The sequence below is a fragment of the Peribacillus sp. NPDC055009 genome, from assembly GCF_053608705.1.
The window spans coordinates 998-58,668 of record NZ_JBSGVZ010000016.1 but is presented as its reverse complement, the minus strand read 5'-3'; the positions used below and the strand labels follow the sequence as shown (position 1 = coordinate 58,668).

Here is a 57,671-nt window from a genome sequence, read left to right as displayed (position 1 = left end):
TATGTTCTCGTCTTTACTACACTGTATTTTGGTTATTCCCAAGAGTCAGCCTTGACCGGTTTAACGATTGGCTGCGCTACAATGCTAGTAACCATTCCTGTCATTGGTTACATTTCCGATTTTATCGACCGAAAAATCATCTATTTTGGGGGCCTGATTCTCCTTTTCATCTTGGCCATCCCATATTTCACAATGATCGGGCAAGGAGCCGGCTGGTTCTACTTTATGCAGGCAGTTGTACTCGGCGTCATCTGGGGAGCCATTTTTTCTACACAAGGGACGTTATTCTCGGAGCTCTTTCCAGCCAAGGTGCGTTATACAGGACTATCTGTCGGTTATCAGGTCGCGGCAGCCATTGCAGGTTTCGGTCCGCTGATCTGGACCACGATGGCGGAATCATATGGCCCATCCCCTCTGGTATTTGGCGGATTCATGATGGCAGGTCTCGCAATTTCCCTGGCGCTTTGTATATTATCACCGCATTTCAGCAGAAGGATCAAAAGTGATCAAACACTCAATCCACAAGAGCTGGATTTGAACTGATTCTAAAATCTAATAACAGAGGCTGCACGTCCTTTCACTTGGACAACCGGCCTCTGTTTTTTAGAAAGCACATACCTGTCTAAACTTCCTTAATTCCCACAATCTCCAAAAGATCGGTCAACGTCCGGATTTCATAGGTGGGGCTGATTCCCAGATTATTATCCTTTTGATGGGGATTGTACCAGCATGTATCCATTCCATAATTCAAGCCGCCCTGTATATCTGATGTCAAGGAGTCGCCCACTATCAACGCTTTCGATTTATCTGTAATCTTTAACTTCGTAAATGCATAATCAAAAATCCCTCTATCAGGCTTCTGAAACCCAGCCTCTTGGGAAACTATCAAAGTCTCAAACGTATTGCAAAGGCGTGACCCCCCTATTCTTGCTGTCTGCACTGTCGTGAAGCCATTAGTTATAATCGCCAGCCTGCATCCTCCAAGCTTCTCGCAAACCTCCAAAGCCCCGGGCAGAAGATGTATTTCCTTTCCCAAATGTCTTAGGTACACACGGCCGAACGCATCCGCATCGATATCAAGCCCATGCTTCAGGAACAACCGCTTGAACCTTTCCACTCCCAGATTTGCTAAATCAATAATCCCCTGTTCCAAATCCCTCCATAATACCTTACTGATTTCTTGGTAGCATCCCGCATAATCCTCCGCCCCTGTAGGCAAACCGAACTCTAAGAAAGCTTCATGCAGTGCATTTTTTTCCGATATTCCAAAGTCTAGCAATGTATCATCAACATCAAATAAGATAATCTCGTATTTCATCGCTGCCTCCATTATCATTTTAGTCCAACTTAACACATTTCCTTTAATTACGTATAACTTATTAGATACATGCTAAATAAATACTGCAAGCTTGGAAAACTACAAAAAGGACAGCTTCAAAGGCTATCCTTTTTTGTATGGTTCTTTATGGAGGATGACTCCTAATGGCAAACTGTTATCATATTTACTCTGTCATGACCATGGCGTTTATTCTATGACGCACAGCTATCATTTTAAATACCAACAGAAAATAAGAGACTTCCCTTTGCGGGCAAGTCTCTTATTTTTATGAAGAGCCAACTATTTTCTCTCCTCTCGGCTTTGTACTATTTGAGTCTGGTTCTCTTGTGATGCCAATTTGATTGAATTTATCATTAATGGACAGTTTGTATGTCAATGATCCTGTGCCTGCATCATCAGGCTTGAAAGTTCCTGCATTAGTCCGCTTTCCATCTTTCAGCAACCAAACCTGATACACCTCGGACTCTTGAAGGCTAGGCAAATTCTGAATTTGCACGATTAACCGTCTTTCTTCTCCTTGCTGCAAAATGTATGCAGAACCGTCCGTATTCATATTTACAGCCGTCTTATCGAAAGGCTGCAAAGATAGCGACGTTTTAACCTCCATTGGCAGATTGATGGCCGCAAGTTCTTTTTTCAGTTGAATATTGGAATATAACAGCACAAACGCAAAAACTAGCGCTGCCAACAAAAGACCTGAAGTTACTGGTGTAAACTGCTTAAAGAAAAAACGCCTCCAATTCTTTTCCCTTCTCACCGGAACTTCATCATCCGTCTCAAAGACAAAATTCATAACCTCTGATTTCAGGGAAGAAGAGGGTTCTTTTTCTTCGAAATCCCATTTCAATGACTTCCAGGCTTCCGTCATTTGTTCATACTCCCTAGTGCATTCAGAGCATTGTGTTAAGTGTTCCGCGAATGCTTTTTTTTCTTTTTCACCCAGTTCACCCGATAAAAATGAAAGCAGGTTAGCGCACTCTGTATTCATTTACAAACCACCTACTTCCAAATGCTTTTTCAATAATTTAAGCGACTGGTGAAGTCTGCTCTTGATGGTACCAACCGGTTCATTTTCAATTTTGGCAATTTCGGTTAACGAGTACCCTTTCCAATACAGTAAATCAATCAGTCTTTTTTGCGGCTTGCTTAACTTACTTTTTGCATTGGCAATTTCACTGTGTAATAGCCCATTTTCTATATCATTATTCGGATCTTCTATGTCAATTGGACGACTCATGTCCATGTGTTTATTATTCCGAATATGAACGCTGTCTTTACGGACATAATCCACACACACATTTCGTGTAACGGTCAAAAGCCAGCTTACAAAGTGCCCCTTTTCGGAATTGTAGCTGCTTTTTGTGGTCCAGAGCTTTAAAAAGACCAACTGCACAATCTCTTTGGTTTTATCAGGATTTCCATTTGTGAACTTAAAAATAAAACCATAGATTAATTTAATATGCCTGTCATAAAGTTCTTCCAGAGCAGGACGATGCTTTTTCATTACTAATGCCATCAATTCCTTATCAAGTTTTTCTTTCAATCGCACCTGCAACTCCTCACCAGTAAATTTGGAAAAAACGTGTAACAGGAACGACCATCAATGATCGTCCCTTTTTCTTATTTTGGAAAAACCGTCTTGTTATTTACAATATACCAAACATTTTTCACGCCTTCGCCATTGACATCTCCCGCTGCCTTATCATTCACAAAATAGTAGAGCGGAAAACCTTTGTACGTTACCTGCTCTTCCCCTGTATCTTCCCTTTCAATGGTTCCAAAGTCTTTTTCCTCAAATCCTTTTGGAACAGCAAAATCCCTTTCCATGAACGGCGGCCATTTTTTCAGACAATCACCGATGCAATTGCTTTTTCCTGATTTATCATTCTTGAAAAAGTAAAGTGACATTCCCTTCGAATCAGCCAAGTATTCGCCTGTTGTTTCACTTTCCATTAATTTTAGGGTTTCTGCTTTTTCATCGGCAGTACCACTAACCACTTGATCATTTTGGGATGAATCATTAGCTTCATTTCCACATGCCGCCAAAGCTAGAACCATCATAAAAACTGTAAATACCATCCACTTTTTCATATACTCTCACTCCTCGTCAATTTACTTCCATCCCCATTTTTGAAATACTTGATGGGATTCTTCCGTTTTAAGATAATCAATGAATTGTTTTGCCTTTTTCTTGTTTTCACTCTTACTCGTTATGCTTATCGGGGTTCCTCTATAGAGCTTGTCTTCCTCAGGGAGCCGAACCAGGTCCGTCACATCCGCCAGACGGTAATGCCAGGATTCATATGTGATCCAAGCGTCCAATTTTGAATTTGCCTTCCATAGATTGATAGCTTCAGCACTGGACTTCACTGAAATGTCAATATTCCTGCTAATTCCAGGAATCAATCCTTTCCTTCCAGCCAAATCTTCCCATAGCCCCAGTTGCCCAGCTCCATTAACATCCACAATCTTTACGCCCTTCTTCGTTAAATCCTCCAGGGACTGTATATTCTTTGGGTTTCCTTTTCTAACCAGGATGCCAGCTGACCGTGTATACAATTCTGTACGATTTTTTTCTTCAAGGACCTCCGGATGATCATGCATAAAATCTGTTAGCATATACTCCGATCCTCCATAAATGATATCCGCATCCCGTTTGGCTTGATCAATCCATTTTTCTTCGGGTCCCGCTGTTACTTCAACTTTTATCCCGGTTTCTTTGGTGAATTGTTCCGCCACTTCCTTGATTGGTCCAAGAGGTCCACCTGGTCCATATACTTTTACGACGTCGTTGACAGCTTGCCCCCGTTTCGCACCCATTTCCGGTGAAAATCCTAACAGTACTAGCATCAATGATATCCACCCGATAAAAATGACCTTTTTCAAGTCTATTCTCTCTCCCTTCTAAAAAGCCTTTGTACTATAGATAACGGGACAAACTTCAAAACGGTTTGAAAAAAATTGTTAATTATTTATAACTTGCAGCAAAGCACACTGATGATTTCTAGTTTTTCACTTTTTCTCTCAACAAAAAAACCATTCGAAAACGGAATGGTTGCAGACTGTGGACAAACTCCTTAGTAATTGAGTTTGTCTACTATTTGGCTTATAAAAATTTGACGTTTTGGAATGTAGAGCCCTGCTTTCCACGGGCGCCCCTCCCCACTCAGGTGTCTCGAACACCCGCTCAAATCACCTTTGTTTCAAAATTAAAATAGAGCTCTTTCTACCAGCTTTCATGCACATACTCTTTCAAGTCTCTTAAAACAAGTGGCAGAAAAGGTTAGTTTGAATTGCTTCCCTTTCTCTGTCTTTTTCTTTTCCTCACAACAGCAATCACCAACAATAACAGAGGAATAATCGTTTGCATCAAAATTCCATGAAACGGGAAGGCGATGACATCATATCGACTGACAGCCATAGAGCTAGGATACGACCAAAAGCTGAATTCTACAATCAATATCCCTATAGGCCATACAACAGAACGATAGTCGGAGAGATTCAGCCACTGCGCGGTACCTAAAGCAGCCGCATAATAAAACACGGAAATTTTGACAAACGCTCCTACTATCCATACGGCCATGATGGCGGACTCCAAATGTTCAAAAAAGTCGGCCAAACTGATGTACCGAGATACATTCATCACGGGATAATTCTTTGTGGATGTTGTTGACCCGAGTATAAAAAGAACCATAAGATTCACCACAATCAACGTAATCATCACGGCAAAAACAGACATCATCCCGGATTTCATCCCTTTTTTCATATCGGTTAAAAAAGGGAGGAAAAAAATCATCAGAAAAAATTCACTGAACCATCCACCCGGTACAATCGAGCCCTTGATTGGAGGCATAATTCCATTCCCCAATATCGGGAATATATTCTTAAATTCAAGATCAGGGCCCAGGAGGACGATTAAAATTAGGATTGGAAAGATAAAAACGGGAACCAACAATTGGGCAGCTCTCCCCATCACCTCTATCCCTCCGCGTACGATAAAGGCACAAAGGAGTACCATCGTTGCCATGATCACGCTAATCGGGGTTTTGACCAAAAAAGAGTCGACAATGAATTCTCCGTAACTTCTTAGGATTTGCCCTGTGATCGGGATATAAAAAAACAAGAATAAAAAGCCGAGAATTTTCCCCGGAATCCGACCAATGATCTGTTCACTGAATTGGATAACCGTTTGTTTCGGATAAAGTTTGTGCAGTTTATAAGTGATATAAACCGTCGCATACCCGATGAGAGACGCCAAAATGGGGGAAAGCCATAAATCAGTTTTAGCATATTTCGCTGTGATGCTTGGAACACCGAGAACAGCCGTTGCCACAATCGTTGGATACATCATGAATGCCATCTGTAAAGATGAAATTTTTCCTTTCTCCATCATCTTCCTCCTTTCCGTGATAGTATGTAAATTTGAAATCACAAAGCCCACTGATAGTTTTACTTTTTCATAAACTCTTCAATCGGCTTAAAAAAGAGTTTCAATCCATTCGACTGGTTTCGGTTCCTTTACGATTTCTTTTCCTTACAACAGCAATCGCCAACAATAACAGAGGAATAATCGTTTGCATCAAAATTCCTTGTAACGGAAAGACGTTGACATCATTACGAATGACTTCCATGGAGCTTGGCAACGACCACAAACTGAATATGACAATAAAAATCCCAACCGGCCATACAATAGGTCGATAGCTGGAGAGATTCAGCCACTGCGCTGTACCTAAAGCACATGCATAATAAAAAACGGAAATTTTCACAAACGCCCCTACGATCCATACCGCCATGACGGCGGACTCTACATGTTCAAAAAAGTCGGCCAAACTGATGTATCGAGATACACTCATCACCGGGTAAAGTTTTGTGGATGTGGTTGCCCCGAGTATAAAAATAACTGTCAGATTCACCACACTTAACGTCATCATCACGGCAAACACAGTCATCATCCCGGATTTCATCCCTTTTTTCATATCCTTCAAAAAAGGAAGAAGAAAAATGATCAGGAAAAACTCGCTGAACCATCCACCCGGTACAATCGCACCCTTGATTGGAGGGATTATACCATCCGCCAATACCGGAAATATATTCTTGAATTCAAGATCAGGAATCAGCAAGAGGATTAAGATACAGATTGGAAAAATGAAAACAGGTACAAACAATTCAGCAGCTCTCCCCAACACTTCTATTCCCCCACGTACAATGAAAGCACACAGAAGCACCATCGATGCCATGATCACACCAATCGGGGTACGTACAAGAAAAGAGCCTACAAGAAATTCTGCGTAGCCTCTAACGAGTAGCCCCGTGTTCTGGATATAAAAAAATAAGAGTGAAAAACCGAGAATTTTACCCGGAATCCGACCAATGATCTTTTCAGTGAATTGGAAAACCGTTTGTTTTGGATAAAGTTTGTGAAGTTTATAAGCGATATACACCGTCAGATACCCTATGAGCGCAGCAAAAATGGGGGAAAGCCATAAATCAGTTTTGGCATATTTGGCGGTGATGCTTGGAACTCCGAGAATAGCCGTTGCCACAATCGTCGGGTACATCATGAATGCCATCTGCAGAGATGTAATTTTTCCTTTCTCCATCATCTTTCTCCTTTCTGTGATAGTATGAAAAATTGAAATCACGTAACCTTCTGCTAGATTCACTTTTCCATAAACTCTCCAAACGGCTTAAAAAGAGTTTGAATCCATTCAGTGGGTCCTGACATCTGTGGGAGATTGAACATGGACAAAGCCAAGCCAGTGAGGAGCAGTGTAAGAAATGCCACTTTATCTTTTTTAGGATTTTGTTTCATTTTCGGCCATTCATACAAAATGATTAGCGTTACAATCGCAGCTGTAAACAAAAATGCCCCCCATCTCACTTGTCCTTCACCTCTTTCTCAGACAAACCCGCCGGTTTGTTTATATAGCCCTGTCTTCGAATATGGGCCGCAACATCGATTTCCACTTCCATTTCCGCGAATATCTCATCCCAGTGGTTTTCGATTTTATTAAACTGTTTAGGATATTTCCTATAGAAATCTTTACCTAACCCTAAAATGTCCGCTTTCTTATGCTGAATATGCAGAAAAGCCATCTCGATGCGTTTCTCTATATCTTTTTGATATACTCGTTCTGCAGCTTTTAGAGACTTAGGATTTGAAAGGTTTAAATTCGTTCCATTTTGTATGACAGCTCCATCTGTATTTATCTTTACCAATAATTTCCATTTACCACTGATAATTTGCGGAATGATCTTGACTTTGGCTGACACTGGACTTAAAGATATCTCCCCTTTCTCCTCTTTGGGTTTTATGGTCACGGTATATGATTCCACTTCATCCCTTAACCACAATAGCCCTCTAGTTTCCTTTTCAGTCATCGTTCCAGTCATTTTATCTTTTTTGAACACGGCCGTTCCGAAAATGTAAGGAATCCCCTGTAATTTCGTTTGCCCTTTACCTGGAGGAGATATTTTAATGAATGGAAGTGCTGCCGCTTGAGGCCTACCCGTTAACATTTCATCCAAATCCTGCAGTGTGACCAGCATGCCAATATGTAAATCGGATAGTTCTCTAAGCACTTCCCCTGAATAGTTTTCCAGGGGTGGCAAAGATTCAAGGATAGGCTTTGCTTCCCCTTTGCTGACATACACATTTGCTTTCTCTCTTGGCTGCGGATGGCGCAGCAAAAAATCCAGCTGCTCTTTAATTCCTTCCTTCGCTAACTTTTCACCGAATACAAAAACTTTACAATGTCCCCAAAATACTTTTCGCGGAAGCTTGCTTTGCAGCTTAGACAATGCATCTGAAATATTGGAGCCTTTTTCAAATCTCACCATTGTCGTAGCCCCACTCCCCCCCTGACTGCTCCCTCCTTGACCGCCTCCACTGCTTATTGAACTTGGAATAAAGACTTGGACGGATAGTTCGATTTGATCATTACCCTTCTTATCGATGGCGGCGGCTGTGACAATCGCCAAGTCAGTGATTTCTATTCGATCCCAACAACCGCTTAGAAAAGTCGTTGTTCCACAAATAAAGAGCAAAAGAAGGACATGTTTCATGAAATGACGCCTCTTTCCTTTCTCTAATATGCTTTTTCGCCTCCAGCCATTATTCACTCCGCTTCACTCCCCCTTTTTGGATTTGGACTCTGTTCCGGGGCTTGACGGTATACATTAGAATCCCCTGTTAGATGCGGGCGTGTATCCATCTTCCACCAAGGAGCTCTCCACAGCACATCTTTCAGCTCTTGACCTTTTAACGGCGCCAGTGGCGCTAAGTATGGAACGCCAAAGGACCGCAAACTGCATAAGTGAATGACTATGGCGATGATTCCCATCATGATGCCAAGCAGTCCTAAAGTACCGGCAAGCAGCATCATTGGGAAACGCAGCATCCGGAAAGCAATTCCGGCAATATAGCGAGGCATCATAAAAGAAGCGATTCCCGTAATTGCAACCACAATGACCATTGGGGCTGAAACCAATCCCGCTTGTACGGAAGCTTGACCAATAACTAGCGCTCCAACAATGCTGACAGCGGAACCTACCTGCTTCGGCAATCGAACCCCTGCCTCTCTTAGTGCTTCAAACGTAATTTCCATAGCCAATGCCTCTACTATTGCAGGAAAAGGGACCGATTCCCGGGATGCCGCTACGCTTAACAGGAGTGCGGTTGGGACCGCCTCATGATGGAATGTCAAAATAGCAACATAAAGTGATGGAAGCAAAAGGGATAATCCCATAAAAAAATATCGTAACCAACGGATAAAAGTGCCTGCCATAAAACGTTGAGCATAATCCTCTTGTGATTGAATCAAAGAAAAGAAGGTTATTGGTGCAATTAATGTAAAAGGGGTTCCTTCAACAAGAATGACAGCTCGTCCCTCCAGCAAGCTGGCACAGGCTACATCCGGACGTTCTGTTGACATGATTTGAGGGAAAGGTGAATACGGATTGTCCTCGATCATTTCCTCGATGTACTCGCTTTCTAAAATTCCGTCTATTTTAATTCGTTCCAACCGAGTTGTAATCTCTTCAATCAGTGTTTTATCCGCAAGTCCATCAATATAAGCAATCGAAACATTCGTCCTGGTATAAGTTCCGATCTTCATCGATTGTATTTTAAGGGCAGGACTTTTAATAATACGTCGCAATTGGGATGTATTTACCTCTAGGGATTCAATAAACCCCTCTCGTGATCCCCTAACTCCTCCCTCTGCCACAGGTTCTTCAATGGCCCGCTTTTCCCATTTGGACAATCCTAAAGAAAATCCATCGCTATCCCCTTCATATAGAAGGATCGGGTTTCCAGAGGAAATCGATTCAATGCAATCCGCCAACATATTTACTTTCACCACTTTAGGAACGGGCATTTTATGTTCAATAAATTCATTTAATTGTTGTGGTTCTTTTGATGACTCCTGCATGAGTGGAGATAGCACATATTGCTCTATTGCCTCGATGTCCGAGAGTCCCGCAATGTAAATAAGCATCGCCCGCGTCTTTCCGAAAAGTAAGAACGAACGGAACATGACATCCGAGCAATTATCATAAACAGAACGAAGTGTTTCTACATTTAGACTGAAATTCGCATCAAGTGCATCTGCAGGCTTGGAATCTAGGTAATTATTTTGCATCAGGGATTTTTTTACTTTCTTATTTCTTAATAATTTGCCTATATTACGAATCAAGCTGGTTACCCCCATTTTTTTGCAGGTCGCTCTAACTCCATTTTTCTATGTTTCTTCATTTAGGGTATTTTATACAGAAAATCCTGTGCCCGGCATGAACTTAATTTTCTTTAGCAGAATTGAAAAGCTATGTTATTAGTTGATTTTGAATAAACCGTAAACTCTTGTGATATCCTGTTTGTAATTAATAACTAAGGGGTATATCAAAAATCGAGGCTACATATTAAAATACTGTCTCTGGCTAAATATTGTTTTTTGAACAAGCTACACAAGACCATAAAATAGGGGTTATTAAAGATGGATATTCGCTTTAAAATACCTCTTTTTTTCTTTTTAAATAAGTTTCATGGGCAAGCAGACTAAAACGATAAGGGAGATTCTATGTCATTCTTAATCACATTGCTCGGATTATTGGTGTCCACAATAATCGCTACAATATTAAATGCCATATGGCCCCGTATTCCACTACCGATATATCAGATATCCATGGGTGCAGTGCTTTCATTATTGCCATTTCAATTATCGTTGGATTTTCATTCAGAATTATTCATGATCTGTGTTATTGCTCCGTTACTCTTTACAGAAGGAAAAAATACGTCCCGAAAAGAAATGCTTGAATTGCGTAAGCCTATTCTGTTATTGGCCTTTGGGTTAGTATTTGTGACTGTTTTTGCAGGAGGTTTTTTCATCCACTGGTTAATACCTGAAATGCCGATGGCTGTTGCCTTTGCTTTAGCAGCTACAATTACCCCTACGGATGCTGTAGCGGTACAATCGATTACAAAAGGATTGAAATTGCCCGGTAATATGATGCCCATCCTTGAAGGTGAATCACTTTTCAATGATGCTGCTGGAATCGTGGCTTTTAAAGTTGCCCTGGCAGCTGCCTTAACTGGAGCATTTTCTATAAAAGATGCTTCGCTTAATTTTATATTTGTAGCTATAGGCGGTATTTTCATAGGTATCCTATTGGGCTACTTAATCGTTAAATTACGATTATTTTTACGGGTTCATGGACTTGAAGAAATCTCCATGTCTATTGTTATTGAGCTAATTACGCCTTTTGTCATATATATGGTAGCTGAAGAATTCCATGTTTCCGGAATCTTGGCAGTGGTTGCCGCAGGTGTTATTCATGGCATCGAGCGGGATCGCCTTCAGAATTCCACAACTAAATTGCAAATTGTATCATCTAATACATGGTCTGTATTAGGTTATGTTTTGAATGGACTTGTATTTGCTTTATTAGGATTTATGTTGCCGAGTGTTTATCAGGAAATTGAGTCGAACATAAGTAGGGGTAATCTTTTTGGGATTAGTGTTTTGATTGTTCTTTTATTATTGGTGATCCGTTTTATTTGGGTATACATTCTGCATGATACTTTTACGAAAAACAGAGTGAATCCATTAGAGCAATTCATTATGTCCAGGGTCCACCCAGAAGATAGCGAGGACACTGATGAGGAGAATGTTTCAAGACCACGATTTGCATTTTTGACATCCGTTAGCGGCATTCATGGAACCATTACATTAGCTACAGCTTTATCCATACCATATTTTATGCCAGATGACACTTTATTCCCGATGCGTAATACAGTCTTGTTCATCGCAGCTTGCGTTATATTGTTAAGCGTCACATTGGCTACGGTTCTCTTGCCATTACTGGTAAAGACACCGATTGAATTCAAAGATGAACGCCTAACCTCTGAGGAGGCTTATGAAATTGTTTTAAATAAAACGATCGATCAGCTAAGCAAAGAAGCAACCATGGATAATCAGAAAGCTATCAATCAAGTGATAGAAGATTTGAATGAACAACTGATTGATTTGGAACGGGGAATCACGAACAGACCCGATAATCGGACAATACGCGATTTAGTGGAGCAAGGGACCAAAAAGGAATTGGAAGTCGTTTCTGGATTAGTCGAAAAAGGAACTATATCTGAAACAGCCTTAGAACTTTATAAAGTGTATCTTTCAAGAACCATAAATTATATGCAAAAATCTTCGCTGAAAAGGGCTTGGATCAATTTGCAGGCGATTCTTTTCAAGAAAAAGATCAATGTCAAATGGGATAAGAAATGGGAAGCGAAATTAGAGGACTCCTTCGTTAAAAATGCGGACCTGATCCGGGAGTTTCGTAAAGCCCAAAAAGAAGCTTCAAAGGAAGCCATTTCATTGCTCAAACAACAAACTACACCTGAAAACCGTCATGAAGTGATGCTTGTCATTCAAAGATATAATCGTTATTTGAATCCATTCGGAACATTAAGTGAAAAAGAAGCACATCGCTTTGAAGAGATGGTGAGTCATTTTCAGTTGATTGCAATGCAACTCGAACGTGATATCATTCAACAAATGGTTGAAGATGATCAAATATCCATGCAAACAGCAACTGAGCTTAGACAAAACTTAATCTATGATGAAATGATAATGATACAAAGTTAAGAAATGTTAGAGACACCGTTACGACAGGGAGCGGTGTCTCTTTATTTAAATCCACAACCGCTCTCAATTCCTTCTTTTATCAAGTCCATCATTCAATATTTTCACTTGGAAGCGAAAGTAGAGATAGAATACGGTCCAGATGAACATATAGAAAGGTATGAAAATCCCAATTCCTATAGCCAATCCTTTTAAGCTGAATGGAATCCAACCAACAAAGAAAGATAATAGGAAGTAAAGAATGCTGACAGTAAGGAAGTGCAGAATGGTTTGAGATAACAAACTCCATTTTTCATTTTCAAAGAAGATTGTTGCCGTGCTGAAGAACCAGCCACATAATATGCAGCCTATCGCGTTTTTTACAAATATTCCACTGTCTAATGCAGTGACCTCCCCAAAAGCGATCACTCCAAAACACGTCAGCACCATCACGAGTGCCCCAAAGCAAATCCCAACAAAGCTACGGAATAATAGTGTTTTCATCATAATCCCTTCCTTTTCCATTGAAATGCTTTCTTGATTCCTTGAACATAGTGCCGAGAAACATATTCTTTTTCCCCTGATCGGAAATACACACATAAGGTCCCGTTGAAAGATGCCTCGAATCTGCTTAACTCATCTAAATTGGCAATCACTGACTTGGACAATCGCACGAATTGATTACCAGGAAGGTCCCTTTCCAGTTCATATAACCTTTCTTTCATTTCGAAAGTCCCCTGTTTCGTCCGCACCATTATGGAATCTTGCTCTGTAAATAAACAGATAATTTCCTCTGCCCGAAATACGTGCTGCATTTCTTCTTTCCTGCCAACAAAATACGGTCTTTTCTTTTCCTTCAAACGCTCCATCAGTTCCTGGACTTCCTCATTCCATTCGTGATTTCTGATAAGCACCTCTATCGCCTTGATCTCCTTATCTATCTCTACGTTTATTTTCAACTCTGCGACCTCCCTTTGCTTATAATGTAAGTATATTGATATTTTTGACAATTCGCTTGTGATTTCCGGTTACATGTAACTTTACAGTGATAACATGCTTGAAATGGATACTCAGATACACTAAATAACCGTCCAAATAATTGGACGGCCCTTTAATACAAAAAATCTTGTTCTGCTTTTGAATCCGTTTTTATCAGTCAGCTTACTATTGACCTGTTCCAAGGGTCCGGATCACTCTTTGCTTGTAAAAGTGCTTGGCATCACCACAGCGATTACCTCTCCACGAGCACAAAGTTTATCGATGGCAAATACCTCTGTTTCGATTCTCCATTTCTTTGGATGAACCTCATGAATGGTCCCAACGGCTGTTAATGGCACTTCATTTGGGGTTGGCTTTACGAATTCCACTTTCAGTGATGCAGTCACAAACCTGGGAGGCTCCACTCCATCTCCAACTTCATGCCCATTTTTACGATGCATTGCCAATGCAGCGGAGCCTGTTCCATGACAATCAATTAAAGAAGCAATCAAGCCTCCATAAACAAATCCAGGAATTGCGATATGCTCTGGACGTGGTGTATAAATTGTCCTTGTTTGCTCGCCTTGCCAACTGGTTCGAAAGTGATGACCCTCTTCGTTTAAACGACCGCATCCATAACACCATGCAAATGCATCTGGATAATCATCTTGAATCGCTTTTATCACAATCTCCTCCATCATCTCTCCTCCTTTTTCAGAATATTATAACATCAATAAAGAGAATTCCCAGATAGTTTATTGAGCTTTCAGCTTTATATATACTGCAGAAATCGATAACATCATAAAAAGTTTGCAAGAATCCTTGCTCCTTTTCTCGATAAATGACAAAAGCCCCTGTTAGCAAGCAGCTTTCATGGGCTTTCATTTGAAAATATATATAGTTAAGAAGTGTATCTATTATTTTGTTGCAGGTTTACCTTCTTAAAAGTTAAGCCTTTTTCTTAAATCCCAATACTTGAATGTCATTTTACCCATTTTCGACTTCGAAAGTGAATTATATTTACGTTCAAGTGCCAGGTTTTGTTTTTCTAGCTTAGTAATTTGTTTCAGTTGAACCGTGTTCAGTTTTTTTAATTGCTTTACTTCTTTAGCTAATTCTTTATTTTTCCCTTTCATATCATATTTTTCTTTATCAGCAGTAGCCTGTCCCTTCATTGAAATTTCCACATCTTTTGGCTTTAATTTAGGATTTCCATAGGTTTCAAATCCTATAGTTTTTAAATATGGCATGTTATTTTGAAAATTTTGTTCAAAGTTTCCATAATTTTTATGGATGTGGAGAAATGAATAACATCCGGCTTTTTCTGCTGAAATGATTTGCCCATATCCAGACAGTTTAAACAGTTTTTCGACTCGTTTTATTTCTTCAGGTATGTTTTTGACGATATAGGTGAAAACTTCGTCAGCACTTAACTCTGCAGGCAATCTTTTCACTTTATTTGATGGTGCATGCTTAGTCAGTTCATCAAAGTCATCTACATCAATATAAAACATATTTGTGCTTTGCTCTACAAAATCTGTAATACGCTTGCTCCATAATAGTACTTGCAGTTTTTTTATTGCTTCCGAAAATAAAAACTGCCTGCTGACCTGATACATTCGTTTTGCCGCAAACTCATATATATCCTTATTGCATAGTGCTAATTTGACAGCGTCACGAAAATCCTTCTCTGTAACAGCATATAACGGGTAATCTTCGCCAAAAAGCTTTATATGCATTTTGGTTGGATTCATTATTACAGCCTTCCTTAAAATCCCATACTCCAATAGCTTTGTAGACAGTTCAAGACTGCTGTCCATTTCCTCGCTTCTCCAGGTTATCCCAATATCACTGTTCACGATTAATTGTTGGGCATTCTCCCTTGTCAATGCACCGTACCATGTAAGACCATCTGTATTTTTAAGAAGGTATGCCGCTTCTTCCTTAAACTGAGAATCATCCTTAACCCATTTGAATTTATCCCCCGCAACATCAAGTGAAAGATTCGGAATTTCGTGCTTTAATTCTTTAAAAGCAGTAATGATCGGAATGGTCTTCCAATCAGGGTCGAACTTCCCTGTATATACAAGTTTGTTTTTTAACCGGGTCTGCCCTTCTGCTGATTCAATGTTTGGTATCATCGGGGTAAGCAGGGAAACTTTGTTTTTTTCTTTATTCAAATTAAGAATCTCAATGACAAATTCGCACATCTCTTCTGTTTGACATAAGAAATACGCACACTGATCATATATATTTTTGATGCTCTCAAATTTTTTTTCATCAACATCCTGGCCTATGTGAGTCAATCCTGTAGCATATACTAAAGTATTCTTTATGATATGCTTATGCTTTGCTATTTTTTCAACAGTCTCAATGCTTCTAACAAATAGCCAATCATATCCCTTTTGACTCCAATAGTGAGTAATGAGCATTTCAGCTATATCAAAATCAATGACACCTTTTTTTACCCATTCATCATCGGTGGCACTGAAAAAAGGATCAACAAAAGGATTGAGAATGGTTATATTATCAAATTTCTCAAGAGGCTGAATTAAGATATCACGTTTGATCGGGCTAGCTAGAAGTAAGTCAACTTCGATGTTGGAATCTAGCGCAATGGTCGATGCTAAGGAAGATAAAAATACTGCAGATCCATCCATTGAATTCATGTCAATAAAGCCAAATAGAAGTACCTTCATTTTTCTGTTTTCAACTAGTTCATGTGAATTCAAAGTTTTCACTCCAATGACTGAAATCTGATATGAATCTTTATTTTTTTATTTGTTCTTTAATAGATGATTTAAGCGCAAGATATTTTAACGTGAATTTTCCTGCATATGTAACGTTGAATTTGTGTTCTAATAGCTTAAGTCTTCGTATTTCTTTGTTAAGCTTAATATTTTCTTTTTGGGCGACCTTACTTTTTTCTAATTCTTCTCGCAGCATATTATTTTCTTTTGTAATGTTCTCAATGATTTTTTGTTTTTCAGTGCCATTGCCCTCTATGAGCTCCAATGTCATGGACATCATGTCTTTCATTTGTAATTCGAGTTCCTCGTACATAGTTTTCCAATATTCGTTTCGTTCTTCCATATTGAAAAAACTCCCTTCGATTAACCTTGGATAATCTCCAATTCTCTTTTAATAACAACATCTACTGCGCATTTTTCTCGAATCGACTGAGAAGCTTGTTTTGACACTCTTAAAAATACGTCCGGATTGTAATATAAGCGCTCTATTGCATCGGCAATTTCGATAGGAGACTCAGGTTTTGTTAGAAGGCCAGAAACGTCATGTTTAACGAATTCCGGGATTGCCGTAATATCTGTTGAAATCGGCACTAGCCCGCTCGACATTGCCTCACACATTGAAACCCCTTGAGAATCCAAACGGGTCGGGCAAAGGAAAATTCCATACTCCTTATGTAATGCAGCGATTTGATCCTGAGATAGGAAACCTTTATGAATCGTTACATTTTCAAAATCCCTGATTGGCTCAACGGTTTGATCGAATAATTTTCCATCACCATAAAATGCAAATTCCAACTTATCGAAGTATGGTCGCTTCGATAGTTCAAGAACTGCTTTCACCGATAAATCATTGGCGTATTTTCGCGAAGCGTATGGCCTGATTGAAAGGACTTTTGTCCGCATTTCAACTGGCTTTTCAATAAAGGTAAAGAGATTGTCATCTATTACATTAGGAATGATTACTGAGTTTTCCGATTCTGCTCTTGCATCACATTCCGCTATATGTTCTTTGAACCATTTGGAAATATGAACAAAGGTTGTATTCAACTCATTCGTTTGATAAAACCAATTCATGAAAGAAAGCTGAGCTACATAGTAGTCGTCCGACATTTCAAGTATCTTCCGCAAGCTTTCAGGGCTCTCAAGAAAATTAAACCACCTTCTATGCCATGCCTCCGTTTCAAATCCATGTATCCAGGTAATAATCGGTAAATCTGTGTTCGTTTCTTTTATCGCTTGTACCATTTTTGGATTAACAAAATGAATGAGCGCTTTTTTATGTACTTTATGATTTAAGAAAATACGCAGATGCTGTTCAGTTCCACGATAAACAGGCACATCTTCATACGTATACTTTTCTGCTTTTTTATAGGCAGGATGCAAAACAAAAACATCAACTTTCAAACCCTCATCCAGATAAGCCTTGACTCTTCGGTGGATAAACCCATTCCGATATAACTGATCTTCATGTGGATAAGCATTCGTAATGATTACATATCTATCTTTTTCACTAAATGTAAGCTCATATAGATTTATAGATTCCTCCATTTTTGTTCACTCCTACTATTCAGTCATCTTCAATCGGCCTGCTACTTATCTGTAAATGAAGGATTTTTAAGAGACTCTTTTCCAATCACCTTTAAAACCGTCAACCGATTATAACAAACATGTATTACTGAATATTGACATCAATATGAGAATTCTGTAAATAAAAGTAAAGTTTTCATGAACTTTTATAGGCTATTGTGAAGCTTCATTAATCTCATGACTGGGAGCATCAGTAATAGCATGAAGGTGGATGGTAAATAAACAGCAACTTAGAGAAGGAGGGCGTTCCATTTAGCGGAAACGCCCTCCTGCATTAATCAGTTATAAAGTGTCCACTATTCCCCCCCATAACTTGTCTACACCATTACAATAAAAATTCATATTATACAAAAAAAGGAATTGTCTAAAAAAAGAGGTGCGATCTTACATGATACCCATAGATGATTGTAAATTATTAATTTCATGCTGCAATCATAAAGGCGGTCTATATTTAGTCCAATTTAAACAACAACATGAAATAAAAAAGATTTTAAATGTTGGATGCACAGGCATTACAAAATACGGCAGCTCTTTTGTCGTAATTTCCAATTCTCATGGAATCTTCATTTTGGATGAAGGCTTAAAGGTTATAAAGAATAAGGCTTTATCTACAGAATTAGATTTACATGGTGTAGCAGTAGATAAAGATAAAGCTTATATTATTGAAACCAAAACTAACTCAATTGGTGTTTATGATTTGGAAAACGATTTGGAAAGAATTGATGAAATTAGATTTTCACCTAAAAATGACGATGTTTGCCACGTCAACGATTTGTATATAGCAAATGATAAGTTATATGTATCGATGTTTTCATATCCTCCAAGGAAAAGTTTCCTCTCTTTAGCAAGTTATTTCCCTAATAAAACAATCCACAAGGGTGTGATCCTTGAATATTCTTTACAGGAAAGAAAAGTGGTTAAGATTTGTCATGATAAATTACTTCAACCTCACAGCGTACTTCATTATGATAATAAGATGTATTATTGTGTTTCAGGTGAATTCCTAGTAAAAAGAAATGAGGAAGATATTTTTAAATGCCTTGGTTATACTCGCGGTTTAGCAGTTAGAAATCAAACGATGTTCATTGGTCAAAGTGAGAGTAGGCACATACCGGTTTTACTAAAAAAACATACGAACATATTACTGGATTGCGGGATTTATGTTCATGACATCTCTACGAAACTTTCATCTTTCATCCATATACCTTCTGAAGAAATTTATGGAATATTGGTTATTTAAAACAGTGAAATCGTATTTTTCAGTTGTTGAAATTTTTCTATCCTTAATGTAAGTTATTCGTTTAGTTACCAGATCATAAGGATATCTTTCTTTATTCACTTGAACAGTCAGTGAACTTTTTTCTACCTTCAAGAATTATTCAAGCATGTTTTTGTAAGAATAGAATAGAATCGAAAAAAGACCAATTTGCTGAAGAGAGTGATATAGATGGAACCAATTACCTTTAAAGCATTTGCAATCACTAATGAAATCGATTTGAATAAAATCGCCATTCATTGCGGCATACCGAAAAAATTCACCTGGGAAGAGCCTTTAATCCTTAAAGGCGATTTTCTAAGTTCCATCCTAAATAAAAATGTGGACGAATCGCAGCAGGTGCTGGTTTTTTCCTTTGGCAGCATTGTCTTCATCAATTACTCACACGCAAATGAGATTAAGGAATTTTCATCCTTTATCCATTCTTTCGAGCCGGTTATTGATCTCGACAATTTAGATAGATATACAGACGATTACAGCCTTCACTTCAGTGAAACCGGAAACATCAATTTGACAGACGAATATGTAGTTGTACCTAAATATGAATTTTTCTACCCTGAATTAATTTCCACCATTCTCGCAAAATCGGTGGCACTTGAAAAAACTGAGGAACAGCTCGGAAAAATCCACGACAAGCTCGAAGCCATGATAGACCGACTGGAAAAAGGCAAGCTGAGAATCGGTAATAAGGAACTAGCGAGGACGACTGCCAAAATCGTACGTCACGAGTATAATACCCTAGCGTACATCATGATTCTGGACAAACCTGATATTACATGGACAAGCAGCATTGCCGGCGAATTTTATGACAGAATGCTTGATTTTTTTGAATTGAATGATCGGTATAAAATCCTGAAAAGTAAAACCGAAATTTTATATAACATTATGGATGGGTTTTCTAACATCAGCCATTCGATCAGGGGACTATTCGTTGAATGGATCATTGTAATCCTCATTGTCTTTGAGATCGTTCTGACGTTATTAGAAATTGCAGGATGGATTCCATGAATTCTGAATCATATCGTATGGAATACCTTCCAATAAAATAAGCATCGTTTAAGTGCTTCAGACTGTAGACAAATTCGAAAAACGGGTTTGCCTACAGTTTTTTCTTTGAAAAACGTTCCCATTGATTTCAGTAATCCGCTCCCTTTCCGTGGACTGTCCATTTCCTAAGTTTTCTGATGATCGTCTCATGGGTGCCTGTTTTTCTTTTATCTTACTCTCCCGAAGTATTTCATTTGTTTAATCCAGGGCAAAGTGGAAAATAAATTCCTCCCCTTCTTCCCCATTGAATCTGTATCCTTTATCAATGAATCCAGCTTTTTTATATAAATTAATCGCTGGAACATTCGAATGATGCACTGTTAGAATAATCTCATCTTTATCTGGATGACTTAGTTTGATCATATCGGGCAACACTTTTAAAGTCTCAAAAGCTAGCCCCTTTTTTTGATGGCGCAAATCCAAGGAGAATGATTTTAGAAGAATCGCATTCTCATTACTTGTATATTGATTTCCCGCTTTATCCGTATATAAGGCAAAACAACCAATCAAATCCTTATCTAAATAAATGACCATGGGGAGGTTATATTTATCCTTCCTGAAGTCTTCAATAACTTTCAAAGGTAAGGAAGTATAGATTGCTTGTTCTATAGGTAAACAATAATTGCTCAGCGCCTCATAGTCATTTTCCATAAAAGGTCTGATAGTTAATCCAGTCATCATACTTGCACCCCATTTTTACCTTTCTATAAATCCATATTAACAGATACTAAAGTTTTACAATTCACTGCAAAATACTTTTCAGGATAATTCAATCACAAAAAAGGAATGGTTTGTTTACCATTCCTTCAGACTGTAGACGAACTTGAGGGAAAGCGGCGAGAATCCGCTCCCTTTCCGCCGACAGTCTGCCAAACCTCATCAAAGCAAGCGGCTATGGGTATTGGCAGACCAGTTATTCGGCAGGTGTATCGCAAATTTCTTCAACCTATTAAGAGTTTCATAACCATGAAGATGTTAAATTATTCAGACGCTGATAATTCACTTTCCGTTACCCATTTATGATTCTTCACTTTTTCTCCTCCCGCAGTCGGTGTGAAGTCGACCATATAAACAGTCGTTTTTTCAGCAGATTCAACTTCAGCGACAGCCCCGTTCATTCCTTCCATATGAGAAGCATTTACTGTGACCTCCGCTCCGGGTTCATATGCTTTCTCACCTGCATCTTTGATTTCTTCGTGAATGATCCATTTATGATTTTCAACTCTTTCTCCGCCAGTTGCAGGCGTATACGAAATTGCATAAGCAGTCGTATCAAAGGCACCCACTATTGTTGCTTCCGCCCCCTTCATGCTTTCCATATGACCTGATTCGATAATCGCTTGACTTCCAACTTCATAGGTTGGATTTTCTGCAGCTTTTAATCCTTCTGGAACTTCACCCGTGCTAGAATGGTTCATGTCCATTTCACTATGTTCCTTTTCTTTTTTTTCTTCTTTGTTTTTATCATCGCTGTTGGAACATGCGCCAAGGACTAAAAACAGGGCTGCTAATAATGATAAGATGATAGGCAATTTTGTTCTTTTTTTCATATTAATAAAACCTCCCTTATGATTACATCCATCTTACCAATTAAATATGCAGAAAATATGGAGTTCACTCGTGGCAAAAGAAAGAAGCCTCATACTTTTTTAGGAATAGTCCTGCCTCAATTTAAGCGTTCATTAGCCACCACAATCGCTACTTTTATTGCTATTCGATTTTTCTTGAAGAAACTTTTTGAATTGCTCTTTTGTAACATCCGATTTCATTGCCAATATTACTAGTTCCAGCCATTCGTCAGGAAGGTTTTCATCAAAATCCTTCATATCGTCAACTCTTTCTTTTTATCTTTAGTTGGTTTAACTGTATGGGGTAAGGTTCAATATTGAGGCTATTTTTCCACGTGAAACTATATTCGGAATATCATTATAAATTATCTCAAGCGTCCATAGCTGGATTTTAGTGTAAATTTAATAAGTCTTTACATTTACATATAAGGCCTCAATGTTTGTTTGTTATCTAATCAAGGAATTCCCCATTCTTCTATATACCTTTAATAAAGTGAACAGCATGCTATCGGGAGTGTTTTAACAGAAGTAAAAAGAGATGGTTTATTGATAGAGGTTATATGAGGGGTATTCAATCCAAACGGGTATTGCTTGGAAACCAAGCAAGAAGGACTTTGGTAAAAGTCCTTCTTATGTTTAGTCTCCCAAAGCTGATTGTTCGATTTTTTGCATGATATGTGAAAGGTTCATGGAGGCATGTCTTTTATAATCCCTGCCTATGGATTTGAATAATCCTTTTGCTATTCCTCTTAACATGATTTTGGTATGACCATCCGAAATAATGGACTTATTAGGGAAACTTGATTCAGCTTGTGCACCGCCAATCTTATTAGCTGTTTCCTTAATAAAATCAATGATTTTAATTTCCTGTATTTTACCTTCGATATCGGTTTTATAGATAATTTGATTTCTCCAAAGCTTTAGCTCAATCCTCTGTTTAGTATAATCGAAGATGTCTTCCGTAATTTGAACATTGCTCATTTGAATGGAGTCCTTAATAGGATACAATCTTGGGTTAGGATTGATTTTCTTTATTAAGGATTGATCAATCGTGACCTTTTCCCGCTTTATGCGCGTATTCTTCGTTTCACATAAAATCAGCCTTAACTGTCCGGCAATTATATTATTGAACTCTTCTAATCCAAAGAGCTCAACGAGCATTACGCTATATTCCAAAATGGTGATAGCTTCATCGAATTTTCGTTTAGCAGCAGCATTCGATCTAGTGAAAACCAATCGATTCTTCCTCTCCATATCCTTCTCACCCCACTGAATTCATATCTATTTAGTGAATAGTAAAAACATCCAGTTGATTTCATCCGGAGCCTTTTTTGGCCGTTCTCGATTTTTTTCGTCCTTAACAGCACTTTATCCGGCCATTCTCGAACTTATTCGACCTTCATCGCACTTTATTCGACCGTTCTCGAACTTATTCGACCTTCAACGCACTTTATTCGACCGTTCTCGGACTTATTCGACCTTCAACGCACTTTATTCGACCGTTCTCAATTGTTTCGTCCTTCACCTCAGTATACCTGCGCGGTCTCGACAATCATTTTATTCATAAAAAGACTGTCGAGAATGGACAGTCTTTCGGTATGGACGCCTTTAATATTCAGTCCTTTTCCACTATCTATCGAAGTGCTGTTTCATTAACTCTTTAAATCGTGTTCCATCTATTTCTTCTTTCGTCACTTCCCCATCTTCCCACCGGGTAAAGGATGTATCAGTTAAAGTGATGTTCCCGTTGTTTGTCAAACGGGTGATTAATGGATGCTTATTGAATGGCGATTGGGGATGTTCCCTGATGATCGTTTGGACCTCATTAAGTTCCGCTACATTTCCTACGGGTTTTGAAGAATCGAAAGCATACCCTATTCTCCAATCGCGATCTTTATGTTTCAGTTTTAATTCAAGGACATGATCTCCATGGTCGGTACTTTCTTTTTTTATTCGGAATTCACCATTTTGGGAAACGACCGTTTCTCCGTTCAGCGGAACTGGTTTTAAAGGCAGATTCCCGCCAAAACCCGTATCGATCAGATAGGTTTGGCCCACATGGTTCAATAGAATGGTAACATGGGTCCTTCCTATGGTCATCCACCCTTCATTATAGATGACACCTCGAACCAAGAATACATCAAAGTCATTTTCCTTCAGGAAAAAATAAAGAGCTGCATTCAATTCATAGCATAATCCACCCTCATTCCTCACGAGGACTTTGTTCATGATATTGGCTTTATTGATATCACTTAGATGGGAGGCCATGATTGATAAGTTTTCAAACGGAATGGTTTTCGCAGTTTTATCCAGAATTTCATCTAATTTTCCAAATGTCAGTTTCACATCTTCCTGGAGCCCTATTCTTTTCCTGAATAATGCATTCAGTTCATTCATTACGATTCCCCCATTTTAACAGATACCAATGAAGAGCATCTTGACTTTGTATATATTCATTATACTTTGCCCATATTTCATTCTTCAACGATATGCCATTAACAAAACCCACATTCCACCTATTCCTTATCAAGCACCATGAAAAATAGGCCGCCAAATAATGTCGTAATTTTGGGTAACTGTCTCCAAACTTGCTTCAAAGCTGCTTTAGTCATTCATTTACTTGTAAAATGATTTTACCCAAATTCTTATTTGCTTCCATATGTTCATGCGCCCTTTGTACCTCTTCAAAAGGGAAGACATGATCGACGATTGCCTTGATTTCATGTTGGAGGAATAACGGCATGGCTTTTGTAATGAATTCTTCCGTTAACTCTTTTTTATATTCATCACTCCGAGGAGTTAAAAGAGTGCCTTTTAATTGAACTCTTTTTAAGAGAAGTTCCATCAAGTTCACCTTCTCGACTACTGTTCCTCCTAGAATCCCTATCAGTACCCAGCGTCCATCAGTTTTTATGCTTTTAAGGTTTTTCTCCCAGTAAGAAGCACCGATGAAATCCAGGATAACATCCACTCCTTGATTATTTGTAACTTTCATTACTTCCTCATCAAAAGATTGTTCTTTATAATTGATACAGATATCCGCCCCTAATGAGTGACAGAAATCCAATTTTTCCTTTGAGCCGGCTGTAGTGATGATCTTCGCTTTTGTCAGTTTTTTTGCCAGTTGGATAGCTGCTGTGCCTACACCGCTTCCGCCAGCATGAATCAATACCGTATCTTGATCCGTCAATTCACCTAACCAAAACAAGGTTTGGTACGCCGTCAAGAATACTTCAGGAATCGCAGCCGCTTCTTCAAATGACAAGTTATCCGGGATCTTCATTGCTCTATCAGCCGGCATCAAGGCATATTGAGCATAACCGCCGCCGTTTACAAGGCCCATCACCCTTGTCCCTAATAGTAAATTTGTACCTTCCCCTGTTTCCACAACTTCCCCAGAAACTTCAATCCCCAATATTGGATTGGCCATATAACCGGATTTCCCTTCTCGTGAAACAATATCCGTTCTATTTATAGCAGAGGCTTTCACCTTAATTAATATTTCCCCTTTTCCGGGCATGGGCTTGGAAAAATCCTTAAATAGTAATTGTTCTGCTCCACCCGGTTCTTTAACTACCACTGCTTTCATTTGTCCCACTCCTTACTATTAAATTAGTGACCACACTTTTAAAATGTTTTGTCTTGAAGATGGAAACTATGCTACTCCAAAAAATATCCACAAGCAAATAATTAGGTTTTGTAAACATGTTGATAGAATAAAAAAAGCCGATGTCCCATTAGGGGCCATCGAGCTTTTTTTGAAAAGTTTCCTATTATTATCTTTTATTAAGCGTTTGACTTCTATCCAGGTCATGATGCAATTGCGCTGCCGGAAACTTAGGGTTAGGAATCTGCCCTTTTGCAACTGGTTCAGCTACATAAACAAAATCTCCTGTACCATCTGGGGCGCTTCCTGTTGCCCATAGTCCGTCTGCTGATTCATTACCTTCTGACAAGTTCCAGAATTCGTACGCTTCCGGTTGAGATTCCATTTCCGCTTCCGGTGGGAATGACGCGGGAACGACAACGCCATTTTTTTCTTCAAGTTCTGCAATGGCCGCCATCCATTGATATTGGTGGTAACGATCACGGGCTAACATTTTACGGAAGGTGGCACGTACCCCCTCATCTTTGGTCATATGATATAAACGGGCCACTTGAAGGCGTCCTTGGCTTTCAGCATGAAGATTCGATCGCATGTCCGCTAATAGATTTCCGCTGGCTACAATATAAGATCCGTTCCAAGGCACCCCATTCGAGTTGGTTGGCAGTCCCCCAAGACCGCTTACGAGCAAATGCTGGGGATTGATTCCACCCATGATGGCTGCTGTAGCAGGATCTTTTGCGGCTTCTGCTTGATCTTCCGGAGAAGCGCCATCAAGCAATTGACTAATGAGCGAACAAAGCATCTCTACATGTCCAATTTCCTCTGTACCAATATCCATCAGCATATCTTTGTATTTTTCTTCTCCACGGCAGTTAAAACCCTGAAAAAGATATTGCATCATGACAGTCATTTCCCCAAACTGTCCACCTAACACTTCCTGAATTTGACGGGCAAGCATCGGATCTGGTCGATCTACCTTAACTTCAAATTGCAATTCTTTTTGATGGCGAAACATATTAACTCCTCCTTTTTTTATATGATGTACGGTTTTTTATTACCCGCCTGTCCATGCTTGAAACCTGAATTTAGTTATAACGAACAGTAATTAGAAAAAATTTACATGCCATTAACAATGATTACTGAACTAAAAAGCCAAGGACTATCTTTGGGCTATGAATCGCTCAATAAATAAGATTTATAAAAGGTCCATTTACTGTCTATAACTTTACAATACAGGGTAAAGTAGAAAGAACCATATATAGGAAATTTAAAAAGGAGGATGGAAAATGGATTTCAAGCCCCGAAATCAAAAAGATCAATCTATTTCACAATTACGTTATACTTATACCGCTCGTAATCTATGGTCCGGTTTTCTATTCGGGATTGGATTGGTGGCATTCATCGATGAGTCCATCTTTCATCAACTATTGCATTGGCACCATTTCTATGACAAGTCCACATCCAATATTGGGCTGGTCTCGGATGGTTTATTTCATGCCCTTAGCTGGTTCGCAACGGTCGGGTCGTTATTCATGTTCGCTGACCTTCGCCGTCGAAAGGGATTATGGCTGAAAAGGTGGATAGGGGGAGTTTTGCTCGGGGCAGGTTCTTTCCAGTTATATGACGGAATCATCCAGCACAAGCTCATGCGTCTCCATCAAATCCGTTACAATGTCGATATTCTCCCATACGACTTGATTTGGAACATTGCAGCCACAATCATGATCTTGATCGGCATTATCCTTGTCATTCAAACAAGGCGCAGCGTACTTAAAATGAAAGAAGATACCAGCAATGCACAGTAATGGACATATTCATGATAATGGGGCTGGTTTTGAACCGATTTTATTGATTCTTCTGGCGCTTGTGATAGTGATTTATATCGCAGCTGCCGTAATTTCAAACCGCCGCTATAAAAAATGGCCCTTATACCGTACGCTCTTTTGGATTCTTGGCACCATCTGTGCAGCCTCTGCAATTATAGGTCCCATAGCCAATCGCGCGAATATGGATTTCACGGCGCATATGGTTGGTCACTTACTGCTTGGAATGATTGCACCCATCCTACTCGTGTTTGCCGCACCTATTACTCTTGCACTGCGAACACTTGATGTACAATCAGCAAGACGCCTTTCAAAGGTGTTGAAAAGTTGGCCGCTGCGCATTATAAGCAATCCAATCACTGCCTCTGTGCTTAATATCGGGGGGCTTTGGATTCTTTATACGACTGAGTTATATGGGTTGATGCATCAGAATGCCCTTCTACATGCATTAGTGCATTTTCACGTGTTCATGGCGGGCTATCTATTCACTGCGTCTATGATTTATATGGACCCGACGCCCCACAGGTTCAGCTTCATGTTTCGTGCTGTCGTATTTACAATTTCACTGGCCGGCCATGATATCCTTTCTAAGTATATTTTTGCCCATCCTCCAAGCGGAGTCACAAAGGAACAAGCGGAAAATGGAGGAATGTTAATGTACTATGCCGGCGATGCCATTGACGTTGCACTTATTTTCATCCTTTGCTATCAATGGTTCAAAGCCACCCGGCCTAAGGAATCACTTGCCTTGTAGGAAGGAAGGCTACTTATTACTTAGTTAAACTCCTATGTTTCTGTTTAATCGTCCAACATTTAGCTCATACTAATTTTTGATGAAAAAAATTTAGGATGGAGCTGAATGGAAAATGGAATTTGAAGCTAACAATTCTACTGAAAATGCTCTTCGTGATTATAAAGCTGGAATCGGTGCCTTTACGCATAAAATGCCTGTTCTCGCAGAGAAATTCAATTCGTTTACGGAAGAGTGCTTTAAAGAAGGTCAATTATCCCAGAAAGAAAAACAGCTTATCGCATTAGGAATAAGCTTATATTCACAAGATGAATACTGTATTATCTACCATACAAAAGGATGTCTTGATCAAGGCTGTTCCGAACAGGAAATTCTTGAAGCCATTGGTGTGACCGCAGCATTTGGCGGAGGAGCCGCCATGAGTCAGGCTGTAACACTCGTCCAGGAATGCATCCAAGATATAAATCAGATGAAACAGTAAGAAAGAAGGGATAGGACAAATAGTCCTATCCCTTCTTTCTGTTGTTGACAAATGCTTTTAATGACTCATGTTGTTGTTATTGTTATTTCCTTGTGCTGGTGCATATGAATTCAACATTTGCTGCATATCCTGCTGTGCAAGCTGCGGAACTTGATAGTAATGATGTTTGTTTTGATATATCGAAATCTCATATGCCATTTCAATGCAGTTCGGAACGGAATCTGCAAATACGCGGCGAACCACTGGATTCGTTATTTCAAGCGCTGCCATCGCTTTCATGGATGCAGCAGACTTAACAGCTCCAAGCATCAAACCTGAAATGCATTCATCCGTAATTTCCGATACGGATTGCAAAGGTTTCTTTGGCTGAGTTGGTGTCAATCCATATATAAAATCGTTACCTTGATTCATTTTGTAGCTCTCAGTCCGTTTAGAAGGATCCTGGCCCGATTGGAAGCACTCCAGTGAAATATTATATTCATCTTGGATGAACTGATATTGACGATCCAGAATATCAAGTAATTCCTGATCCTGGATATGCTGACGCAAAAGAGTATACGTGTTTAAAGTACCAATCGTTCCCGACAACACTTCATGTACATCGAATACTTCGTGACCACCGTGATTCATTTGTGGGGGAATGGCACCCGTTTGCATGTTCTGGTGTACTTGACCTTGTTGATATTGGTTTTGCATTGTATTTCCCTCCTCCTTTTCAATGATGCGAACAAGTTTAGTATGTTAAACCCCAACTGGATTATTCAATCTAAACTCTTCCAAGAAGACCAATAAGCTGCTACATCATGTTTTCTGTATAAAAAAAACGTGGCGTTTTAAACTATAGACACTTTATATGTATGGGAGGATTTCCAATGACACATCAATGCTTCTATTGTAGTGATGTTACGGAAGAAAAAAAAATCCATGTGGTAACGTTTCAAGTTTCTGACATGGATAGAAATGAAATGCTCTGTGATGAATGTTATCAAGAATGGCTACAAGGAATAAAAGGTTAAGCGTTAAAGCCCTCTAACATTTCACAAACATCAACAATGCATACGTGGATGAACTCAGGGTAACTTAAATCCGTTAAATAGTGAATTTCAAGGAGGAGGGTATGGGAATTTTAAGCGGTAATCCGAAAGAAGAGCCTATCCATTACGGAGAGGTATTTGGAACATGGGCATTTCTAACAACTACAAAAGGACTGATTTGCCTGTCATCAAACTATGCTTAATCATACTGGCGACAAGGACCTGCATAAATTACTTGTTGAAGTGATCAATCAAGGGAAACAGGAACATGACCAACTTGAATCATTATTAAAAGAAAATAACGTAGGACTGCCTCCGTCACCACCTAAAAGGCCTAAAGCTAATTTGGAGGATATTCCAGTCGGGGCACGTTTTCAAGATCCTGAAATCTCTGCTTCAGTATCAATCGATATTAATGCAGGATTAGTTGCTTGCAGCCAAATCATGGGTCAATGCATCAGAGAAGATATTGCACAGATGTTCGCACAATTCCATACGAATAAAGCTGCATTGGGTGCTGAATTCCTAAGATTGAATAAGGAAAAAGGCTGGCTGTCCCTCCTCCACTTCATATTAATAAAACAAGCATGTAAATATAATGAAATATCCCCTAATCATGTTGACATCGTGATTGGATGCCCAACATGATTAAGGGGTTAATTCCGATAATGAAAGGACGATTAAGGAATCATTACCATTGCAGACTTTCGATTAAGTGGCACTTTGTGCATTGTTGACTATAATCAGTTTTTACAAATTCATGATTACACTTCTCGCGAAAAATGTTCAGCTCCCTTTTCAGCTGTTCCAATTGAGTTTCCAACTGTTTCATTTCAACTTTTATTTGGATTACCCGATTCATCGAATTCTCCCTCTCATCGGAATCATAAATAGATTTCCCCGTCCGTTTTCCTAAATTCATTCGCTTTTTCTTTAAGACCTTCATCGATTACCGACTCAAAGCCCAGACCCTTTTCCTTCGCCAAATCACGGATGTCTTGAGAAATCCTCATACTGCAGAATTTGGGTCCGCACATTGAACAGAAATGGGCTGTCTTGGCACCTTCAGCCGGTAGTGTTTCATCGTGATATTCAACTGCCCTTTCAGGATCGAGGGAAAGATTGAATTGATCTCTCCAACGAAATTCGAATCTAGCCTTCGAAAGGGCATCATCCCGTTTTCGTGCCTGGGGGTGGCCTTTAGCAAGATCAGCTGCGTGGGCTGCAATTTTATAAGTAATGACCCCTACACGAACATCCTCTTTATTCGGAAGCCCCAAATGCTCTTTCGGTGTCACATAACAAAGCATGGCCGTTCCAAACCATCCAATCATGGCAGCACCAATCGCAGAAGTGATATGATCGTATCCAGGAGCTATATCCGTTGTCAATGGTCCCAGGGTATAGAATGGTGCTTCTTGACAGACTTCCAGCTGCTTATCCATATTTTCTTTAATCAAATGCATCGGTACGTGACCGGGTCCCTCCACCATGACTTGAACATCGTGCTTCCAAGCAATCTTCGTCAGTTCCCCAAGTGTTTCCAATTCAGCGAATTGAGCCTCATCGTTTGCATCTGCAATGGAGCCAGGACGGAGGCCGTCACCTAATGAGAAAGAGACATCATACGCCTTCATGATTTCACAAATCTCTTCAAAGTGAGTATAGAGAAAACTTTCTTGGTGGTGGGCCAAGCACCATTGTGCCATGATGGAGCCCCCCCGGGAAACGATTCCCGTAACTCGCTTTGCTGTCATGGGAATGTATCGCAAAAGCACTCCGGCGTGTATCGTGAAGTAATCCACACCTTGCTCAGCCTGCTCGATTAATGTATCCCGGAAAACTTCCCAATTTAAATCTTCCGCGACTCCATTCACTTTTTCCAATGCTTGATATATCGGAACCGTCCCAACTGGCACAGGAGAATTCCTGATAATCCATTCCCGGGTCGTGTGAATATTCTTACCGGTGGAAAGATCCATTATGTTGTCTGCACCCCAACGTGTAGCCCAAGTCATTTTCTCCACTTCTGCTTCAATCGATGAACTAACAGCGGAATTTCCAATATTCGCATTTATTTTCACATGAAAATTACGTCCAATGATCATGGGCTCACTTTCAGGATGGTTAATATTTGCCGGAATGATCGCCCTCCCGCTAGCTACCTCATCTCTTACAAAATCAGGGGCTACATTTTCCCTGATCGAGATGAATTCCATCTCAGGAGTTATGATACCTTTTCGGGCATAATGGAGCTGGGTTACGTTTTGCCCTTTTGCTGCACGCAATGGTTTTCTTTTCAATCCCGGAAAAATTTCTGCTTTCGTTTGTGACTCTTTTTTATACCCGTTATCTTCGGGCTTTATTTCACGCCCTTCATACTCTTCAACATCTTCCCTTTCCAGAACCCAGCTGCGTCTAATCGGGGCAAGACCTTTATGAATATCAATGGGATATTCTGAATCCGTATAAAAGCCGCTTGTGTCATATACTCGTAAAGGCGGATTCTCCTCTTCGCCGAATGAACCTGTAGTCGGACTTAGCTTAATTTCACGCATGGGCACCCTAATATCGGGTCTAGATCCCTCAACATACACTTTTTTACTCCCGGCAAAACTGGACATAATTGAAACGTTCATGTCATTTACTGAATTACTCATCATGATTTCATTTCTCCTTTTTAAGTTCATTTAAAAAGGACAAAATCCAATCCATTTCGCACGAAAAAGCCAGATCTCATATTTAAGACCTGGCTAACGTTAGTATGGCTACAGAAATGACCAATTGAAATGTCATTGTTTAGTAGATTCTAACTTCCCCACGCTGGTATGAACCAGATCAGGTCCTGAGGGTTAAGAAGCTTAAGCGCTTCTCTCTCAGCCCAACTTTTATTGGACACCCCTAGTCTGAATAATTTAATTGATTACAGGGTAACTATATCTCACCCATTTCATTCTGTAAATAATTTGAAAGACCTAATATTTTCATTACAACTATCAAAAATTTATTATTTGAAGAAGAGCCGTTAATTAATTTCCCAGGCTCTCAAGGATAGGGTAAAGCTCCTCTAAATGCTTGATTTCATAGGTTGGAATCACTTCATTCCGTTCCTTATCATGGCGATTTATCCAAACCGACTTTATGCCTACCCGTGATGCTCCAAGGATATCCGTCATTAAATTATCGCCGACCATCAATACTTCATCCTTATCAAGCTCCATGATCCCCAAAGCATGCTCAAAAATGGAGGCATCCGGTTTACCTCTTCCAAATGCGCCTGAAATCACGATTTGGTCGAAATAAGGAACCAGTTCAGGCGTAATTTCAAGTTTGGTATTTTGCAGCTCAGGAGATCCGTTCGTAAGCAATAGCAACTTATACTTCCCTTTTAATTCATCCAGAACACGGAATGTTTCTTCATAGATAAATGGCTTTTTGCGTCTCTCCGCAGGGAAACGTTCTGCCAGTTCAAGTCCAAATTCCGGGTCATCGATCCCTAATGCCAATAACCCTCTCGTCCACGCTTCTTTCCGATAAGCCGGTGCAATCCCGGCCATCTTCCTGAATTCATCATGATCATCCTGAAAATTTCCCCATAGCCCCTCAAATGGGTTGATTCCGATCATTTGGGTGAATGCATATGTATCGTAAGAAGAATAAAGCTCACGCGCTTCCTTTCGCACAGCTTCTTCAAAATCGTCGACATTCAGATCATATTTCTCCTTGGCCACTTCACATGTGGCCACAAAAGCCTCTTTTACACTTTTCTGATCCCATAGTAATGTATCATCTAAATCAAAAAAAACTGCCTTCAGCAAAATGTCCACCCCTCTTTCCCTATTATTGAATTCGTAAAAATTACACTATTACAATAATAAACCACAACCAATAAAAAAAGAATAACTATTCGGAAAATGACTTACCTTTTCTAGTGGGAAACCCTTATCCACTTATCATCTTTCAAATACATACAGCTTTCCATTACTGGCAATCTTGAATTTGGGACCGGTGAACCCCCGTCGGATCAGCTCTTTCCTCATATATACCATGAGGGCGGCATGACTCACGATCAAAACATCCCTTTCCCCCTTTGCAAAGACTTCATCCAATACTTTATTGATCCTTCGCTCTGCGATCTTAATTTCCGCCCTTGTCTGCTTGTTTAACACCGAGCAGCAGCGAATCCAGATAGCCCAAAGGATGAATGGCAGCTTTACCCTTCCTTTAAGAGGCGGGGAAGGTATTTCCCGCAGCTCCTCCATCCGGTGAACCGGACCTGGATAGATATGTTCCGCTGTCTTGACAGCTCTCGACATATCACTGCAATAACACTCCTCCCATTCCTCCGCGCCAAATAAAGTCGTTCCATAAATAATATCCGCTGCATCATAGTCCTTAAACCATTGCTTCATATCATCCGCCGTCACAGATCTCCCAGTAGGAAATTCATGTGCCACCTTAAAATGCCGTACCAAACCAATTTTCATATCTTCTCCTTTTTATCTTTTAAAATATACGTTTCTTTTTCTTGTAAACAGCCCTTATCAATATATTACCCTAAGTAAAACTATAAAAAAAAGTATGTTAAAACCATTAAAACCTTACTAAACTCTCCTTAACACTGTGTATATATTTAAAAGTTTTTAAAGATCCAGCGTTTAATTATGATAGCATCGAAAAAAGAGAAAGCATCTCGCCTTCTCCATTTATCGTTTAATCTATGATTTGTAGTTCTGTTATCGTACATCTTTTCCTGAATTTATATTTTCCGCTCAAATCACTGAATTGATAATCATTGAGAGATTTCCCCAGTTGTTCCCTCAGCTTCTCTACAGTGATGGATTCCTCAACTGTCTCTTTCCAATTTTCATTTCCGCTCAACTCATCGAACGGAATGGTAGTCAGGACTTCATCATATATCTGGATGCTTTGATCGATGCCGAAGCTGCCATAGATACTGCCATTTTCATCAGCAAAGATATGATCCGATTCCAATTCCTCCACCAATACTTCCAGATATTCCTTTGACTTAACAGGCTTGATGGCAATCTCTGCTTCCGCCTTTACAGGTCCCAATCTCTTATCGACGATCTCTATCGTCAATTTAACATGAACGGGCGGATACCCAAACCCTTCACAAAGTTCTGTTGCCGAATTATATACCATCTGTACGTCCTCCTTTTGACACTATCATTATATAATAAAAATAGTACATTTCATTACCAAAAACCCTTATTCAAGTTCACTTGCATCTTATTTTTATAGCGACTCTTTTTCAATTCATACGCTCCTTCAACACTGAAGTGTCAATCGTCATATTTCGAGGATTTCCCTGATACGAAAGCCACGAATCCTAATTTTCTCAGTTCACGGGCATAATTATCATTCATATTTCACACCTCATTTATACGTTTATCGATAATACACCATTAATTTTGATCCATTTATGAACTCAACTAAAAATCCAATGCCGCTCAGGGCATTGGACTTTTTATAAGCTTCACATTATGGCTTTAGCACCACTTTAATACATTCATCCTCGTGATCGTTAAAGATTTGATAAGCCTCACTCGCTTTTTCTAGAGGGACTTTATGGGATATGATTTCCGTGGGGTCGAACTCTCCAGCCGTGATCTTATCAAAAAGCTTGGGCATGTAGTGAATGACCGGTGCTTGTCCCATTTTAAGATTAATGTTCCGCTCAAATAAATTGCCTAATGGGAACATATTATATTTGGATCCGTATACGCCAGTCAGTTGGATCGTGCCGAATTTACGTACGGCGTTAAGTGCAATCTCGATCGCACTTAACGTTCCACCCTGAAGTTTCAGCTTTTGTTCAATCGCTTCTATCGTTGATTTCTTGCCGTCCATTCCTACACAATCTATGACCACATCTGCCCCGCCAGAAGTGATTTCCTTAATGTAGCTGCCCATATCGTTATATTCATCGAAGTTATACGCCTCAACCTTATTCATTTGTTTAGCCTTATTGAGTCTATAAGGAAGATTGTCGATGGCAATGACCCTTTTTGCTCCTTTCATCCAAGCGAACTTCTGAGCCATCAACCCAATCGGCCCACAGCCCAATACCACTACCGTATCATCTTTCTTGACGCCAGCGTTCTCTACACTCCAATATGCGGTTGGCAGCACATCGGACATGAACAAAAGCGCTTCATCTTCAAGTTCACATGACTCTGGGATGACAAACGGCATGAAGTTTCCATATGGGACCCTTAAATATTCTGCCTGCCCGCCTGGATAGTTCCCATATCGTTCCGTAAAACCAAAGTACCCGCCTGTATCCACCGCTTCATTGGGGTTGGAATTATCACATTGACTCTCCATATCATGTTCACAATAATAACAGTGCCCACAAGAAATGTTGAAAGGCAGGACAACCCTGTCCCCTTTTTTCACCTTTGTTACTTCCGGACCCACTTCTTCGACGATGCCCATCGGTTCATGGCCAATGACATAATCTTTATGCGTCGGCAAAGCACCCTGATATATATGGAGGTCGGACCCGCAAATAGCCGTTGAAGTCACTCGGACGATGATATCATCCTTTTGCTGAAGTTTCGGATCTTCAACTTGTTTTACCTGTATATCTTTTGCTCCTTGAAAAGTTACAGCCTTCATATTCAACCTCCTAAAATATTCTTTATACATCTGATATACCCGTCAAAAAAGGCTACTAAGCCTATGAACATCTAATTTCCCAAGAATCTCTTCATCATGCTGCACCAAGATGACAAAAAAAGCCCCGGAAACCGGGACTCACCTATGAAACCATTTATTTAGGAACTTTATTATTGTGCTTATACTCACTTAGTACCTCGTTGAATACATCGGGATAATTCGTAAACAGCCCCGTTGCACCCCATTCAAGAGCCTTTTTCATATCCGCTCTTTCATTTACTGTATATGGATGGAATTGGAGGTCATGGTCGCGAACCATCTTCACATATTGTCCGTCCACCTTATTGAAGTTCGGCCCAACGCCAATTGCATATTCCTTAATGGACTCCAATTCTTCATCGGAAATGGTTGCTGGGTTTTTATAAGAAAAAAGTTGCACAAGCGGTAACTTTGGATTCATGTCATGAACCTTCATAAGGCTTTCTTTACTGAACGATTGAATTAATACATTCTTGGTTCGGCCTTTTGAATCCACCATTTTATATTCTTCCAGAACCTGCAGAAGTTCTTCTTCCATTCCCGGATATACTTCAGGAGACTTTGTTTCGATATAGTAATTGGCCTGCTTTCCGAACTTCTTAAAGACTTCTTCAAGAGTGGGAACCGTTAACCCTTCATATACCTCTTTTGCCAATTGCGGATATTTTTCATTGAACCATGTACCGGCATCCAGTTTCTTGATTTCTGTCAGCGTTAAATCCTTCACCAGACCAGTACCATTCGTTGTACGATCCACCTTTTCATCATGCATTGCTATCAATCTACCATCCTTGGTCATTTGAAGATCGATTTCTATGTAGTCGCCTTTCATTTGTTCTCCCATTTGATAAGCTGGAATGGTATGTTCAGGTGCATAACCAGAAGCTCCCCGATGTGCAATATTCACGATTTTCTTCTCATAAATAGATGAATTGGAATGATTTCCATTTGCAGCTAGGGTCCCGATGGAAGTAGCCTGCAATATAAAAGCCGCACTCATCATACAAAAACTGAATTTCTTTATATTCGTTTTCATTTTCCCTCTCTCCCTCCTACTATTACCATCATTTTAGAAGGGGAATGTGAACTTACAGCAAATATAATGTAAAGAAATAATATATTATCTAAAATGGTTAAAATAACCTATCAAATACAAGGCATTCATGTAGTTTGTTCTACCTAATTAACCGTTTCATTGACACTTTAAGCGTTCCAGACCCATATTAAATCAAACTTAAAGCCGATAAATTCCAGATATTAGATCAGATATTCCAATGTTGACATACCAAGAGGACCTGTACAGAATTGCCCCTTAACTCCTTGCCCTGACCTTCAGGTACTGAATTCCACCCGACCCATGCCTGGAGTGTGGTCTTTTCTAAAATATAGATACAAAGACTATCAATGACAAAATCTATCTTTTTCTGATTTACAAAAAACTAGTATCATATTACTATTAAACAAACAGAATATTAATCCTAAGGGGAATTATGTTAAAAAATTATCAATATTATCAAAACAAACACCGATTTATACTGAAAGCATTCATGGCAATGATATCCTTTTTACTATTAGTTGGGATTTCTGTATCACCTATAAGTTGGAAAGATAATCCCTACGAGATGACATTACAGGTCATTTTAATATCGGGGATGATAATTTCTCTGTTATTTTTCTTAAAAACAGAAGTCAATTTTTATAAGACCCTATTCATTTTCTTAATTACTGTTTATTTATATAGCAAATTTTGGATATTCCCAGATACAGCAATCATGCTTTCTTTATTTGCTATAGCACCCTTGTTTCCCATTTTTCTCTTTGATAAAATCGGGTTTTATGTTGTGGCCACTTTAAATATCATATTAGGTCCCGCTTCCATCATGATCATTTCAAAAACGGATCTTCAATACACTTATGAATATGTCGCTTTGGATAGTTTCGGCAACACGCTTAATTTCATCGCCATTCAAATCATATTGGTATTCGTGTTCATAGGCACCAATAATAGGATGGAATCCACTAATGCATTCCACAAGGAAATACAGCAGGCCAAACAATTGAACTCAGTCGGACAGCTAGCTGCCACCATTGCACATGAGATACGTAATCCGATTACAGTCGTTAAAGGGTTTGCCCAGTTATTAGATCAAGAGAAGGAACTGAATGAAACGGAAAAATTTTATGTACAGACCATGCTTACGGAACTTGAATATACACAAGTGATAATCAATGACTATTTGTCTTTGGCAAAACCGCATACGGATAATGTACAGGTCATACCTTTAAATTATGAAATCCAAAAGATTTCCGATTTATTAACCAGTTTCGCCAATAATCGTAACATAGGCTTTCTCCTGGACTTCCGTGACGACCTGCACATTAACATGAATCCCATCGAACTTAAACAGATACTGGTCAATATCATGAAAAATGGAATTGAGTCAATGAACAAACCTGGATTCATCAAGGTGGAAACAGAGCAGGAACGCACTATGGCAAAAATACGAATAACGGATACAGGAATAGGTCTCTCAAAAGAACAGCTTGATATTCTAGGTACCCCATTTTATTCACTTAAAGATAGGGGAACCGGTATCGGCCTGACCGTTTGTTATTCCATCGTTCAAAAATACAAAGGGAAAATCGTGGTACAGAGCGAAGTGAACAGAGGAACATCGTTCACCATTTATTTGCCCTTATATAAAAAAATAGATTAAATATATATCCCTAATAAGAAAAAGGATGACCACCCTTCACCGGGCGGTCATCCTTTTTCAATTAGGCTTTAAAACTATCTTGCCATTTCAGCAAATAATTTTCTAAAAAGCGGACAAACGAGTCTGAGATTTTACCAGCGAGGGCAAAAATGATGATGCCTACGAATACGACGTCCGTTTGCATGAATGAACGGGCATCCTGGATCATGAAGCCCACCCCTCTATCCGCACCCAGCAATTCAGCCACGACCAGGCACATCCAAGCCGCACTTAAGGCTAAACGGATACCAAGTAATATGTTTGGCAAAGCTGCAGGAATCATGAGCTTCGTTATTTGTTCCCGTCGGCTAAACTCCAATATTAGGGCAACATCGTACAGTTTTTTATCCACATTCCGAAGTCCCAAAAAAGTTTGTAAATATAAAGGAAAAAAAGCACCTAAAGCGATAAGCAGCACTTTGGATAGTTCACCAAATCCGAACCACATAATGAATAAAGGGGTAATAGCAAGTAAAGGGACCGTTCGTAACATTTGAATGCTCGGGTTTAAATATTCCTCGGATTTTTTTTGCATGCCAACGATGACTCCAAACAATAATCCTAAAAAACCACCTAATGCAAAGCCTAGAATAGCCCGCGTTAAACTGATTTGTAAATGCATGCCCATTTCCCCCGACTGAACGAGATCAATGAAAGTCGTGACGATCAATAAAGGTGATGAGAATAATTGGGCAGGCAGGATGCCAACCGATCCTAATGTTTGCCATGCAATCAACACGACAACGGGAAGGACCGAACCCCGCAATGCCGATTTGGCGAGTTTGGATTGTTTTGTCGTTCCCCTAATGACAAGCGGCTTGTTTTGAGCAACGGTCTGTGTAGACATAATTTTCATCCTTCCTTTTTCAAAAATTTAATTAAATGCTCCAATCTTCCACTTCTACTGGATGATGATCAAGTTGGGTTAATATGACGGACCTGAATTCCTGAAACACTTTGCTTGTTCGAGTTCTTGGATATGGCAAATCAATTGGAACGATAGCTTTAATCCGTCCAGGCTTTGCATCCATGACGACCACTTTCCTCGATAAAAAGATGGATTCATCTATATCATGGGTGACAAGCACCATCGTTGTCTTATTCCTCTCCCATATTTCTAGTAAAGCCTCTTGAAGATGCGTTCGCGTGAATGCATCCAACGCACCGAATGGCTCATCCAGTAATAATACTTCCGGATTACGTAATAAAGCCCTGGCAATGGCAACACGCTGCGACATTCCACCGGATAATTGGCGTGGATACGCCGTTTCAAATCCTTTTAGTTTAACAAGTGAAATCAAATCATCCACCCTTTTTCGAATGTCAGGTTTCTTTAATGGAAGGTTACCTGCAATATTCTTCTCCACGTTTAGCCATGGAAATAAGCGATGCTCCTGAAAAATGAAACCACGGTCTTTAGAAGGGCCGCTAACCGGATGATCACCTGCCATGATTGCTCCGTCAAAGTCTGAATCAAGTCCTGCGATCAACTTTAATAATGTGCTTTTCCCGCAGCCGCTCGGACCAATGATGGTGACGAATTCACCATTGTTGACGGTCAGATTTAAATTATCCAAAACATGGACACTTTCATTCTCATTCTTAAATGTTTTGCTTACTTGATTAATTTCTAACGTCGCAACCAATACCCTCACCCTTTCTCAAATAAAAAAATAGAGATCCAGCAATAAGGCACATATTGTCCCTTTGCTGAATCTCTAGTTAACTAGTCGATTCAATATTTCATTTTATATTAACTTATCGATTATTTATAATCAACACCTAATACCAATTTATTTTATCGGATTAATAGTGAAAAAGTAATTGACAGATAATTCTAACAGCTGTTAAGATGCATTCATACACAAATCCGCTTCACACAGGAGCCAATTAAATAAAGGTCATGTGAATCAACTGGACTACCGGAGATTCAATGAAGAGTAACCCCGGCATACTCTTCGTTGAATCTCTTTTTTGTCATTAATCTGACTATCCAGATGTGGTAAGTGTATTAGTGAAGGAGGGAATTCATGAAGGAATATCGTAACAAGTTAACTGCATTACTACTTGCCATCATTAGCATCGCTGTATTGGCAGGCTGTAATTCCGATGCCGGCAAAGCTTCCGGGAAAAGTGATCCACTGAAAGTTCATATTGCCTTAAATGGCAAGATGGGACCATTGGTCATTGCAAAGGAAAAGGGATTGTTCAACGAAGAGTTTTCTAAACTGGATGCCCAAATCGAGTGGAGTGAATTCTCGAGTGGTCCTCCGCTTTTGGAATCCCTTGCTTCCAATCGGGTTGACCTGTCTTTTTTAGGGGATGGTGCACTGATTGCCGGCATTGATAAGAATCTGCCATTCGAAGTGATTGCACAAACAGGACGGGGTGAGTCATCTGTCCGGATCCTGGCTCAAGCAGAAGGTAACATAAAGAAGATTGAAGACTTAAAAGGAAAAACGGTCGGTGTTGCCTCGGGGACAACGGGTCATGTGTATTTAATCAAGGCATTGAAAGCCCATGGCTTAACGACTGATGACATTAAACTGATCAATTTACAACCGGATGATGCTCAAGCAGCTTTTGAAACCAAACAATTGGACGCCTGGGCGATATGGAACCCTTATTACCTTAATAATATTGAAAAAGGGAATGCTGTCGCACTTAAAGTAAAAGGAAAAATATTAGCACCTGGAGCTATCATTGCACGTAAAGGCTTTGCCGAAGAGCATCCTGAAATTGTAGAAGCATATTTAAAGGTTTATAAAAAAGCTGCCGACTGGCAAATTGAAAATCCAGATGAAGCATCTGAAATTTATTCCAAAGAAACTAAATTGCCTGTGGGTACGGTCAAGACAATAATAACGGCCGAAGAACCAAATATCTTCTTTACCGAAGATGCCATCAAAGCACAACAAGAATCCATCGATACTTTAGCTGGTGTGGGTTATATCAAGAAATCATTTAATTTTAAAAATCAGATCCACAATGAATACATTGATGAAGCCTTTTAAAAATAAAAAAACATACCTTACAGGAGGAGATTGATTATGACGGAAACTAAAACACAACAATTAAAAGTGGTACCGGTAGCAGGAAGGATTGGAGCGGAAATTCAAGGAGTCCAATTAAGCGGAGACTTGGATTTAGCTATTTTCAGTGAAATCAAACAAGCGTTAAACGATCATAAAGTCGTATTCTTCAAAGGTCAAAACCATTTGGACGATGCCAGCCAAGAAGCATTTGCCAAACTATTGGGTGAGCCTTATGCACATCCTACAGTACCGGTCAAAGACAATACTAACTATATTTTCGAACTTGATTCCGAACGGGGTGCTAAAGCAAACCATTGGCATACTGATGTCACTTTTGTTCCAGAAGTTCCTAAATACTCTGTTTTAAGAGGTGTAACCATCCCTGATGTTGGCGGCGATACAGTCTGGGCAAATACCAATAAAGCATATGAGGACCTGCCGGATGGATTGAAGAAATTAGCTGACGGACTATGGGCAATCCATACAAATGAATATGATTATGCACAATTCAAACCAGCCGAAAACATTGATGATGAGGTTAAAAAGAAATATCGTGATATATTCGAATCAACCATTTATAAAACAAGGCATCCAGTCGTTCACGTGCACGCAGAAACAGGAAAAAAGCATTTGTTATTAGGTGGCTTTGCTGGAAGAGTGGAAGGATATACAACAAGTGAATCTGAAAGATTATTAAGTATCTTCGATTCATACGTCACACGCTTAGAAAATACCGTCCGTTGGCAATGGAGTGAAGGGGACGTGGTCATTTGGGATAACCTGGCCACGCAGCATTATGCTATTGCCGATTACGGGGAACAGCATCGCGTCGTTCGCAGGGTCACTGTAGGTAAAGACGTTCCCGTAAACAAGGAGAACGAGTCAAGCAAACTAATTATTAAAAAATAAACTCCTGTATCGATTGAAAGGTTCGAAAATACTCAAACCTCCTGAGGAACTGGCCTTAGTGCAGGAGGTTTGAGTATTTTCTTTTTGAACAGGTCTTTCCACTCGCCCTTTGGCATTTCCAGTACTTTCTATCCCCTCATTTAAAATTAACTTCAATGAATTCAACCTCTTCTGCCCGACTTAATGTTCCATGGGCTTTTCCAACGGTGCCTTCTTTGTCTTCCCAAAAGAAGTTATGGTCCTGAACGATCGTGCTAAAATCAAAGTCTCGCCACCGGGCAGCGATGGCCAGCAATCTATCTCTATGCTGAAAATCACTTGAATCCACTATTTTATAAACTTCTTCTATAATCTTAGGGGACATCGGTATAGCTCCCCATTTATCTTGCGAGCGAACCTTTTGATGAGTCATTTTATGCATGACGTCCATGACTTCCGTTTCGGTTGAGCCTTCATCAAGTCCTGTTTCAAATTCGATCCCATCATATATCGCAGTTTTGGCCTCAAGTTCCGCAGCTTTCGCTTTTGCTTCCCTTTGGGCTTCGATTTTTTCATCTTCTCTTTCTCTTTCAATTTGTTCTTTGGCTTCCCTGGCTTCAATTACCAGTTGAGCTTTTTCGTACTCATTGGAGTTCTCCATGATTTTAAAGGAAGCAGCCCCCACTCCGAATAATGCAACAGCAGAGATTCCACTAACAAGTAAAACCTTTTGCGTTTTCTTCATAAAACTTCCTCCAAGATTGATAATGTCAGATAATATTTATTTTAACATATTAAATGGATGTACTATCCAGAAAAGGTAGACATCCAACCTTCTCATCCCTTCAAGAAGAATTACAGTAGTTTCAGATATCGATAATTCCCCAAGGTACCATTCTATTTGTTCAAGAAGATTCATTCGTCACTTATTCCATGCTGGATGACATATTTAATGCAGCAAAAGTAGACAAAGAAAAATTGATAATACCGGGTGCCGGGCATTGTGAAGCCGAGGTAGTGGATCCGGAATAGTATTGGAACAAGGTATGGGGTTTGTGGATAAATATATGGAGTAATGTAAGAGGGTAAAAAGAAACTGCCGATATGCAATCGGCAGTTTCCTTTCGTTTTCGTCCAGAATATTTTGAGCTTACATCGCGTTTTTATCAGGATTAATTAGCCTGAACGATTATTTCATCGATTATACCGTAATCCTTCGCCTCATTTGCGCTTAAGAAATAATCACGATCTGTGTCCTTCGCCACCTTTTCGATAGGCTGGCCGGTCCTTTCCGAGATGATTTGATTGATATGATCCTTTAGCTTTAAAATCCTTCGGGCAGAAATTTCAATCTCCGTGGCTTGCCCCCTCGCCCCACCTAGCGGTTGATGAAGCATGATTTCACTATTTGGCAAAGCGCACCTTTTCCCTTTCGTACCCGCCAATAAAAGCATGGCACCGAATGATGCAGCCATCCCCGTACATACAGTCCGGACATCAGGCTTAATATATTGCATCGTATCATAAATGGCGAAACCGGCACTGGTCGATCCCCCTGGACTGTTTATGAAGATGGTAATTTCTTTATCAGGTGCATCCGCTGCCAAGAATAACAATTGGGCAACCACGCTATTGGCTAAATGATCGGTGATCTCTTCCCCAATCATGATGATACGGTCTTTTAGAAGTCTGGAATAAATATCGTACGAGCGCTCACCCTTGCTTGATTGCTCAATTACATATGGAATGGTGGTCATATCTCTTCTTCCTCCTAACAATATAATTGGCTATGCAGCCATTGAGAGTGTGTTTGAAGGAGTGAAGCTTGATTTGGAAAGAATCGGACGATTCATCAGTTTAGGAATCATCGATTCACTGTTCAGCGATTTGAAAGATGGGATGCTTCTAATGAGGATATCAGGATTTTGGGCTTTTAAAGCCTGTGTCATCAGGGACATGAGCCGCTGTTCCTCCTCATCCTGCCAATCTTCCACACAAGACAACATACGCTCATCAACGTCATTGTCAAAACGCTTTTTCACACGGTTCAAGATGGCTTTTACTGCTGTTTCCGTGGTGTTCAAATAATCCGAGATTTCTTTTGACCGATAGAGGAACCCTTCCTTTAATATGAACACTACAGCTTGTTTCGGGGTAAGGGATTTAATTATATATTCTACCGTTTCAAAAACATTTTCCCCTCCTGCCCCCTGCTGTTCGGTATCCAACAGATCGTCTAAGGATTCTTTTTTCCTTTTTCTAATCGTATCAATCCAGGAATGGCGGGCAATCGTCTTCAATAGAGCAGTTGTTATCTCCGTTTTCTTTCCATAGCCCTGCATTGCCCTCAATATCGTTTCCTGTGCCAAATCATCCCCATCCCAATTATTTTGGGTCAGGAATCGGCAAAACCGCAGCAATTCAGGATAGACTTCACGCAAAATCGCATCGTTATCATTTTCTTCAGAAATATCTTCCCTTAACTTATTTATCATTTTTTCTCACTCCTTCAACACCCTCTATCCTATAAACGTTTCAGAAAGAGAAAAAGATATGGGGGTGAAAAATTTTCCTTCATTCTTCTTTATATCCTATTCCATTTTTTCCATTGGATTTCCTTTCATACTAAAAACCTGTTTGGTTAAGCTCCAAACAGGCTAATATCAATGTTCTGTATGCAGCAAATAAGGCCTCCCCCGCTGTGTACCCGGTTCGTCACCAAGCATTTCAGTGAAGACCTTATTTACCAAACCAATTATTATTCTCCGTACACTCCATTAAGCCAATCAGCCAAATCTTTGGAAGTGACTTTCAGGTGTTTCGTATATATCCAAACCTTTTCCCAATTCTCAACTTGTTCCGATATCCCTGACCTCCCCGAGTGTCCTTGTAGTGAATCCTGAATTTCAAATTTCCGGATGATCCATAGGAACTCAGCTGCTATTCCAAGTGTTCAATGCATTCGACCGTGTATTCGCTAGGTTCCATTTCGTTTTCTTCGATACCAAACCAACTGGAGGTGCGACCTTCATTAGCGCTATCTTTACAATAGTTCACCATAGAACCTGCTGGATTATCTTCAGATTCAGACTCTTGATCGCCCATCTCTTCAAAATTCACCGATCGCTCGTTATGACGCTCTCTGTCTACCTTTTCATTCTCCAGGTCTGCGAACATGAACATGCAGTAAAAAACGGCTATCATAATTGCCATAGTAATCAACCTTGAGCTTAAAGGCAGTACCTTTTTCAATATAGCTAAAACTCTCTTCATGGCGGTTTCCCCAATCCTGCTAAAGCATAATAAATTCAGAATGAATTAATTCATCTATTAAATATCCATCAATAACACTAGTTTAGAAAAATATTACTATTTTCAGTATATCAAGTTCCAGAAGTTTTTTATTGCTATTATTCAATAGACAACTAAAATACTCTGAACCCTATAAAAAGGACAGTCCAAAAATATCAGTATACCCCTCAAATTGACTTCCATCCTTTTTCAGTGTTACTCTTAAAAGTATACATTCAAAATACTGATTCCATTAGTGTGAATTAAGGGTGAACACATTTGCCGAAAGAACATTTAATAGACGTTCAACCAATCAGATCATTGGAAAAATTAGATGATATGAAATGGTCATTGAAAAGACATTGCAGCGAGAGAGACTACATATTGTTCTTGTTAGGCATCAATACCGGATTGCGTGTAACTGATTTATTATCGCTGAAGATAAAGGACATTAAAGGCAAGATGGAGGTCATCATCAAGGAAGGGAAAGCAAAAAAGCCAAGAATGATACAACTTAACAATGTATGTAATGAATTGGCAGCCTATATAGCCACCATTGATGGTGAATGGCTATTCCCCTCACGCAAGGGCGATAAGCCAATAAGTAAGATACAAGCTTACAGACAGCTTAATAAAGCAGCGGACATGGTGGACATCGTGGGCGTCGGTACCCATACCATGCGGAAAACATTCGGGTACTGGCACTATAAACGAAGTAATAACCTTGCTGAGTTACAAATGATCCTTAACCATTCACATCCTGAAATAACACTAAAGTACATTGGGATTGCTGATGAAGTAACAGAGGACAGTTTAAATGACTTTGCACTATGGGAGGACGGAAGAAATGTCACTGACTGAATACAATGCAAAATATGAATCTATCATTCGCAGCAATATTTCCGACAGACAGAAGGCATTGAAATTAGCTGATTTAATGACCGATATGGAAGGCAAGCTAAGAAATGAAATCGGGGAACATCGAAATAAAGAGGTAAATGCTTTATATAAAAAAGTATCTCTTTTCTCCAACTTGTTATAACCAGCTTAAGACCTTGCCCTTATGTGCAGAGGTCTTTTTTTCCTAGAAAGTTAAAGCTTTAAAACTGAACCTCATTTATAATGCATCTGATAGGCACTTTTCATCTTCCTGTAACACCACAACATAACAAAATGAAAAAGCTCTATTCCAAACTTCATTCCCTCTCTTCTCTGACTCTCCTAAGCCGTATGCTTAAGATTTAATTCCAGAGAACTTTCGAATAAAAAAATTAATTAATATCATCCGGTACACTCGGTAATGGTTTCAATGTTTACAAATTAAACATACTTAAGGAATACTTTTTCGCCATCATTTCCAGGATTTTTATCCCGGCAACGCTGTTCCCCTTCTCATCCAGCGCCGCACCATAAATTCCAATCCCACATTTTCCGGGGACGGCTCCCATGATTCCGCCTGACACACCGCTTTTAGCCGGTATGCCAACATTAATGGCAAATTCACCTGATGCGTTATACATGCCGCAAGTAACCATGAATGTCTTGCAAATACGGGCAATGTCCCCGGGGATGATTTGCTTTCCCGTCAACAAATCTTTCCCATTCATGGCAAGCACACAGCCTATCCTCGCTAAATCCTGACTGTCCATTTCAATGGCACACTGCTTCGAATACAATTCAATTAAATCCTCCACATCCTCATTTATTACATTATGCTGCTTTAAAAAATAGCTTAACGACCTATTCAAGTCTGCTGTATTGTATTCTGACCGGGCAACATCTTCATTAAAACCGATAGTAGGATTTTGCGTCAACTCCCTGATAAAATGTAAAATACGCTGAAATCGCTCATTTACACTGTTACCTGCAATCATATGGGTCACAGTCAATGCTCCTGCATTGATCATCGGATTTAACGGCTTGGATGGCTTGTTTGTCTCTAACTTGGCAATCGAGTTAAAAGGGTCGCCGGTAGGTTCTTTTCCTACAAAGGAAAAGACATACTCCTCTCCCTTTTCCATTAATACCAAAGCAAGTGTCAAAACTTTTGATATGCTTTGCAGGGTCATTTTACCTCTTACATCCCCAGCACAATATCCTTTTCCGTCAGGATAGTAAATTGCAACAGACAAATCCCCAGGATTCGCCTTCTCAAGAGCCGGTATATAGTCTGCCACTGTTCCCATATTTGTATATTTTTTTGCCTCGTCAACCAGTTGCTGTAATTCGTCATTGGACCTGCATTGACATCCCATATTGTTCACAATTTTCCGCCCCTTAGAAAATATGTTTTGTGAAGTGTTCCTAGATAGTATTTTTTATTTATTACCATATTCCATCGATATTATTTAAAAAACTGTGAAGCGGCTTCTTTCCTGGTCTTGGTTTTCTTAAATAATAATTATTGATAGAAATTTTTAAATGCTTCTTATTGATACTAATTAGCCCTTTGTAAGGTCTAACCATACTTCCCTAATCTGGTTCTGAATTATTTTCGTCGTGTTTAAGATAAAGAAAAAAGACCTCACATAATCGTTGAGATCTTGATTTTAATGCTGCGTTGGAATCAAATAGGGTTCATCTTTTTTTGTTATGTGTATATATTCAAAGACATATCATTGGTTAATCATCCAATTCTTCAAGTCTTAAACCTTCAATACCCATAATTTTTGAAGCTTTGGTTTCATTCTCAGGGAAAATGAAGCATTATTTTTCATCAGAAGAAATAGCCATCCAGATCTTTCCTTGTTTAAAAAATGACAAATGAGAAGCGAATCAACATGGGCTAGTACAACCCTTGGTGATGATCAAACTGCAAATGTTTATTATTTTTATGCTGACTATGTATTGGTTACCAATAAAAAAAATTTATCTATATATGGTTACTTAATAGTTTAAGATTATTTGTTAATATTATATGTTAATATCATAATGGTTAGCTTATCCATAAAAGGATGTAACCGAAGTCAGTGAATAATCGAACTATTACTTGGAGGAACTTATCATGAATAAATTTAGATGGTCAATGGTTTCAATTATAACTGCTGCAGCAGTTCTTGCAGTGATAATAACATTACAGCAGAATGCCAAAAAGTATGAAGCAACGCATAATGAACCAAATACCGATATTGCTGTTATGGATGTTACGGGGAAAATTAAGAAAGATAAAGATTTGGAAGAGCAAACTTCAGAGAATGAACAAGTTCTATATGAACTAGGCCTTGGCCCAGCTTCAACTGCAGAGGACGTTATGAAAACTATGCATAGTATGACTCATCAAAAAGTAATTTCTGAAGAAAAATGGTACAACCTTGAGATGGCCCCTGAAAACATCAATGCAGTTTATGAATTTATTAAAGACAGCGACATTGGCTTCACACTAAAAAGAGAGTTGCTGAAAATCGCAGGAAACTGGAAAGAAGGGAACTTCGACAATATAGTGGAAGATCACAACTACCTTTGGGGTGCTCAAAATGGAAATGTTGGTAAAGCTACCGGAGTTCTTACTCCTGAACAAGAAGCAGAATTTGTAAAAGAAAACTTTTAAGAGTCATTAAATATCGAGCCCATCGAGTATTTTTATTAATCAAAACAATTGGGCCAATTTTCGCCAACAGGAAAAATTTGATTCGCGATTTTTTAGTACAGCAGAAGAGAGGATTTATGAGGATACGCTTGGGGTAATACGGGTATACTCCAGCTGCCTCTTCCGTATACACACGTGTAAGTCTTTGTTGGCAGCGAGTTGCTTTAATCGTTTTATTCATTTCATTTCATTGCATGAACAACGCAATTATTTCCGACATCTTTAAGCGCTCCACTTCGTAATCTTCCCCGCATAGTTTTATTCTATCGCATAGCAAATCCGTTGGTCGAATTTTTCAGATTGGAACTCGTCTATTATCGGCTTTTATTTTCGGTATACTCCCTATCTAAGTCACGCAGCATATTAATGCTTTCCGTTAAAAAGGCCGCTAGCGTTATTATGTTCTAATGCGTTTTAACACATTCGATACATAAACCCTTATGAAGGATATTAAAAAGTCGTGTCAGTGCGTTTAAATGGGGCGTTTTCATTTAATATGGTTAAAGATGGATATACAAACCAATATCAACCATCCCCCCGCCATTTAGGCAGAGCTCCTCCTCATAGTTTGATGAAAACGAGGAAAATTACCCCTTGTAAAAATCGGAGCATCTTCACTGTTCTTTAAAGAAGATTTAATTTTAAAAAAAGAAGGAATTAGAAGCGCTTAGGCGGAAATATATATTATCGCATAAGCTTTCATATTGTATTTCACACTTGATGGAAAGTAGGAAAAGCCTTGGGAAAATCGAAGAGTTTACAAGAAATCTATAACGCCAACCGTCCAGAAAATAATGAACTTTTCCGAGCGATACAACAGCGTCTACAAATAAAGTATCCAGACAAACGAATGACAGCTACGAGAACATTGCAAATAATTGTGGCTGATAGTGTTTCATCTGGAGAGCTGCGTAACGTGGAAGCCCGCCTTCTTCACAGTTTATAACGACCTGTTGTTTCATAAGCCCTTGTAAGACCACAGAAAGGATCTTCGCTTCGTAACTCAGCAATTCATTCTTTTGCTTACGTAGTGTGCTTCGGTGCAATCACATTGCCTCTGGAAAAGTGTCTGTATTCTATTTACTTAATTAGAGTACAGATTTACTTTCAAATGGTGAGTAAAAATGCTCAAAAGATAAAGATTGACAACATTTTTAGAGTGACTCATACTAATGGGGACTCAAATGACAGAATATTACGAATAGTGGAGGGGTAATTATGAATAAGATTTTCGTTCCTAACGCAATCGCCACATTAACAAGACTTTTCTACAGTTCGACTACAATGAATGAGTATTTAGCGATGAGAACCGCCCAATTCTACATTGAAGACCTGAAATTACTGCAGGACGTTGAAGCTGTTGCCTTGGCAATCGAAAATCAAAATGCTTTCGCATTAATGTCTAAATTTAAATTATTTGATTATAAGGCTGCTGAAAAAATTGAAATCGCACTATCCTCCTCTGGCTATACGGAAGCAGACCTAAGTGCTATGAATATTGAAATATAAATTTATTATTTTAAAACGAATGGTAGAGTTAATACTCTTTGACCCATTCGTTTTTATTTTTAATCGTAAGAACAAACATTGATAAAATAAACGATTTCAGTGCATAAGATTCTATCACCTTTTAAACTCCGATAATCTGCCAAACAGTTTGATTCGATTTTGTATGCTCCTTGGTTTCAATTCCCTTCATTCTAGAGTGATTAAAAACCATTGCATAATACCCCCGCACATTATTTGTACATATTCTATAATGCGTCATGAACATAAAAAAGCTTCACACAATTAAGTGTGAAGCTTGATGTAATAGCGATTATTCGCTATTGGTGATACCGGTGGCCGGGGTCGAACCGGCACTCCAGAAGAACACGATTTCGAGTCCCATTATATTCCATAAAAGCTATATAATCAGTAATATCAACGGTTGTTGAAAAAACTCATTTTTTTAGTAACACGATTACTGATAATTATGCCTTTACTTCTTATAATCGTCAAGAATCAACGCATTTTCTTATTGAATTTTGCTTGTCCTAATTGTTTATATTTTTGAATGAGCCTAGCTTCGTACTTCCTTGCATCCTCTACTTTTTCGTATTCACCCACTATACGATATTCAAGTTTTCCATCTTCCATTAGATGCACATGTTCCGAATTTCTTCTATTTTTATATCTTCTGCATCTATACCAAACACCGCTTCCAACATAAACGACTTTTCCATTGTACCAATGTTCATATACAATAAATTTTACCTTTCTTAATTCAATTGGATTGAGATCATTTTTCTTTATTAATTGGATGATTTTTTGAAAAGTTGTCTCATAAATTATTGCAATATCTTTGTTCGTCATTTTGTCAGTTAAATGTTGTATTAGTTGCTCTTTTGTTGGCAACATAAAAAATCACCTCGATATTCTTATATCTAGGTGATTGAAAATGTAAATCTATTTAAATATTTTATTTGTTAGGTTCTTTTTTATAAATTATCGAACTTTATTTCAATGCCACCCTCTATAGCCATTTAGCGTTCTAATGCTAACATAATACACCATTTATTAGGATTCCTTCACCGTTGTCTTGTTGAACTAACGCACCCGTTACTTTAAGTACAATACTTCACAATCTCATCGTACTATGAAACAACCTCAAATTTCAGGGTGTTTCGTTTTACTATGATATATTCACCTGTTGATTTATTCATTACTTGAGACACTTCCTTCGTATGCGTTATCTCAAACCAATCATTTTGTATATCCACCAGTAATTTTACTTCCACATCTCTTTCCCCATATTTTAAACCACTATAAGATAATTTTGTCATCGTAATCATCCCTTTCTTAATGAATAATATTCGTCTGATGAGACATAAGACATATTCTTCTTATTGTATTATCCTGCACCGTTAGTTCTATAACAAAAAAGGCTCTCCGCAGCGATACCCGTTCTTTCACTATCGCCCCCATTAGTTGAAGAAGGACGATCACCATTTATGTGGAAATCGTCCTTTTTTATTTCCTGCTGAACAGTATCGTTGTACTGTGCAGCTGGAAAGTTGTTCTTCTTAAAGATAAGCGCCCTACAGACCAAAAAGAGATAGTGGGTTAATCCTTACATCTTCCTTGCATATTTCACTAACTAGCTGCCATAACGCGTTGTTTTCTTTATTTTTCGGTCCAAGCCTATTACAATTTTCATATTGAGGCTTTGAATTCCTTTATTTTTTGCATTAAACCCTAATAAATTTTTCAGAGGTAACTAATTATTATGTCGTTTGTTAACTTCAATTGTAATGAACTCCGGCAAATAGCTGGGAGTACATCCTTTTGCTACTATTTCATCTTTGTAAAGACCCGTTTTCTCACCAAGTTTAATACAACGTGCACGATTCTTTTCATCATAAACGCCTATCCAGCCTGCGGTGAAATTCATAGCCCATTGAACTTCCGGTTCTTCCTGCATAATATAAGCTTCTAATGCAGATAGCAAGTATGCGGTGTTATCAGGCGGTGTTTGTCCAGTCCATCTCAATCGCCCTTGATAATACCAGAAAGCTCGCCTTTGAAGAGCAGAAGGACTATTTTCCCATGACTCCATCAATGCAATTTTCTTCTTGTCTTTGGTGAGCTGATTAGCCATTAACCAATCCATTAAGTTATTTCGCTCATCAAAAGTGTGAGTCTGCATATCCTTATCAAGCTTATTTAGCACATCTTGTGAAAGAAGTTTTTTGTCCATAATTAAGATTGCTAATAGTCTGGGCAAAAACTCTTCGGTTGACCAAAGTTCCATAGCTAGTTCGTGATCTTTTTTAATGTCCTTCGCGATTTTTCGTAAGTCGCCTAGCTTAGTTTTACTATTGATCTGAGGTAGAATGTTTTCTGCTTTTGAAAAGCGTTCTATTTCTGTACCTTTATTTTCATTCATTTTATACAACTCCTTTATTAAAGCACTGTTTCATAATATGTCCTTGACGGGATATATCAAGAACTTAATTTCGTTATAAGTCTTATTGCAGTGGTGTGCCTCCAAAGTTAATATTGTAGTATATATCGTATTAAAGCTTTCTCCACCTATAATAGAAGAGCAACCATCTTTAATATAATAATAACATTTACTTCCTTTTAATTGGATACGAAAAGAGCATTCCTTTTTAAAGAAACGCTACCCTTTAGTTTAAACAAGCATTTATATCAAATCATGGTATTTATAAATAAAAAGCCCCTCAAATTGCTCTGAAGGACTTTATAGGAGAAATATCCGTAATTGAAATAAAAGCATAATATATCCCTGCTTTCAGTATTGACAACAAATTTATGAATCAGTCAGTTTAATAGTTATCTTAGGCGATTATTTCAAACCAAGCCTCGAAATTAGGACTGCCAAAATCACACGCGAAACTACCATTTACAATTACCCCTTCTTTTTCTGAGGCTTTGAAAAGTTCCCCTTTTTTAACGTTATATCCATTCGTTCTTTATATGGATTCCTCTCTTAATCATTCCTATATGTGCTTTTCCAAAATTCTTCGCAGTAGTCTTTACTGGGATTGGCATTCTGATTGTTTATAAAATCGTAAAGAGATATTGGGGGAGAAGTAATGACTGAAACAAAGATTTCATATCAGATGAATGGATTTACATACATATTGGAAACCTTCAAAGACTTGTTGAAAATTACACGTAACGGTGAAGTTATTCATGTTCAATTTAAAGAAGCTAAAGAAAACAAAGTAGGCTTGAAAAGCTTAAATGATATCATTGGTAATCTTTCTGAATATATATCATCTTGTGAAACAGGGCGAAAATGGTCTATTGAATTTAGAGAAGATGACTGGTCAAAGAAAACTCTTATCTATGCGGATATTTTATATGCATTCCCCTTTGGAATTAAGGAAATACATTGTAAAGATATTGACAGCTTTCAAGGAGAGATGAGCGGAAATAGCAGTGCTTGTGTGAGTAAAGTAGAGGACTATTGGGGCTTCGTAAGTAACGCTCGCACAGAAATTCTTCCAGAGCCTACTGAGTCTACACCTTGGTCAAAGGAACAGCTTCTCACGTATTTGAACAGAAAATCTGGTGCAGAAATAATTAATTACTAAATACTAGTGCCAGTAGCCTTCTAGGGAGGGATGGTTACCCTCCAGAGAGTTAGTTCATAGTAATTCTCCTTCTGCAACAGGGTAGGGCAGTGTGGTAGGGCATACTGCCTCTGCCTAGAGGGCTACTGAACACTTATTAAAATTTTTCTCTGACATCCTCCACCTCAACCCCAACCAATTCAGACAATCGTACTCCAGTATCTAGAAATACAAGCAAAATTACTTCATCCCTAAATCCTACAAACGTTTTTTATTTTTGTATTGTCTTTAGTAACAACTCCAATTCTTTACTATCTAAAGTATTGTTTTCAATCTGTCTCTTAACAACTTGATGTTTTTCATCGGATTTTTATCAATTAACTTATTTTTATAAAGATAATTGTAAAATGATCGGAGAGCACATAACCGAGTATTTATAGTAGTTACTTTTATTAACTTTTTGCTTTCTATAATCAAATTTTCTATATCTTGCTGATCACATTCAACCAGTGTATTATTAATAAACTTCTTAGCAGCATGAAATTCATTTTTATAATAATCAATTGTTGCTGGTCTTAGATTTCTTAAAAAACAATCTCTAAAGAAATTTTCAAATGCTTCTTCATCTGTTATTTTCTTTTTAATGATTTTTAATTCATCCTTTGTAAGGTCACCACGTCTTGCCATACTCTCCTCCTGTCTAATTCAAGGCACACGATTCTTAGTTATTTTTGTCGTGTAAAAGACAAAGAAAAAAGGCCTCAACATTTAAGTTGAGACCTTGATTCTATAAGCATTTTTGATACCGGTGGCCGGGGTCGAACCGGCACTCCAGAGGAACACGATTTTGAGTCGTGCTATAAAGAGTCTCCGTTTCCCTAACGAGTAGAGATCGGTGACGTCAGCGTTCATATATTATCGTTCAGTATTTACGAGTATTACGATGCGTACGATTGTATCACTTAAACGTAATTGTACACGGACAGGCTTCGGAAAGCAATAACAACTATTACACTCGTCCTTCGTTTTCACACCTATATATAATAGGAAGAAACACGGAAATATCAGCGGAATTTATTCGATAACTTCCACGGCAATTATGTCGGCCATCTTTTATTCGCTCCACTTCGTCCGCTTCCGTTTTCAGCCGCACTTCCTTATGTATAGGATCGACGTAATGTATGCCTCCAACTATTTCGTAATTAAAACCGTCGGCCCACTTCGTAATCTCCACCGCAAAATTATATTCCATCGCAAGGCAAATCCGCTGGTCGAACTCTTCTAATTGAAACTCGTCTATAATCGGTTTTTGTTATCGGTGGTAATTCGGATTCAAGTCACGTAGCATCTACTTATATTCAGGTAGAAAGGCAGCGGGTGCCGACTTTAATTTACTGCGGTCAAGTAATGCCATTTTTGTCAGTCCCCTCGTTCATTTATCGTATCTCATTACGAACTAACGTTCTGTTAACAACAAAATAAAAACACCCGTCTTCTGACGGATGTTCTAAACTAACCTAATAGCGTTGGAAGTAAATCATCGACCAATGTTTCGACACCTTTTCTTGCATTTTCATAGCGTCTATCTTCTTCTTCGGTTGCGGCCTCTTGGGCAAGTCTGTCTCTCTCCTCTACATCCCAAGTTTCATCATCCCTGTCAAATTCGTCCTGTTTATAATCATCAAAGTCGAAAGAAGAAAGCTCTTCAATAGGATTCCCTTCCTCAATTATGTCCAATATATCTTCAATCAGACCTGACCTTAACACCTCATTCATTTCGTTTAACTGGTCCCTTAGTTCCTGTAGAACCTCAGGAGAAATTTTAGGCTGAAATACAGTTCCTGACTCAGGGTGGTCTAATTCCACATAGACCTCGTCTTTAATTTTGTAAAATATTGCTTCAAGTTTCTCAAATATGTTTTTCACAATTATTCCTCCTCTACTAACATATGGTTATAATATCATCATTAGTCAAAGAAGGTCAAAATATATGCACAAAAAAATGAGCCACCGAAGAGCCCCGCATTTGCTTACTACTTTCATTGTTTGGAATGATGTTTCAGCTGGGAACGAAGTCGAAGCTAGGCTAATTCTTTTGGGAACAGAACTGTATACTGATCCGGGTATATCACTAAGATCTGCCCACTAATAATGATATCGTCAAAGAAGGAGTATTTATTAAAAAAAGAGCCCGCCATTAGACGAACTCTACAAAACTAGGCAAGCGCAGCAGGCCCGCCATAATTAGATTGCGATATTTAATTCGACACTTAATCGGCGCAATTTACACGTAGCGATCTGATTCATTTATCGCATGAGCCTCATAAACTTTACGCTTAGCAAACAGAGGAACACCGAGCTCTATTACGCCTGCATAGCGACCATCATCGAAATTAAGCAACCAGACGAAATTACCTTTACGTCTGCCAACTGCATAAACATCGGCATACTGATAATTAATCACCTTCAGCCAGCCGTGCGAACGTTTACCGACCTCATAACTGCTAGATTTCTCCTTAAGAACGACGCCTTCGAGCGCCTGTCCGCAAACAACATTGTAATAAGCCGAGCCGTGTCCTTCAAGAAATTGCACCTTCGAGAGCAGGGCGGGATTAATGGAAACAGAGGTGATTACTTATAAAGAATCAGCCCGATTTATGTGTTTAAATGAGAATATCTATTCGACACATTGTTAATACTCACTATAAATATTAAATACTCTAATTTTAGGTGTTTTAGTGATATTTGTTGTCAGGAATTTTGATAGCCAAATATCAGTATCAATTATCACTCTATCAGTTTCTTGGGACTCTTCCGACTCTTCCTCTATTTCTTGGGACTCTTCCGTCTCTTCCTCTGTTTCTTGGGACTCTTCCGTCTCTTCCTCTGTTTCTTGGGACTCTTCCGTCTCTTCCTCTGTTTCTTGGGACTCTTCCGTCTCTTCCTCTGTTTCTTGGGACTCTTCCGTCTCTTCCTCTGTTTCTTG

At 39.0% G+C, this 57,671-nt stretch carries 61 protein-coding genes, 2 pseudogenes and 1 riboswitch (1 of these 64 cut by a window edge); of the genes and pseudogenes, 18 read left to right on the top strand and 45 right to left on the bottom strand.

The window, feature by feature from the left end:
- Positions 1-543, top strand: partial view of an MFS transporter gene (locus tag ACWF5P_RS20465; RefSeq protein ID WP_434167849.1) — the 3' end only. Its footprint begins 756 nt before the window's first position; 543 of the gene's 1,299 nt are visible here — the last part of the coding sequence; its start codon lies beyond the left edge, outside the window; its stop codon occupies positions 541-543.
- Positions 544-622: 79 nt separating this feature from the next.
- Here the strand turns inward: ACWF5P_RS20465 and ACWF5P_RS20460 are convergent, their stop codons facing one another.
- The 10 genes from ACWF5P_RS20460 to ACWF5P_RS20415 form a co-directional block, all read right to left on the bottom strand.
- Positions 623-1,318, bottom strand: coding sequence for a YjjG family noncanonical pyrimidine nucleotidase (locus ACWF5P_RS20460; RefSeq protein WP_434167850.1), 696 nt, complete (start codon positions 1,316-1,318; stop codon positions 623-625).
- 286 nt (positions 1,319-1,604) lie between these two features.
- The gene (locus tag ACWF5P_RS20455) at positions 1,605-2,327 is read right to left on the bottom strand and encodes an anti-sigma factor domain-containing protein (protein ID WP_434167851.1); all 723 of its coding nucleotides are present in this window, start codon (positions 2,325-2,327) and stop codon (positions 1,605-1,607) included.
- Entirely contained in the window at positions 2,328-2,882 is a 555-nt protein-coding gene (locus tag ACWF5P_RS20450) for a sigma-70 family RNA polymerase sigma factor (RefSeq protein ID WP_434167852.1), read from the bottom strand. It abuts the gene before it with no gap.
- Positions 2,883-2,959: 77 nt separating this feature from the next.
- Positions 2,960-3,430: a COG4315 family predicted lipoprotein gene (locus ACWF5P_RS20445; RefSeq protein ID WP_434167853.1), complete on the bottom strand. Its 471-nt coding sequence runs from the start codon at positions 3,428-3,430 to the stop codon at positions 2,960-2,962.
- 21 nt (positions 3,431-3,451) lie between these two features.
- Positions 3,452-4,159 carry an extracellular solute-binding protein gene (locus tag ACWF5P_RS20440; protein WP_434169730.1) on the bottom strand — a complete coding sequence of 236 codons (708 nt, stop codon included), beginning with the start codon at positions 4,157-4,159 and terminating at the stop codon, positions 3,452-3,454.
- A gap of 463 nt (positions 4,160-4,622) precedes the next feature.
- Positions 4,623-5,729, bottom strand: a complete 1,107-nt coding sequence (locus tag ACWF5P_RS20435) for an endospore germination permease (protein WP_434167854.1) — start codon at positions 5,727-5,729, stop codon at positions 4,623-4,625.
- Positions 5,730-5,829: 100 nt separating this feature from the next.
- Positions 5,830-6,939, bottom strand: a complete 1,110-nt coding sequence (locus ACWF5P_RS20430) for an endospore germination permease (RefSeq protein ID WP_434167855.1) — start codon at positions 6,937-6,939, stop codon at positions 5,830-5,832.
- Positions 6,940-6,998: 59 nt separating this feature from the next.
- The gene (locus ACWF5P_RS20425) at positions 6,999-7,202 is read right to left on the bottom strand and encodes a hypothetical protein (protein WP_434167856.1); all 204 of its coding nucleotides are present in this window, start codon (positions 7,200-7,202) and stop codon (positions 6,999-7,001) included.
- Positions 7,203-7,216: 14 nt separating this feature from the next.
- Positions 7,217-8,404: a Ger(x)C family spore germination protein gene (locus tag ACWF5P_RS20420; protein WP_434167857.1), complete on the bottom strand. Its 1,188-nt coding sequence runs from the start codon at positions 8,402-8,404 to the stop codon at positions 7,217-7,219.
- 53 nt (positions 8,405-8,457) lie between these two features.
- Positions 8,458-9,981 carry a spore germination protein gene (locus ACWF5P_RS20415; protein WP_452445219.1) on the bottom strand — a complete coding sequence of 508 codons (1,524 nt, stop codon included), beginning with the start codon at positions 9,979-9,981 and terminating at the stop codon, positions 8,458-8,460.
- Between the two features lie 435 nt (positions 9,982-10,416).
- On the opposite strand from ACWF5P_RS20415, the gene ACWF5P_RS20410 reads away from it, so the two are divergent.
- Complete coding sequence (locus ACWF5P_RS20410; RefSeq protein WP_434167859.1) at positions 10,417-12,483, top strand: Na+/H+ antiporter; 2,067 nt, start codon at positions 10,417-10,419, stop codon at positions 12,481-12,483.
- A gap of 63 nt (positions 12,484-12,546) precedes the next feature.
- Here the strand turns inward: ACWF5P_RS20410 and ACWF5P_RS20405 are convergent, their stop codons facing one another.
- The 6 genes from ACWF5P_RS20405 to ACWF5P_RS20380 all read right to left on the bottom strand — a co-directional run bounded on the left by ACWF5P_RS20405 (position 12,547) and on the right by ACWF5P_RS20380 (position 17,735).
- The gene (locus tag ACWF5P_RS20405) at positions 12,547-12,963 is read right to left on the bottom strand and encodes a DUF3021 domain-containing protein (protein ID WP_260359192.1); all 417 of its coding nucleotides are present in this window, start codon (positions 12,961-12,963) and stop codon (positions 12,547-12,549) included.
- On the bottom strand, positions 12,963-13,418 hold the full coding sequence (locus ACWF5P_RS20400; RefSeq protein WP_101223402.1) for a LytTR family DNA-binding domain-containing protein: 456 nt from the start codon (positions 13,416-13,418) through the stop codon (positions 12,963-12,965). The genes ACWF5P_RS20405 and ACWF5P_RS20400 overlap by 1 nt, the downstream gene beginning before the upstream one ends.
- Positions 13,419-13,649: 231 nt before the next feature.
- Positions 13,650-14,135 (bottom strand): PaaI family thioesterase, encoded by a 486-nt coding sequence (locus tag ACWF5P_RS20395; protein WP_452445215.1) that lies wholly within the window; start codon positions 14,133-14,135, stop codon positions 13,650-13,652.
- A gap of 243 nt (positions 14,136-14,378) precedes the next feature.
- On the bottom strand, positions 14,379-16,169 hold the full coding sequence (locus tag ACWF5P_RS20390) for a hypothetical protein (RefSeq protein WP_434167860.1): 1,791 nt from the start codon (positions 16,167-16,169) through the stop codon (positions 14,379-14,381).
- A gap of 37 nt (positions 16,170-16,206) precedes the next feature.
- Positions 16,207-16,530 (bottom strand): hypothetical protein, encoded by a 324-nt coding sequence (locus tag ACWF5P_RS20385; protein ID WP_434167861.1) that lies wholly within the window; start codon positions 16,528-16,530, stop codon positions 16,207-16,209.
- A 20-nt stretch (positions 16,531-16,550) separates the two neighbouring features.
- On the bottom strand, positions 16,551-17,735 hold the full coding sequence (locus tag ACWF5P_RS20380) for a glycosyltransferase (RefSeq protein ID WP_434167862.1): 1,185 nt from the start codon (positions 17,733-17,735) through the stop codon (positions 16,551-16,553).
- Positions 17,736-18,162: 427 nt separating this feature from the next.
- On the opposite strand from ACWF5P_RS20380, the gene ACWF5P_RS20375 reads away from it, so the two are divergent.
- Both ACWF5P_RS20375 and ACWF5P_RS20370 read left to right on the top strand, forming a co-directional pair.
- Complete coding sequence (locus ACWF5P_RS20375) at positions 18,163-19,014, top strand: DUF4915 domain-containing protein (protein ID WP_434167863.1); 852 nt, start codon at positions 18,163-18,165, stop codon at positions 19,012-19,014.
- Positions 19,015-19,221: 207 nt separating this feature from the next.
- Complete coding sequence (locus ACWF5P_RS20370; protein WP_434167864.1) at positions 19,222-20,058, top strand: RMD1 family protein; 837 nt, start codon at positions 19,222-19,224, stop codon at positions 20,056-20,058.
- A gap of 237 nt (positions 20,059-20,295) precedes the next feature.
- Here the strand turns inward: ACWF5P_RS20370 and ACWF5P_RS20365 are convergent, their stop codons facing one another.
- The 7 genes from ACWF5P_RS20365 to ACWF5P_RS20335 all read right to left on the bottom strand — a co-directional run bounded on the left by ACWF5P_RS20365 (position 20,296) and on the right by ACWF5P_RS20335 (position 26,287).
- Positions 20,296-20,775, bottom strand: coding sequence for a GNAT family N-acetyltransferase (locus ACWF5P_RS20365; RefSeq protein WP_452445214.1), 480 nt, complete (start codon positions 20,773-20,775; stop codon positions 20,296-20,298).
- Between the two features lie 302 nt (positions 20,776-21,077).
- Positions 21,078-21,647: a YdhK family protein gene (locus tag ACWF5P_RS20360; protein WP_434167866.1), complete on the bottom strand. Its 570-nt coding sequence runs from the start codon at positions 21,645-21,647 to the stop codon at positions 21,078-21,080.
- Positions 21,648-21,779: 132 nt separating this feature from the next.
- A complete protein-coding gene (sinI, locus tag ACWF5P_RS20355; protein WP_157831045.1) occupies positions 21,780-21,923 on the bottom strand; it encodes a DNA-binding anti-repressor SinI in 144 nt (47 codons plus the stop codon).
- A gap of 378 nt (positions 21,924-22,301) precedes the next feature.
- A complete protein-coding gene (locus ACWF5P_RS20350) occupies positions 22,302-22,919 on the bottom strand; it encodes a hypothetical protein (RefSeq protein ID WP_434167867.1) in 618 nt (205 codons plus the stop codon).
- Positions 22,920-23,294: 375 nt separating this feature from the next.
- Positions 23,295-24,062, bottom strand: coding sequence for an arylamine N-acetyltransferase (locus ACWF5P_RS20345; RefSeq protein ID WP_434167868.1), 768 nt, complete (start codon positions 24,060-24,062; stop codon positions 23,295-23,297).
- 211 nt (positions 24,063-24,273) lie between these two features.
- Entirely contained in the window at positions 24,274-25,254 is a 981-nt protein-coding gene (locus ACWF5P_RS20340; RefSeq protein WP_434167869.1) for a zinc-binding dehydrogenase, read from the bottom strand.
- A gap of 187 nt (positions 25,255-25,441) precedes the next feature.
- Complete coding sequence (locus ACWF5P_RS20335; RefSeq protein WP_434167870.1) at positions 25,442-26,287, bottom strand: manganese catalase family protein; 846 nt, start codon at positions 26,285-26,287, stop codon at positions 25,442-25,444.
- 271 nt (positions 26,288-26,558) lie between these two features.
- On the opposite strand from ACWF5P_RS20335, the gene ACWF5P_RS20330 reads away from it, so the two are divergent.
- From ACWF5P_RS20330 to ACWF5P_RS20320, 3 genes are all read left to right on the top strand, one after another.
- On the top strand, positions 26,559-27,077 hold the full coding sequence (locus tag ACWF5P_RS20330) for a DUF2243 domain-containing protein (protein WP_434167871.1): 519 nt from the start codon (positions 26,559-26,561) through the stop codon (positions 27,075-27,077).
- Positions 27,067-27,849 (top strand): cytochrome c oxidase assembly protein, encoded by a 783-nt coding sequence (locus ACWF5P_RS20325; protein WP_434167872.1) that lies wholly within the window; start codon positions 27,067-27,069, stop codon positions 27,847-27,849. The genes ACWF5P_RS20330 and ACWF5P_RS20325 overlap by 11 nt, the downstream gene beginning before the upstream one ends.
- A 112-nt stretch (positions 27,850-27,961) precedes the next feature.
- The gene (locus ACWF5P_RS20320) at positions 27,962-28,327 is read left to right on the top strand and encodes a carboxymuconolactone decarboxylase family protein (RefSeq protein WP_101223416.1); all 366 of its coding nucleotides are present in this window, start codon (positions 27,962-27,964) and stop codon (positions 28,325-28,327) included.
- A 57-nt stretch (positions 28,328-28,384) separates the two neighbouring features.
- Here ACWF5P_RS20320 and ACWF5P_RS20315 read toward each other — a convergent pair whose 3' ends face one another.
- The gene (locus ACWF5P_RS20315) at positions 28,385-29,023 is read right to left on the bottom strand and encodes a spore coat protein (protein ID WP_101223417.1); all 639 of its coding nucleotides are present in this window, start codon (positions 29,021-29,023) and stop codon (positions 28,385-28,387) included.
- 176 nt (positions 29,024-29,199) lie between these two features.
- On the opposite strand from ACWF5P_RS20315, the gene ACWF5P_RS20310 reads away from it, so the two are divergent.
- Together ACWF5P_RS20310 and ACWF5P_RS20305 are read left to right on the top strand one after the other, a co-directional pair.
- Positions 29,200-29,343 carry a hypothetical protein gene (locus tag ACWF5P_RS20310; RefSeq protein WP_434167874.1) on the top strand — a complete coding sequence of 48 codons (144 nt, stop codon included), beginning with the start codon at positions 29,200-29,202 and terminating at the stop codon, positions 29,341-29,343.
- 101 nt (positions 29,344-29,444) lie between these two features.
- Positions 29,445-29,954, top strand: a pseudogene (locus ACWF5P_RS20305) (DUF3231 family protein).
- 291 nt (positions 29,955-30,245) lie between these two features.
- On the opposite strand, the gene thiC reads toward ACWF5P_RS20305, so the two are convergent.
- The 6 genes from thiC to ACWF5P_RS20275 all read right to left on the bottom strand — a co-directional run bounded on the left by thiC (position 30,246) and on the right by ACWF5P_RS20275 (position 37,081).
- The gene (thiC, locus tag ACWF5P_RS20300) at positions 30,246-32,024 is read right to left on the bottom strand and encodes a phosphomethylpyrimidine synthase ThiC (RefSeq protein WP_101223418.1); all 1,779 of its coding nucleotides are present in this window, start codon (positions 32,022-32,024) and stop codon (positions 30,246-30,248) included.
- 135 nt (positions 32,025-32,159) lie between these two features.
- Positions 32,160-32,274: riboswitch (TPP riboswitch) on the bottom strand.
- A gap of 116 nt (positions 32,275-32,390) precedes the next feature.
- Positions 32,391-33,179 carry an HAD family hydrolase gene (locus ACWF5P_RS20295; protein ID WP_101223419.1) on the bottom strand — a complete coding sequence of 263 codons (789 nt, stop codon included), beginning with the start codon at positions 33,177-33,179 and terminating at the stop codon, positions 32,391-32,393.
- A gap of 135 nt (positions 33,180-33,314) precedes the next feature.
- Positions 33,315-33,848: a histidine phosphatase family protein gene (locus ACWF5P_RS20290; protein WP_101223420.1), complete on the bottom strand. Its 534-nt coding sequence runs from the start codon at positions 33,846-33,848 to the stop codon at positions 33,315-33,317.
- A 226-nt stretch (positions 33,849-34,074) separates the two neighbouring features.
- The gene (locus ACWF5P_RS20285; protein WP_452445213.1) at positions 34,075-34,527 is read right to left on the bottom strand and encodes a hypothetical protein; all 453 of its coding nucleotides are present in this window, start codon (positions 34,525-34,527) and stop codon (positions 34,075-34,077) included.
- Between the two features lie 339 nt (positions 34,528-34,866).
- Positions 34,867-36,006: a zinc-dependent alcohol dehydrogenase gene (locus ACWF5P_RS20280; RefSeq protein ID WP_452445212.1), complete on the bottom strand. Its 1,140-nt coding sequence runs from the start codon at positions 36,004-36,006 to the stop codon at positions 34,867-34,869.
- Between the two features lie 154 nt (positions 36,007-36,160).
- Positions 36,161-37,081, bottom strand: a complete 921-nt coding sequence (locus tag ACWF5P_RS20275; protein WP_101223423.1) for a glycerophosphodiester phosphodiesterase — start codon at positions 37,079-37,081, stop codon at positions 36,161-36,163.
- Between the two features lie 454 nt (positions 37,082-37,535).
- Between ACWF5P_RS20275 and ACWF5P_RS20270 the strand changes: the two genes are divergently transcribed.
- On the top strand, positions 37,536-38,762 hold the full coding sequence (locus tag ACWF5P_RS20270) for an ATP-binding protein (RefSeq protein WP_434167879.1): 1,227 nt from the start codon (positions 37,536-37,538) through the stop codon (positions 38,760-38,762).
- 61 nt (positions 38,763-38,823) lie between these two features.
- Here ACWF5P_RS20270 and ACWF5P_RS20265 read toward each other — a convergent pair whose 3' ends face one another.
- A complete protein-coding gene (locus ACWF5P_RS20265) occupies positions 38,824-39,648 on the bottom strand; it encodes an ABC transporter permease subunit (RefSeq protein WP_434167880.1) in 825 nt (274 codons plus the stop codon).
- Between the two features lie 31 nt (positions 39,649-39,679).
- Positions 39,680-40,447, bottom strand: a complete 768-nt coding sequence (locus ACWF5P_RS20260) for an ATP-binding cassette domain-containing protein (RefSeq protein WP_434167882.1) — start codon at positions 40,445-40,447, stop codon at positions 39,680-39,682.
- A gap of 384 nt (positions 40,448-40,831) precedes the next feature.
- Here ACWF5P_RS20260 and ACWF5P_RS20255 point away from each other — a divergent pair, with 384 nt between their 5' ends.
- Positions 40,832-41,815: an ABC transporter substrate-binding protein gene (locus ACWF5P_RS20255; protein ID WP_452445211.1), complete on the top strand. Its 984-nt coding sequence runs from the start codon at positions 40,832-40,834 to the stop codon at positions 41,813-41,815.
- Between the two features lie 36 nt (positions 41,816-41,851).
- On the top strand, positions 41,852-42,745 hold the full coding sequence (locus ACWF5P_RS20250) for a TauD/TfdA dioxygenase family protein (protein WP_101223427.1): 894 nt from the start codon (positions 41,852-41,854) through the stop codon (positions 42,743-42,745).
- A 136-nt stretch (positions 42,746-42,881) separates the two neighbouring features.
- On the opposite strand, the gene ACWF5P_RS20245 is transcribed toward ACWF5P_RS20250, so the two are convergent.
- On the bottom strand, positions 42,882-43,469 hold the full coding sequence (locus ACWF5P_RS20245) for a DUF6241 domain-containing protein (protein ID WP_434167883.1): 588 nt from the start codon (positions 43,467-43,469) through the stop codon (positions 42,882-42,884).
- Between the two features lie 167 nt (positions 43,470-43,636).
- On the opposite strand from ACWF5P_RS20245, the pseudogene ACWF5P_RS20240 reads away from it, so the two are divergent.
- Positions 43,637-43,756 (top strand): annotated as a pseudogene (locus tag ACWF5P_RS20240) (alpha/beta hydrolase); the annotation flags it as partial.
- Between the two features lie 140 nt (positions 43,757-43,896).
- Here the strand turns inward: ACWF5P_RS20240 and clpP are convergent.
- The 3 genes from clpP to ACWF5P_RS20225 form a co-directional block, all read right to left on the bottom strand.
- Positions 43,897-44,481 (bottom strand): ATP-dependent Clp endopeptidase proteolytic subunit ClpP, encoded by a 585-nt coding sequence (gene clpP / locus ACWF5P_RS20235; protein ID WP_101223429.1) that lies wholly within the window; start codon positions 44,479-44,481, stop codon positions 43,897-43,899.
- A gap of 30 nt (positions 44,482-44,511) precedes the next feature.
- A complete protein-coding gene (locus ACWF5P_RS20230) occupies positions 44,512-45,219 on the bottom strand; it encodes a sigma-70 family RNA polymerase sigma factor (RefSeq protein ID WP_434167884.1) in 708 nt (235 codons plus the stop codon).
- A gap of 445 nt (positions 45,220-45,664) precedes the next feature.
- Positions 45,665-45,997 (bottom strand): hypothetical protein, encoded by a 333-nt coding sequence (locus ACWF5P_RS20225; protein WP_452445210.1) that lies wholly within the window; start codon positions 45,995-45,997, stop codon positions 45,665-45,667.
- A gap of 357 nt (positions 45,998-46,354) precedes the next feature.
- On the opposite strand from ACWF5P_RS20225, the gene ACWF5P_RS20220 reads away from it, so the two are divergent.
- A complete protein-coding gene (locus ACWF5P_RS20220; protein ID WP_452445218.1) occupies positions 46,355-46,876 on the top strand; it encodes a tyrosine-type recombinase/integrase in 522 nt (173 codons plus the stop codon).
- A complete protein-coding gene (locus ACWF5P_RS20215) occupies positions 46,863-47,057 on the top strand; it encodes a hypothetical protein (RefSeq protein WP_452445209.1) in 195 nt (64 codons plus the stop codon). The genes ACWF5P_RS20220 and ACWF5P_RS20215 overlap by 14 nt, the downstream gene beginning before the upstream one ends.
- A 271-nt stretch (positions 47,058-47,328) precedes the next feature.
- Here the strand turns inward: ACWF5P_RS20215 and glsA are convergent, their stop codons facing one another.
- Complete coding sequence (gene glsA, locus ACWF5P_RS20210) at positions 47,329-48,270, bottom strand: glutaminase A (RefSeq protein ID WP_434169733.1); 942 nt, start codon at positions 48,268-48,270, stop codon at positions 47,329-47,331.
- A gap of 749 nt (positions 48,271-49,019) precedes the next feature.
- Here glsA and ACWF5P_RS20205 point away from each other — a divergent pair.
- Together ACWF5P_RS20205 and ACWF5P_RS20200 are read left to right on the top strand one after the other, a co-directional pair.
- The gene (locus ACWF5P_RS20205; protein WP_434167885.1) at positions 49,020-49,562 is read left to right on the top strand and encodes a DUF6241 domain-containing protein; all 543 of its coding nucleotides are present in this window, start codon (positions 49,020-49,022) and stop codon (positions 49,560-49,562) included.
- Between the two features lie 1,257 nt (positions 49,563-50,819).
- On the top strand, positions 50,820-51,110 hold the full coding sequence (locus ACWF5P_RS20200) for a hypothetical protein (RefSeq protein ID WP_434167886.1): 291 nt from the start codon (positions 50,820-50,822) through the stop codon (positions 51,108-51,110).
- 495 nt (positions 51,111-51,605) lie between these two features.
- On the opposite strand, the gene ACWF5P_RS20195 is transcribed toward ACWF5P_RS20200, so the two are convergent.
- The 3 genes from ACWF5P_RS20195 to ACWF5P_RS20185 all read right to left on the bottom strand — a co-directional run bounded on the left by ACWF5P_RS20195 (position 51,606) and on the right by ACWF5P_RS20185 (position 53,529).
- A complete protein-coding gene (locus tag ACWF5P_RS20195; RefSeq protein WP_434167887.1) occupies positions 51,606-52,001 on the bottom strand; it encodes a hypothetical protein in 396 nt (131 codons plus the stop codon).
- Between the two features lie 236 nt (positions 52,002-52,237).
- Positions 52,238-52,426, bottom strand: a complete 189-nt coding sequence (locus tag ACWF5P_RS20190; protein ID WP_434167888.1) for a hypothetical protein — start codon at positions 52,424-52,426, stop codon at positions 52,238-52,240.
- A gap of 434 nt (positions 52,427-52,860) precedes the next feature.
- Positions 52,861-53,529 carry a DNA alkylation repair protein gene (locus ACWF5P_RS20185; protein ID WP_434167889.1) on the bottom strand — a complete coding sequence of 223 codons (669 nt, stop codon included), beginning with the start codon at positions 53,527-53,529 and terminating at the stop codon, positions 52,861-52,863.
- A 673-nt stretch (positions 53,530-54,202) separates the two neighbouring features.
- On the opposite strand from ACWF5P_RS20185, the gene ACWF5P_RS20180 reads away from it, so the two are divergent.
- On the top strand, positions 54,203-54,706 hold the full coding sequence (locus tag ACWF5P_RS20180; RefSeq protein WP_434167890.1) for a hypothetical protein: 504 nt from the start codon (positions 54,203-54,205) through the stop codon (positions 54,704-54,706).
- A gap of 294 nt (positions 54,707-55,000) precedes the next feature.
- Here ACWF5P_RS20180 and ACWF5P_RS20175 read toward each other — a convergent pair whose 3' ends face one another.
- The 5 genes from ACWF5P_RS20175 to ACWF5P_RS20155 form a co-directional block, all read right to left on the bottom strand.
- On the bottom strand, positions 55,001-55,372 hold the full coding sequence (locus ACWF5P_RS20175; RefSeq protein WP_434167891.1) for a site-specific integrase: 372 nt from the start codon (positions 55,370-55,372) through the stop codon (positions 55,001-55,003).
- A gap of 322 nt (positions 55,373-55,694) precedes the next feature.
- Positions 55,695-55,985: a YolD-like family protein gene (locus tag ACWF5P_RS20170; protein WP_452445217.1), complete on the bottom strand. Its 291-nt coding sequence runs from the start codon at positions 55,983-55,985 to the stop codon at positions 55,695-55,697.
- Between the two features lie 212 nt (positions 55,986-56,197).
- Complete coding sequence (locus tag ACWF5P_RS20165) at positions 56,198-56,611, bottom strand: hypothetical protein (protein ID WP_452445208.1); 414 nt, start codon at positions 56,609-56,611, stop codon at positions 56,198-56,200.
- Positions 56,612-56,969: 358 nt separating this feature from the next.
- Positions 56,970-57,278 (bottom strand): ATP-dependent DNA ligase, encoded by a 309-nt coding sequence (locus ACWF5P_RS20160; protein WP_452445207.1) that lies wholly within the window; start codon positions 57,276-57,278, stop codon positions 56,970-56,972.
- A gap of 99 nt (positions 57,279-57,377) precedes the next feature.
- Positions 57,378-57,671: hypothetical protein (locus ACWF5P_RS20155; RefSeq protein ID WP_452445206.1), on the bottom strand; the 294-nt coding region annotated here is incomplete at its 5' end.

Bases quoted from the DNA above. Each gene is read 5' to 3' on its own strand.
- ACWF5P_RS20420 (WP_434167857.1), bottom strand. From the start codon at position 8,404: ATGAAACATGTCCTTCTTTTGCTCTTTATTTGTGGAACAACGACTTTT.
- ACWF5P_RS20275 (WP_101223423.1), bottom strand. From the start codon at position 37,081: ATGAAAACGAATATAAAGAAATTCAGTTTTTGTATGATGAGTGCGGCT.
- ACWF5P_RS20430 (WP_434167855.1), bottom strand. From the start codon at position 6,939: ATGGAGAAAGGAAAAATTACATCTCTGCAGATGGCATTCATGATGTAC.
- ACWF5P_RS20185 (WP_434167889.1), bottom strand. From the start codon at position 53,529: ATGAATGAAAATAAAGGTACAGAAATAGAACGCTTTTCAAAAGCAGAA.
- ACWF5P_RS20285 (WP_452445213.1), bottom strand. From the start codon at position 34,527: ATGGTATATAATTCGGCAACAGAACTTTGTGAAGGGTTTGGGTATCCG.
- ACWF5P_RS20415 (WP_452445219.1), bottom strand. From the start codon at position 9,981: ATGCAAAATAATTACCTAGATTCCAAGCCTGCAGATGCACTTGATGCG.
- ACWF5P_RS20250 (WP_101223427.1), top strand. From the start codon at position 41,852: ATGACGGAAACTAAAACACAACAATTAAAAGTGGTACCGGTAGCAGGA.
- ACWF5P_RS20310 (WP_434167874.1), top strand. From the start codon at position 29,200: ATGACACATCAATGCTTCTATTGTAGTGATGTTACGGAAGAAAAAAAA.
- ACWF5P_RS20365 (WP_452445214.1), bottom strand. From the start codon at position 20,775: ATGACTGGATTAACTATCAGACCTTTTATGGAAAATGACTATGAGGCG.
- ACWF5P_RS20445 (WP_434167853.1), bottom strand. From the start codon at position 3,430: ATGAAAAAGTGGATGGTATTTACAGTTTTTATGATGGTTCTAGCTTTG.
- ACWF5P_RS20335 (WP_434167870.1), bottom strand. From the start codon at position 26,287: ATGTTTCGCCATCAAAAAGAATTGCAATTTGAAGTTAAGGTAGATCGA.
- ACWF5P_RS20280 (WP_452445212.1), bottom strand. From the start codon at position 36,006: ATGAAGGCTGTAACTTTTCAAGGAGCAAAAGATATACAGGTAAAACAA.
- ACWF5P_RS20360 (WP_434167866.1), bottom strand. From the start codon at position 21,647: ATGAAAAAAAGAACAAAATTGCCTATCATCTTATCATTATTAGCAGCC.
- ACWF5P_RS20385 (WP_434167861.1), bottom strand. From the start codon at position 16,530: ATGGAAGAACGAAACGAATATTGGAAAACTATGTACGAGGAACTCGAA.
- ACWF5P_RS20180 (WP_434167890.1), top strand. From the start codon at position 54,203: ATGACTGAAACAAAGATTTCATATCAGATGAATGGATTTACATACATA.
- ACWF5P_RS20375 (WP_434167863.1), top strand. From the start codon at position 18,163: ATGATACCCATAGATGATTGTAAATTATTAATTTCATGCTGCAATCAT.
- ACWF5P_RS20205 (WP_434167885.1), top strand. From the start codon at position 49,020: ATGAATAAATTTAGATGGTCAATGGTTTCAATTATAACTGCTGCAGCA.
- ACWF5P_RS20370 (WP_434167864.1), top strand. From the start codon at position 19,222: ATGGAACCAATTACCTTTAAAGCATTTGCAATCACTAATGAAATCGAT.
- ACWF5P_RS20220 (WP_452445218.1), top strand. From the start codon at position 46,355: ATGAAATGGTCATTGAAAAGACATTGCAGCGAGAGAGACTACATATTG.
- ACWF5P_RS20455 (WP_434167851.1), bottom strand. From the start codon at position 2,327: ATGAATACAGAGTGCGCTAACCTGCTTTCATTTTTATCGGGTGAACTG.
- ACWF5P_RS20325 (WP_434167872.1), top strand. From the start codon at position 27,067: ATGCACAGTAATGGACATATTCATGATAATGGGGCTGGTTTTGAACCG.
- ACWF5P_RS20215 (WP_452445209.1), top strand. From the start codon at position 46,863: ATGTCACTGACTGAATACAATGCAAAATATGAATCTATCATTCGCAGC.
- ACWF5P_RS20270 (WP_434167879.1), top strand. From the start codon at position 37,536: ATGTTAAAAAATTATCAATATTATCAAAACAAACACCGATTTATACTG.
- glsA (WP_434169733.1), bottom strand. From the start codon at position 48,270: ATGGGATGTCAATGCAGGTCCAATGACGAATTACAGCAACTGGTTGAC.
- ACWF5P_RS20190 (WP_434167888.1), bottom strand. From the start codon at position 52,426: ATGACAAAATTATCTTATAGTGGTTTAAAATATGGGGAAAGAGATGTG.
- sinI (WP_157831045.1), bottom strand. From the start codon at position 21,923: ATGAAGGATTTTGATGAAAACCTTCCTGACGAATGGCTGGAACTAGTA.
- clpP (WP_101223429.1), bottom strand. From the start codon at position 44,481: ATGACCACCATTCCATATGTAATTGAGCAATCAAGCAAGGGTGAGCGC.
- ACWF5P_RS20315 (WP_101223417.1), bottom strand. From the start codon at position 29,023: ATGCAAAACCAATATCAACAAGGTCAAGTACACCAGAACATGCAAACG.
- ACWF5P_RS20225 (WP_452445210.1), bottom strand. From the start codon at position 45,997: ATGAAGAGAGTTTTAGCTATATTGAAAAAGGTACTGCCTTTAAGCTCA.
- thiC (WP_101223418.1), bottom strand. From the start codon at position 32,024: ATGATGAGTAATTCAGTAAATGACATGAACGTTTCAATTATGTCCAGT.
- ACWF5P_RS20395 (WP_452445215.1), bottom strand. From the start codon at position 14,135: ATGGAGGAGATTGTGATAAAAGCGATTCAAGATGATTATCCAGATGCA.
- ACWF5P_RS20410 (WP_434167859.1), top strand. From the start codon at position 10,417: ATGTCATTCTTAATCACATTGCTCGGATTATTGGTGTCCACAATAATC.
- ACWF5P_RS20435 (WP_434167854.1), bottom strand. From the start codon at position 5,729: ATGGAGAAAGGAAAAATTTCATCTTTACAGATGGCATTCATGATGTAT.
- ACWF5P_RS20200 (WP_434167886.1), top strand. From the start codon at position 50,820: ATGAATAAGATTTTCGTTCCTAACGCAATCGCCACATTAACAAGACTT.
- ACWF5P_RS20405 (WP_260359192.1), bottom strand. From the start codon at position 12,963: ATGAAAACACTATTATTCCGTAGCTTTGTTGGGATTTGCTTTGGGGCA.
- ACWF5P_RS20320 (WP_101223416.1), top strand. From the start codon at position 27,962: ATGGAATTTGAAGCTAACAATTCTACTGAAAATGCTCTTCGTGATTAT.
- ACWF5P_RS20350 (WP_434167867.1), bottom strand. From the start codon at position 22,919: ATGGAGAGGAAGAATCGATTGGTTTTCACTAGATCGAATGCTGCTGCT.
- ACWF5P_RS20265 (WP_434167880.1), bottom strand. From the start codon at position 39,648: ATGTCTACACAGACCGTTGCTCAAAACAAGCCGCTTGTCATTAGGGGA.
- ACWF5P_RS20460 (WP_434167850.1), bottom strand. From the start codon at position 1,318: ATGAAATACGAGATTATCTTATTTGATGTTGATGATACATTGCTAGAC.
- ACWF5P_RS20245 (WP_434167883.1), bottom strand. From the start codon at position 43,469: ATGAAGAAAACGCAAAAGGTTTTACTTGTTAGTGGAATCTCTGCTGTT.
- ACWF5P_RS20230 (WP_434167884.1), bottom strand. From the start codon at position 45,219: ATGATAAATAAGTTAAGGGAAGATATTTCTGAAGAAAATGATAACGAT.
- ACWF5P_RS20345 (WP_434167868.1), bottom strand. From the start codon at position 24,062: ATGAATGAACTGAATGCATTATTCAGGAAAAGAATAGGGCTCCAGGAA.
- ACWF5P_RS20330 (WP_434167871.1), top strand. From the start codon at position 26,559: ATGGATTTCAAGCCCCGAAATCAAAAAGATCAATCTATTTCACAATTA.
- ACWF5P_RS20290 (WP_101223420.1), bottom strand. From the start codon at position 33,848: ATGAAAATTGGTTTGGTACGGCATTTTAAGGTGGCACATGAATTTCCT.
- ACWF5P_RS20440 (WP_434169730.1), bottom strand. From the start codon at position 4,159: ATGGGTGCGAAACGGGGGCAAGCTGTCAACGACGTCGTAAAAGTATAT.
- ACWF5P_RS20255 (WP_452445211.1), top strand. From the start codon at position 40,832: ATGAAGGAATATCGTAACAAGTTAACTGCATTACTACTTGCCATCATT.
- ACWF5P_RS20340 (WP_434167869.1), bottom strand. From the start codon at position 25,254: ATGAAAGCAGTGGTAGTTAAAGAACCGGGTGGAGCAGAACAATTACTA.
- ACWF5P_RS20175 (WP_434167891.1), bottom strand. From the start codon at position 55,372: ATGGCAAGACGTGGTGACCTTACAAAGGATGAATTAAAAATCATTAAA.
- ACWF5P_RS20195 (WP_434167887.1), bottom strand. From the start codon at position 52,001: ATGTTGCCAACAAAAGAGCAACTAATACAACATTTAACTGACAAAATG.
- ACWF5P_RS20380 (WP_434167862.1), bottom strand. From the start codon at position 17,735: ATGGAGGAATCTATAAATCTATATGAGCTTACATTTAGTGAAAAAGAT.